We start from the raw sequence: 51,732 nt of genomic DNA, 5'->3' as shown, positions 1-51,732 counted from the left end.
GAATTTATTTAATATCTTTCGATATTGAATTGACTGTGCTGCAATTCTTTTCTTAAGTAAAACCTAAGTAAGTTATTGCTGTTGGTCACTCAGTTTCAATTGAGACTCTAAATTTGTTTGCCTCACTACCTAAGTAGCTTGGCTGTTAGAACTCAATCTGTACGAGTGCCCACACAGATGATTGCTTTATATTGTTAAAGAACGTTGCGATTAAAGCGTTAAACTTTATCTCGCTAGGGCTGCGCATCTTACGCTTTCCTATTTTTTTGTCAACACTTAATTTTGTTAAACTTGAAAGTTTTTAAAACTAAGTTTTACTCGACTCACTAAGTAGCTCGTGCCTCGCTATGCGTTGCGCTCTGCCGTCTCAGTGGGGTCGCATTATAGGGAGAAACGTTTTATACGCAAGCGTTTTATTGAATAAAATTGTATTTAATTTATACCCATAAGAACCTCACATTAAAAACACATGTTACCCACAAAAGCCTGTGGATAAGACTGCTTTTTTGCTTTTAAAACTAAACTCTTTTGATTTGTTATGGTAAGTTGCCAGCACTTTTTCAACTCATGTACTTAGGTAGTATTCATGACAGATATAATAAATAGTATAAGTGCCTTACTTTGGGGCCAAGTTCTCGTCTACTTATTAATAGCAGCAGGTGTCTTTTTTACCATTCGGTTAGGCTTTATTCAATTTGTACAATTCCCTCATATGTTTAAAGTTATGTTTGGCTCACGTAAATGTGATGGAGATGAGATTTCTTCTTTTCAGGCTTTTTGTACTTCTTTAGCGGCGCGTGTTGGAACAGGTAATATGGCCGGTGTTGCCGTAGCACTTTATTTAGGTGGCCCTGGCGCTATATTTTGGATGTGGCTGATTGCTTTAATAGGTATGGCAACTAGCTTTGCAGAAAGTACGTTAGCGCAAGCTTATAAAACTAAAGACGCTGATGGCAACTTTAGAGGCGGCCCTGCTTATTATATGGAGCGTGGTTTAGGCAAACGCTGGATGGGTGTGTTGTTTTCATTATGCTTAATTTTAGCCTTTGGCCTGGTATTTAATGCTGTACAGTCAAACTCTATTGCTGCCGCATTTGAAGTAGCGTTTGATGTACCTAAGTATATAGTAGGCATTGCACTTGTAATTGGCTCAGGCATCATTATTTTTGGTGGATTAAAAACAATATCACGTTTTGCCGAAATGGTTGTTCCATTTATGGCGCTTGCCTATTTGCTAGTTGCTATATATGTATGTGCGATTAACTTTACTGCCCTACCTGATGTTATTGTACTTATAATAAAAAGTGCTTTTGGTTTAGAGCAAGCAGGCGCCGGTGCAATTGGCTATGGTGTAACGCAAGCTATGATCCAAGGTATTAAGCGCGGTTTGTTTTCGAACGAAGCCGGTATGGGTAGCGCAGCCAATGCCGCAGCAACGGCAACACCTTATCCACCGCACCCAGCCTCGCAAGGGTATGTGCAAATGCTAGGTGTATTTATAGATACTATTGTGATCTGTACAGCCACTGCCTCATTAATCTTACTGTCTAATCAACTTGTGCCTGAATCGGGTGTATTAGGAATAGAGTTAACGCAAGCTGCACTACAAGAGCACGTAGGTGACTGGGGTACTTACTTTATTGCCATTGCCATTCTATTTTTTGCATTTACCTCTATTGTCGCGAATTACTCATATGCCGAAACAAACCTAATGTTTTTAGAGCACAACTCTACTAAAGGAATGTTTATATTTAGATTACTTGTATTAGGTATGGTTATGTTTGGTGCTATTGGTGAACTAGGTATTATTTGGACACTTGCTGACATTTCTATGGGCCTAATGGCTATTGTAAACGTGGTTGCACTGTTTATGCTTTCAGGCGTTGTTGTGTGGTTATCAAAAGATTACAACGCGCAAAACAAGCAAGGTGTATTACCTACGTTTGACAAAGACAAGCACCCTAAGCTTGCTAAAGAGGTTGATCCTAACGCGTGGAAGTAACGCTAAATTAAAAAATTATTAAGCGAGCATTAGCTCGCTTTTTTTTGCCTTTCAAACTATATAAAAATTTATTAATGTATTTCAGAGATATATACCATAATTAAATATCAGTAATAGGCGCTTTTTGATTTACTTACGTACTATAAAATTGAAGTTTGTTATCTATAATATAAAGGAGTCATGATGGATGACCAATTGAACAAATACAGTATTGACACTACCGATTATCAGGTAGGTCAAGATAACGTACAAAAATGGGGGTTTGATGTTCATAACCCAGTGTTTGGAATAAGCGCATTTTTAGTCATACTATTTGTTGCCCTTACCTTATTGCTTGACCCTGAAGTGGTCAGGGAAGCACTTACCTCAACTAAAGATGCCATTATCAATAAATTTGATAGCTACTTCATGTTGATTGCTAATGGTTTCGTATTATTTTGCTTTGCACTTGCGCTCTCCCCTCTTGGTAAAATTCGCTTAGGGGGTGTTGATGCAAAACCTGAACATGGTTATCTCTCATGGCTGGCAATGTTATTTGCCGCAGGAATGGGGATAGGTTTACTGTTTTGGGGTGTTGCAGAGCCCGCAGCCTATTTTACTGATTGGTACTTAATGCCAATGAACGCAGAGCCAAATACCCCAGAAGCGCACTCTTTAGCAATGGGCGCCACCATGTATCACTGGGGCTTACATGGTTGGGCAATTTACGCCATTGTTGCGCTTAGCTTAGCATTTTTTGCTTACAATAAAGGCCTTCCTTTATCTATACGCTCCGTGTTTTATCCCTTATTTGGCGATCGTGCATGGGGCTGGCTTGGTCACGTTATTGATATACTTGCTGTACTTTCCACGCTTTTTGGTTTAGCAACGTCTCTTGGTTTAGGGGCACAGCAAGCAACAAGTGGTATTAATTATTTAATGGGCACTGACTACGGTACCGCTTTTCAAATTACAGTTATAGCACTCGTTACCTGTATTGCTATTGTTTCTGTTATTAAAGGCATTGAAGGGGGTGTGAAAGTACTTAGTAACATCAATCTTATATGTGCATTTATTTTACTTGTAGCCATAATATCGCTTACTTTTAGTGACTCAATCACAGCAATATGGTTTACCTTTGGTGCATATGTAGAACATATGGTTCCGCTTAGTAATCCGTTTGGCCGTGAAGATCAAGACTGGATGCATGCCTGGACAGTATTTTATTGGGCATGGTGGATATCGTGGTCGCCGTTTGTAGGAATGTTTATTGCCCGCGTTTCTAGAGGCCGTACCGTGCGAGAATTTTTATTAGTCGTCATTGGCCTGCCAACACTATTAAGCTTAGTGTGGATGGGGGTATTTGGTAATTTAGCGATTTCACAAATTATTGATAAAGTTGGCCCACTTGGGCAAAACGGGTTAACCGATATCTCTGTGACGCTATTTCAGGTTTATGAGCAGCTTCCGCTTAGTGGCCTTATTAGTGTGATCTCAATTGTGCTTGTTTTAGTATTTTTTATTACCTCTTCTGATTCTGGCTCACTTGTAATAGATGGCATAACCGCTGGCGGAAAAATTGATGCGCCGGTACCACAACGTATATTTTGGGCATCGATTGAAGGGGCAATAGCCGCCGTATTACTATGGGTAGGTGGCTCTCAGGCCTTGCAGGCTCTGCAATCTGGAGTAGTAACCACTGCTTTACCTTTCTCAATTGTGCTTATTTTAATGTGCGTGGCGCTTATTCAAGGTTTAATGAGCGAATACCCCATTTATAAGGCACAAACAAAGTTATAGCATTATGTACTTTAGCAAAGCGGCCTTGTGTCGCTTTGCTTTGCACTTTATTTCCTCCCTTACCTACACTTCAGCTAATACATTAACGAACGTATTTAATTATCAAACTGTTTAGCTTTGGCAATACACCTCTAAAACACTTTATTTTAAATAAATAGAGCGCACATATCAGCGCATAACAACCAATTGCTATTAGTTGCACCTTTAGCTATCAAGTTTATATCATCAGGTAGTCGCGTATGTATGCAAAATTGCTTTGATGGAACTGAATTGGATGTAAACGGCGTTAAAAGTACCCTATATCAGCAGCAAAGGGGTATAGGGAAAGTAATGTAGGTTTAATCAACTAACGCTAACGTACAACAATACGTATGCTTTGCTTTAAGCACGATTGTCTTTTTTTAAGCCAATTGCTATTAATCTTTAAAGAATAGAAAAAACATAAACAAAGTGATTTTTATATAACAGATGGGTATTTATTTAAAATAGGGAGTATTTAATTTGCTAAAAGGACTTTAGTAAAAGTGGTGCCCGAGGCCGGACTTGAACCGGCACGACTTGTTAGTCGAGGGATTTTAAATCCCTTGTGTCTACCAATTCCACCACTCGGGCATCGAGTTTGCTATTTAAAGCATGTGGAGTAATTAAATGGAGGCGGAACCCGGAGTCGAACCGAGGTGGACGGATTTGCAATCCGCTGCATGGCCACTCTGCCATTCCGCCTTAACGCTTCCAAATAATTTGGAGCGGCACACGAGGCTCGAACTCGTGACCTCGACCTTGGCAAGGTCGCGCTCTACCAACTGAGCTAGTGCCGCATTAAACCTTTTATTAATATTTTATCTAACTTTCAATTATCTTGGTAGAATAATTAAAAGTGGTGCCCGAGGCCGGACTTGAACCGGCACGACTTGTTAGTCGAGGGATTTTAAATCCCTTGTGTCTACCAATTCCACCACTCGGGCATCGAGTTTGCTATTTAAAGCAAGTGGATAAAACTAATATGGAGCGGCACACGAGGCTCGAACTCGTGACCTCGACCTTGGCAAGGTCGCGCTCTACCAACTGAGCTAGTGCCGCATCATATTAATTCTAAATTTAATTACATAATCTAATTTATGTAACATTGTTTTTATAAATTACACTTGGCGATGTAATTAAACCACAAAGTGGTGCCCGAGGCCGGACTTGAACCGGCACGACTTGTTAGTCGAGGGATTTTAAATCCCTTGTGTCTACCAATTCCACCACTCGGGCATCGAGTTTGCTATTTAAAGCATGTGGAGTGTTGAATGGAGGCGGAACCCGGAGTCGAACCGAGGTGGACGGATTTGCAATCCGCTGCATGGCCACTCTGCCATTCCGCCAAACCGTTGGACAACCTAATGAAAACTTGGAGCGGCACACGAGGCTCGAACTCGTGACCTCGACCTTGGCAAGGTCGCGCTCTACCAACTGAGCTAGTGCCGCATTATTATTTAATTATCTGCGTTATTCAACATCTTGCGATGTTTACGCTGCTAACTAAGTAACTTTGGTTTTCTTTATCTTAGGGGCTATGCCCTCTCAACACGGACGCATTCTACAGAGATTATTAAACGCGTCAACACAAAAAATGCCACTTTTGAACTGTTTGATTATTTTTTATCTAAAACGGTGCGTTATTAGACGTTTACAATCAATTTTTGGTCAATTCACTCCATGCAGCCATTAAATATTGCACCATAGAGCTCAGTGTTAAATAGGTGGCTATATACAATAAAGCAAAACTTAAATAGATCATCCACGTATCGTATTGCCAAATTAGGCCAATAATCGCCAGCATTTGCGCCGCGGTTTTTATTTTGCCCATATTTGATACTGCAACGTTTCCACGTTTGCCTTGTTCGGCCATCCACTCACGTAATGCAGATATCACTATTTCACGGCTAATAATAATAAGGGCCGGAATCGTCATATACATAGACTGATAATGATCAGAGAGCGCAACAAGTGCAGCACACACCATAACCTTATCGGCTACAGGGTCTAAAAACGCACCAAAAGGCGTAGATTGCTCTAGCTTTCGTGCTAAATAGCCATCAAGTATATCGGTGATTGATGCAAGCCAAAAAATAAAAGCGGCAGCAAAAAACGCCCAGCTATAAGGCAAGTAAAATATCACCAAAAATATGGGGATAAGAAAAAGTCTAAAGGTTGTGAGTGTGTTTGGAATATTCCACATAACTACTTGGATATGTCTTTTTTTCTATATTCGCATGAAGGGCTAGCCCTTGTCATGCAAATGGTTAAATATCTTCTCAGCCATGTCAGGACTGATCCCAGGAACTTTCTTTAACTGTTCTATATTAGCAGCTTTTACCCCTTGCATGCCCCCTAAATATTTTAATAATGTTTGGCGGCGCTTAGAACCTACTCCGTTGATCTCTTCTAATAATGATTGCGTGCGCTGTTTTTGGCGCTTATTACGGTGCCCTGCAATGGCAAATCGGTGCGACTCATCGCGAATATGCTGGATTAAATGTAGTGCTGGCGCATCCGAATCCATAGGAATCGTTTTTCGCCCGCCATCAATTAATAAGGTTTCAAGGCCTGGCTTTCTGCTTGTGCCTTTTGCTACACCTACTAACAGCGGCATTTTAGCATGTGGCCACGTGGCAAAATACTGCTCTGCACGGCCTAGTTGCCCTTTACCACCGTCAATGAATATAACGTCAGGGATTTTGTCTTCATCTACCACTTTGTTGTAGCGTTTGTTCAGTGCAAACTCCATTGCCGCGTAATCATCACCGCCGGTTATACCCGTTACGTTGTAGCGCCTGTACTCTTTGTTATTTGGCCCTTGCGAATCAAATACTACACAACTGGCTACTGTGTTCTCCCCCATGGTATGGCTGATATCAAAACATTCCATTCTGTTTATATCATCTAAGCCTAGGGTCGCTTTTAATTGTGCATAACGTTTGTTTATAGAGTCTTGGGTACTTTGTTTAACGGTAATGCTGTTTAATGCGTTTTTATTAGCAAGCTGAAGATATTGTGCTCGCTCTCCGCGGGTAACCACTTTAAGCGATACTTTGCGCTCACTAATTTGCGTAAGAGCTTCACTCAATGCGCTACTTTCTTCAATCTCGAACGGTAAAATAATTTCTTTTGCTATGCGCCCTGTCGCACCAGGCGCTAAATAATATTGCCCTAAAAACGAAGTGAGTATTTCCTCTTGTCCCGAATCTTTAGGCACTTTTGGAAAATAGGTTTTACTGCCTAGCACTTTATGATCACGGATCATTAATAAATGAATCCCATTTAATCCATTTAAGTGCGCAAAACCTACTACATCCATTTCAGCAAAATTACCTGAAATAGACTGCTGCTCCTGCATTTTGCGCAGTAGCATAATTTGGTCGCGCACTTTAGCTGCGAGCTCAAAGTTAAGGTCTTTACTCGCCGCTTCCATTTTTTTTATTAAATCGGCTATTACTTCGTGCGACTTACCTGTTAAAAACTTACGTACATAATCAACTTGTTCGCCGTACTCTTGCTCTGTCACTTTATTAACACACGGTGCTGAGCAGCGCTTTAGCTGATACTGTAAACACGGGCGGCTTCTGGCACGGTAATAGGCATCTTCGCACTGACGTACAGGAAATATTTTTTGCATTAAACGCAAACTTTCCGACACTGCGCCAGCACTTGGGAAAGGCCCAAAGTACTCGCCTTTTACCTTGCGACTGCCTCTATGAAAGGCTAAACGCGGATGTTTATGACTGGTAAGTAATATATAGGGGTATGACTTATCATCACGTAATAAAATGTTATAACGCGGCTGATATTTTTTTATAAGGTTGTTTTCAAGCAGCAGGGCTTCGGTTTCGGTGTTTGTGAGCGTAACTTCAATATCGCAAATATTACTCACTAGCACACGGGTTTTACTGTCGGTTAGATTAGATCTAAAGTAGCTACTTACCCGTTTTTTTAAGTTTTTAGCTTTACCGACATAAATAACTTGTTGTTCACTATCAAGCATACGGTATACACCCGGTTCACTTGATAGCGTTTTTAAAAATTGGGCGTGATCGAATTCAGACATAAATTAAAAAATTAATGAGATACGTCTATATCAATCATTTTATGGCGAATAGCCAAATGAGTAAGCTCAACGTCGCCCCCTACGTTTAATTTTTCAAACATACGGTAACGGTAGCTGTTCACTGTTTTTGAGCTTAAATTTAAGCGCTCGGCAATATCTTGTGCTTTTTCACCTTTGGTGATCATTAGCATAATTTGTAGCTCGCGCTCAGATAAGCTTTGAAAAGGGTTTTCATCGGTACGCCCTGTTACTTGCGCAAGGGCTATTTGTTGTGCAATTTCTGGGGCGATATAACGCTGACCTGCATGAACAGAACGTATAGCACGAACCATTTCATCAGAGCCTGCACCTTTGGTTAAAAAGCCATGCGCGCCAATTTGCATCACTTTTGATGGAAACGGGTCTTCGCAATTAACCGTAAGCACAATAATTTTTACATCTGGGCAATAGCGACAAATCTTTTTAGTGGCCTCTAAGCCACCCATGCCAGGCATGTTCATATCCATTAATACAATATTAGGTGCGTGCTGGCGACAAAACTGTACCGCAGCCTCTCCATCTTTAGCTTCGCCTACCACTTTAAAACCACGTACATCATCTAATATACGTTTTATACCAGTTCGTACCAGCTCATGGTCATCAACTAAAAGCACATTAATCAATGTAATACCCTCATTAACCTAACAATACGCGACAAACAATCTAATTTGCCACATTACCACAGTTAAAGCGAAACAATAACTAATATTATTGCTTCGCTTTAGGTGTCCTCATCTTTTAGCATTATTTTACAACTGCTAAAAACCAGTACTTTAGTTTTTTATGACGCTGCTTTTTCGCTAAAACGGTCTACCCATAGGGCAATAATACCATCGCCTGTTACATTACACGCAGTACCAAAGCTATCTTGCGCAAGGTAAAGTGCAATCATAAGTGCAACAGCGCCTTCGTTAAAGCCAAGCATACTAGTTAATAAACCGAGCGCCGACATTACTGCTCCACCAGGTGCACCTGGCGCTGCAATCATTACTACCCCTAACATCATAATAAACGGTAGCATCCCCATTAAAGAAGGTACTTCCATGCTTGGCGATAAAAACATTACGGCCATCGCACACGTCACAATCGTAATGGTAGAACCCGATAAATGAATAGTAGCGCACAGTGGCACTGTAAAGTTTGCTACATCTTCTTTTACGTTATTTGCTTTGCTTGATTGCAAAGACACCGGAATGGTTGCCGCGCTCGACATTGTCCCCAGTGCTGTAAAGTAAGCAGGAAGCATATTTTTAACGAGCTCCAACGGGTTACGTTTAAGTAATATCCCCGTAGAAACATATAATACGGTTAGCCACAGCCAATGCATAACAAGTGCAGCAATAAGCACAATACCAAAGGTTTGCAGTGTATCTACCACGGTCCCTGCTACGGTCATTTCTGCAAATACACCTGCAATGTAAAATGGTAATGCCGGAATAATTACTTTAGATAATAAAGCATCGATTACATCGCGACCCTGATCAGACACTTTTTTAAGTGTTTCTAATTCAAGTTGGCTCATGCCAATACCAAACACAAATGCAGTCACAAGTGCTGTCATTACACCCATCAGCGGTGGAATCTCTAAATCAATAAAACTGCCAATTTCGGTGGCAACTTCGGCTTCAAACGTAATATTGCCACTTAGCAGTGGAATAACCGCACTTACTAATAAAAAAGCAAGCGTACCTGCAATTACTGTAGAGCTATAAGCAAAGCCAACAGTTTTACCTAATAAATGGCCAGACCCTTTAGGCAAGCCCGCAATGCCAGAAGCAATAAAAAATAAAATAATTAATGGAATGGTAAAAGAAATGAGTTGGCCAATAAGTTCTTTAACAGTAAATAAAAGCTCAACACCTGTGAGAGGCACATATAGCCCGACCAAAATACCGGCCACAATACCGGCAATTAATTTTAAGATTAACTTCATTGTGATTGCTTAGTTGAATATAGATAGAGTGTTTTTAACATGTTTTAGGCGCATTGTGTGATAAAAGTATTCAAGTTATATTCATGTGCGCAAATAACACACAAAAACATCGCAATAATTAGCCTACTCTGAGCATTTTTTAACTACGGGCCGAAATTTACTCTTTAAATTTAAAAATGAGCCCGCATCTTTAATAACTAAAGCAACAATAATAACTAATTTTTATTTCGGCTGGTTATAAGCCCAATAGATATATGTTATAGCCAAACTTTACTTTAGTTTTTTTAAACTCGCAGTAAAGTGTATTTATATAGTTAATAGCAAAGGCTATTAACACATTGATCAGATTGTATCCAAAGGAACATTATGTCTACTATTTTTGAAGATAACTCACTAAGCATTGGTAATACACCACTGGTAAAACTTAATCGCGTAACAGGCGGAAACGTTTACGCTAAAGTAGAATCGCGTAATCCTAGCTTTAGTATTAAATGTCGTATTGGTGCATCAATGATTTGGGAAGCTGAAAAATCAGGTCAGCTTGTTGAAGGTAAAGAACTAATTGAACCTACATCGGGTAATACAGGTATTGCTCTTGCATTTGTTGCAGCAGCACGTGGTTACAAATTAACACTTACCATGCCTAATACAATGAGCCTAGAGCGCCGCAAACTATTAAAAGCATTAGGCGCTAACTTAGTGCTTACAGATGGCGCTAAAGGTATGAATGGCGCAATTGAAAAAGCAAAAGAAATTCAAGCAACAGATCCAGAAAAATACATTTTATTACAACAGTTCGAAAACCCAGCTAACCCTAAAATTCACTTTGAAACAACCGGCCCAGAAATTTTTGAAGCGCTTGATGGTAAAGTAGACTTTTTTGTAGCAGGCGTAGGCACTGGCGGTACTATTACAGGTGTTAGCCGTTACCTTAAAAACGAAAAAGGCCTAGATGTTAAAGCGATTGCAGTTGAGCCAACTAACTCACCTGTTATTAGCCAAACGCTTGCCGGCGAAGAAGTAAAACCAGGTCCACATAAAATTCAAGGTATTGGCGCAGGGTTTATTCCTGGTAACCTTGATTTAAGTGTGATTGATGGTGCTGAGCAAGTATCAAACGAAGATGCTATTGCAATGGCTCATGAGCTAATGAAAAAAGAAGGTATTTTAGTGGGTATTTCATCAGGCGCAGCTGTTGTTGCCGCTAAACGCCTTGCTGAAAAGCCAGAAAACGCTGATAAAAATATTGTGGTGATTTTACCAAGTGCCACAGAGCGTTACCTGTCTAGCCCAATGTTTGCTGAAGAATTTAGCGAGCAAGAATTAGTACAGTAAACTTCTCTCCTTGAGATACTTAAAAGGATGCTTATGGCATCCTTTTTTATTATTTATGATTCAATTTTCTATTTATTCCCCAGTGCTGCTTTACATCTTGTTTAATTAACCACACACTTTAAAAAAACTAATTAAAAACATTCAACATGAAAAAAATAACAGCTTATTTAAGTTTTATCGTATGCTTATTTTTAGCCGCCTGTGGCGATAGCGTACAAACGCTGGGCGACTCACCGGGCGATACAGCCACCGCTTACTTTGATGCATTGTATAATCAAAAAGATTTACAAAAAGCCAGCACAATGGCCACCCCTAACCTAAGCCGGATTATGAAATCCTATGGCACCGCTAAGCAATTTGCCCGAAACTTAGTAAACCTGCAATACGATGAAGTAGTAATAGAAGTCGATATGACCAACATGAGCGTACGCGAACAATATGGCGATAACGCCAAAATAAACCTCATTTTTACAGGCTACTTTAATGGCGACAAAGTCGATGATATGCGCAGCGTTAAAATGCTTCGTAAAAAAGGGAAATGGTATATCGATAAAATAGTTGCAGACCCTTACGCACGCTAACTTATACACCACAAAAAAGGCCTTACACATGTAAGGCCTTTTTGCGTTTAGCGCTTATCTTAAGCGTTATAATTCACCGGGTTTAAAGTTATCAACGGCAATTGCTTGTTTTCTTAGTTTATTGGTATGGTGCATTGCATCGGCATCTGCTTGCGCAAGGAGCTCATTCTCTAGTGCGTAATTAATTGCGCCTTCTATGTCGAGCGTTGCAGGGACCTTACCACTGCGTTGCCAGTTTTTTAACTCTTTAAACTGTGTTTGCATATCGTGCATAGCTAAAAATGCATTTTCCATCACGCCCGTGCCCGCATTTTCATCTACATAACATAAGTGCGTTAAGCGGTTTCTAAACACCCCAGGTTGCGTCATATGCTCGCAAATACTTTGGGCTGTTTCATCACTTGGGTTGTGGTAGTGATTCCCCAGCGGAAACACAATGCGTTTAAGTAAAAAGTTAACCACCGGATTTGAAAAGTTTTTGAAAAAACCATCAAACGCTTGGCCTATCTCATAAAGAGAATTTTCAATAGCGTATTTCACAAAAGGTAAATCAGCCTGTTGGCGCCCTTCATCTTCAAAGCGCTTTAATACAGTAGACGCTAAATATAAATGGCTAAGCACATCGCCTAAACGCGCCGAAATCATCTCTTTACGCTTTAGCTCACCACCAAGTACCAACATGGCTACATCTGTAGTAAAAGCAAGCCCTCGGCTCATTCTGCTTAGCTGTTTGTAATACACAGCGGTTGCACCGCACACGGGCGCTTTTGCCAAACAGCTTCGCGTAAGACCATGCACAAAAGCCATGCCGGCATTACTGGCAGCAAATAAAATGTGCTTCATCAATAAACTATCAAATTGATCAAGTGCTGCATCATCGTCTTCCATTGCGGCAGCTTCCATTTCCTTTAACACAAACGGATGACAACGCGTGGCACCTTGGCCAAAAATCATTAAGTTACGGGTTAAAATGTTTGCCCCTTCAACAGTAATCGATACCGGGATCCCCATATAACCATGGGCTAAATAGTTATTAGGCCCAACTTGAATACCTTTACCAGAATGAATGTCCATTGCATCGTTCATTACCGTACGCCCCATTTCGGTCATATGGTATTTTGCAATGGCGGTAACAACCGATGGGCTAAGTTTTAAATCTATTGCGCCTGCGGTCATTAAACGCGCAGACTCTAACGTATACGTTAACCCGCCAATACGCGCTAAGGCTTCTTGTACACCTTCAAATTGGCCAATTGATACACCAAACTGTTGGCGTACCACAGAGTAAGCAGAAGTCATTTTAGAGGCTAAATGTCCTGTTGCGGTGCTTAGTGCAGGTAAAGAAATACCGCGCCCAGCACTTAAACACTCAACCAACATGCGCCAGCCTCGCCCTGCGCCCTGCTCACCACCAATAATCCAATCTAGCGGAATAAAAACATCTTTACCGTAGGTAGTTCCGTTCATAAATGCCATGTTTAATGGATAATGGCGCTCACCCGTTTCTACACCTTCGTGATCTGTAGGAATTAGCGCACAGGTAATACCTAGCTCTTTTTCATCGCCTAATAACCCATCTGGGTCATACATTTTAAAGGCAAGGCCAAGTACGGTTGCCACCGGCGCAAGCGTAATATAACGCTTAGACCAATTTAAACGCAGGCCTATAACTTCTGCACCATTATGCTGCCCTTTACACACTACGCCTGAGTCGGGAATACTGCCCGCATCAGAGCCTGCTTCTGGGCCGGTAAGTGCAAAACACGGTACATCTTTACCACTTGCAAGGCTTGGCAACCAACGGTCTTGTTGCTCTTTTGTGCCATAATGCAGTAACAGCTCGCCTGGGCCTAAGCTATTAGGCACCATAACTGTAACCGCCGCAGTTAAGCTTTTTGTAGCAATTTTTGACACTATGGTTGAATTAGCAATGGCAGAGAACTCACGTCCACCAAATTTTTCAGGAATGATCAGCGCAAAAAAGCCCTCTGTTTTTAAGTAATCCCAGACTTCTTTTGGCAAGTCTTTATCTTTTTGTACAATTTGGTAATCATCTAGCATCGCCAGTAGCGTGTTAACCTGATTATCCATAAAGTCATTTTCTTTATCGCTAAGCTCAGGCCTTGGAAAGCTATGCAGTTTTTGCCAATCTGGATTACCACTAAATAGCTCACCATCCCACCATACATCGCCGGCTTCCATTGCCTCTCGCTCAGTTTGCGAGAGCGGCGGAAGTACCTTTTTAAACATTTTAAACGTAGGACGGCTGATCAGGTTGAGGCGAATATCTTTGACTGCAAAAATAACCACCACCACGACCAGCAATATTATAAATACTGACATGAGCACATTCCTTTTACATTGAATGAAAATAGTAACTTAATTATGACCCATCTTAGTTTAAATACAATCATTGCGCGATGCACCACACGCCTTAACGTATTAATTTTATTGTTTTAAACATCGCTGCTATTATCACTTTCTTAATAACAATAAACCAAAGGAATACAATGAACACGCCACGCTTTAAACTAAGTATGAGCGCCCTCATAGTCGCAAGTACATTAGCGCTAACCGCCTGCGAAGCAGAAATAGCCATAGACACTACCGATTCAGCACAGACCGAGAAGCCTCTTACAAAACAAGATGCCAATGCATTTATTGCCAAAGCCGAGCAAGAACTAAGTGAGCTTTACCTAGAGTCGAGCCGCGCTGAGTGGATTTACGCAAACTTTATAACACACGACACCTCGGCGTTATCTGCCGAAGTTAATCGTAAAATGACCGAGTCGGTCGTACGTTTAGCCAATCAGGCAGCACAATTTGACGACTTAGCGCTTGATTACGATGCACGCCGCAAGCTTAATAAACTTAAACTTGCGCTTACTTTACCCGCTCCTCAGGACGCTGAAAAAACAGCCCAACTTTCAACTATTGTGGCAGAGCTAGGTGGTTTATACGGTAAAGGTAAATACTGTAAAGACGATGGCAGCTGTTTAAGCCTTGGTGATATGACCGCAAAAATGGCCACCAGCCGTGATTACAACGAGCTACTTGATTTATGGCAAGGGTGGCGCCAAATTTCAAAGCCCATGCGCCCACTTTACGAGCAGCAAGTAACCCTTACAAACGAAGGGGCTAAAGAGCTAGGTTATGCTGATACCGGCGCAATGTGGCGCAGCAAGTACGATATGCCAGCCGATGACTTTACAACCGAGCTTGACCGCATTTGGGGGCAAGTAAAGCCACTTTATAACTCACTGCATTGCCATGTACGCGCTAAATTAGGCGAAAAATACGGCACCGACAAAGTAGCCCAAGATGAGCCTATTCCTGCGCATTTATTAGGAAACATGTGGGCGCAAGCGTGGGGTAACATTTACGATGTGGTCGCGCCAGAAAACGCCGATCCGGGTTACGATGTTACCGAGCTATTAGCTAAAAATAATTACGACGAGCTAAAAATGGTTAAAGGTGCTGAAACCTTTTTTACCTCAATGGGGTTTGAGCCACTGCCAGAGACTTTTTACGAGCGTTCGTTATTTGTAAAACCGAAAGACAGAGACGTACAGTGTCATGCCTCTGCTTGGAATATAGATAGCAAAGACGATTTACGCATTAAAATGTGTATTCAACGCACCGGCGAAGAATTTTCTGTTATTCACCATGAGCTAGGCCACAACTTTTATCAGCGCGCTTATAATAAACAACCTTTATTTTATCAAGAAAGTGCCAACGATGGTTTTCACGAAGCCATTGGCGACACCATTGCTTTATCGGTTACACCCGGTTACTTAAAAGAGATTGGTTTACTCGAGCAAGTACCTGATGAGTCAAAAGACATTGGCTTACTAATGAAAATGGCGCTAGATAAAGTCGCGTTTGTGCCCTTTAGCTTAATGGTTGATCAATGGCGCTGGCAGGTATTTTCGGGCCAAGTAAAGCCACAAGATTATAATAAAGCGTGGTGGGAGCTACGTGAAAAATACCAAGGTGTGAAAGCGCCTATTGCACGTAGCGAAGATGACTTTGATCCAGGTGCTAAATACCACGTACCAGGCAACACTCCTTATACACGTTACTTTTTAGCGCATATTTTACAGTTTGAATTTCACCGTAGCTTATGTGAAATAGCCGGTAACGATAAAGCCATTCACCGCTGCTCTATTTATAATTCAAAAGAAGCAGGGGATAAGCTAAACGCAATGCTGGAAATGGGCTCTTCTCGTCCATGGCAAGAAGCCCTTGAAACCATCACTGGCAAGCCACAAATGGATGCAACCGCTATGCTTGATTACTTTGCACCGCTGCAACGCTATTTAGATGAGCAGAACAAAGACCGTAATTGCGGCTGGTAAAACTTTTACCACGGTTAATTTAAGTTAAAAACAACAAAGCCCGCTACAGTAGCGGGCTTTTTGTTCAGTAACTAACTTTTGGTTAAATTAGAACTGTAAGCTTACATTTGCAAAGTAAGCATCGTAATCAGAATCATCCCAGTTATTACCGTAACCTGCTTCTAAACCAACATTGTTATTGAAAAAGTGTTGAGCACCAAAAGCGTAGTCATCGTTCTTGTTAACTGTAACAAACACCGATGTTGCTTTACTGAAATAGTAGTTAGATGCTAATTCCCAGCTACTAGAACCGCCATCAACATCTTCAAATTTACCTTCAACAGTTAAGTAGTTACCTTGCTGTAAATCAACAAAGTACTTAGCTGCTACTGCACGGTAATCAAACTCGTCATCTGCTGTTACAGTAAAGCCGATATAATCAGTGCTGTTTAATTCGTGGTTATATGCTAAGTCAAACACAAACTGATTGTCAGCATCTTCAACATCTACAAACGTTGCTTTTAATACAAGGTTTGGATTAAAGAAATAGCCTGCTGAAAGTTCAATTACATCCGTGCTTGAGCCAAAATCACTGTCGAAATTATTGTACTGCGCACCTAATACGAAATCTTGTACAAAATACTCACCGCCAACGCTAGTAATATCTCCAAAATCATTATCACTGTATGCACCATAAACATTTGTTTGCTTATTGATGTACTCAAATTGATCGTAAGGACCTAACGTCGCTTTTGGAGAAAAGTAATAAGTTGAGTCAACACTTACCGTGTCATCTCCATCAATGTCCATGTATCCTACGTGGCTGATAGATTGGTAAGTATCGGCTGCCATTGCAGTAGATGCAGCGCTTGATAATAAAATACTCGAAATGATAACGGCTAATTTTTTCATTTTAAATTCCCTATAAATGTTATTTTCTATGCTTGGGCCATGTAGCCAAAGTCGGGCCGCATCCTAACAACAAATAATGAACAAAAAATGAACGGGAGAACAAATTAAACACAATACCAACAACTTAAATTGTTAATCATTCCGTACAAATGTAAATATAAAGCACATCTTAAATCTACAGTAGAATTATATCTCAGCATTTAAACTTCAAAAGTAACAAATAAGGTACAAACTGTCGCTAAATTGAATACAACTTAACTATTCGATAAACCTCATCAATATAACTATCCCTCATTATATTTTTCTCATTTTTCAAAAAAATTATTATTTTTAATTTAAAAAATGCTATTTAGATGAGCAGAACAAAGACCGTAATTGCACCTGGTAAAACTTTTACCACGGATAATTTAAGTTAAAAACAACAAAGCCCGCTACAGTAGCGGGCTTTTTATGCTTTTAATTAAGTACAGGGCTTAATTAAAACTGAAAACGCATGTTTGCAAAGTATGCATCGTTATCAGAGTCATCTGCATTGTTCTCGTAACCTACTTTAAGACCAATGTTTTTATTGATGAAGTGCTGAGCACCAAAGCTGTATGTATCTTGCTTGTTGTAGTTAGCAAATACTGAGGTTGCTTTTGAGAAGTAGTAGTTAGTTTCTGCTACCCACTGGTTTTCTGCATCTTCAATGCTCTCGTATTTACCTTCAAACGTTAAAAAGTTACCTTGCTGTAAGTCAATAAAGTACTTAGCTGCAACAGCGCGGTAATCAAAGTCGTCATCAGATGTAAGTGTTACACCTACGTAGTCTGTGCTGTTTAGCATGTGATTGTATGCTAAATCAAACAAAGCAAAGTCATCGCCGTCTTTGTTTTCAACAAGCGTTACTTTTGCTAATAAATCAGGGTTAAAGAAGTAGCCACCAGTTAGCTTGTAAAGCTCACCGTTAGAGCCCGAATCTGGGTCAAGGTTTTCGTAAGATGCGCCAACAACAAATTCATTGATAAAGTATTCGCCACCAATATTAGTAACATCGCCAAAGTCGTCATCAGCATAACCGCCGTAAACGTTAGTTTGTTTATTAATGTACTCAAACTGATCGTACGGACCTAATGTTTTTTTAGGAGATAGGTAATAAATAGAGTCTACAGCAACGGTGTCGTTGTTATCGCTATCTTTGTAGCTTAAATTACTGATTGAATTGTAGCTGTCTGCAGCAGCCGCAGTGCTAGATAATAAAATGCTTGAAATAATAACTGCTAATTTTTTCATTGTAAGACTTCCCTTTGTGCATTGCTTTTTATGCTTTAGCTCATTGACTAAAGTGGGGACATGCTAACGCTGAGAAACTGAATGAAAACTTAATTAAGCAGTTGTATTTATTAAGTTAATTGTAAGTAGGTGTAAGAAACTGTAAATTTAAAGTAGTTGCAACATATAGTCAACAACTACTTAAAACATGTTCAGCAAACTAAAGCGCATGCTGACTTATTACACGATAAACTTCGTTAATATTATCGCCCGATTTAAACTCTTTACTAATAGGCGTTGGGTCTGAACCAATCCAAATTTTAAGCTCGGCATCTAAATCAAAGTGCCCTGCACTTTCTTTGCTAAACTTAGTAATTTTAGAATAAGCAATACTCACCATTTCCATTTTAGAGCCGGTCATACCTTGCTTATCAATTAAAATTAAACGCTTATTAGTAAAAATAAACATATCGCGAATCACCTTATAGGCTTTTTCTACTTGTTCGCCATCTATTAGGGTATTGGCAAGTACTTTTTCTAAATCAGAATCATCTACTTCGCTTGCATTTCCCATTAAACCACTGAGTAGTCCCATTATGCTTTCTCCTGTGTAAATATTTGATTTTCTAAGGTGTGACCATTTACTAACTGCCTATATTGCCAGTTTTGTTGATGGCAAAAGTTTAATAAAGCAATATCAAGTGGCTCACCGGTTGGCTGGTACTCAATCACGTATTCTTTATGTTGGCTCATATACACACGGTTTACACCTGCTAACGCCTGCAGTTGTTGCTCCACATTTTGATACGCCTCGTTGAGCATTAAGGTATAAAAGTGAGTATGCGTATTGTTGTCTTTTGTTTGGTGCTCGCTCAAAATGCCCTTATCTAGGTGAAGCACTTGGGAGCATAATCGCTCAAGTTCGGTTAAATCGTGCGAACTTAAAATAAAGGTGGCTTCATCGCTTAAGCTCGATACCAGCTCTCGCACCTCTCTGGCATGAATAGGGTCAAGCCCTGCTGTGGCTTCATCAAGCATCACTATTTTCGGCGAGCCAATCAGCGCTTGCGCTATCGTTACCCGTTTACGCATACCGTGAGATAAATCGCCAGCACGCTGTTTAGCGACTTCTTTTAAGCCAACCAAATCAAGTACGCGCAGCGCTTCATTGTGGCTTTGTTTAGCGCCCATGCCTTGAAGCTTGCCATAAAACGCCAGTTGCTTATCTATATTAAAACGCGGATCTAACTGCGCATCTTGCGGTAATGCACTCACTTGGTTGAACAACGCTGCACTACCAGGCTTATGCCCTAAAATACTGAGCTCACCGTGGCTTGGGATAATATAGCCGCACAATAAACTAAATAATGTGGTTTTACCGGCGCCATTAGGGCCCACTAACGCCACAGGTGCGCCTTTTTGAATTTCAAAGCTTACGTTGTTAAGTGCTTGCTTTGCGCCAAACGATTTACTCAAGCCGCTGGCTTTTATTAATACGCTCATAGCGAACTCCTTGTAAATATTCGATGCGCAATTGCTATAAATACAGCGCTTTGAATAAGCGGCACACCTAAGGCACTCAATAAAGGTAGGTTTTGCCCAGCTAAAAGCTCAGAATTAACCCCAGGGAAAAGGTAATCGAGCGCATTTAAAGCCGGTACTTGCCACGCCAATATACCCACAATAATGCCGCCACCAGCAAAATATAAAATGGCTAACACAATTGCTAAACGCGACGAGCGAGCAAACGTGTTAATCAAACTCATTAATGCTACAAACGGGCTAAGTACCACCACCATTATTATAAATATAGAAACCGCACGGCTTAACCCACCCATTAATAGGCTAGGCTCTCTGTAACCAAGTACGCCAAGGGTTGCCACTAGGGTAATAGCTAATAAACACGCTAACACGCCAAGCTGACCTAAAAAACGGCCAAATAAAATTTCAAACCGAGTAGAACGCAATGATAAAAACCGTAATGTGCCGCGCTCTCTATCGCCAACGGTTTGATCGCTTGATATAAAAATAGCAAACAGCGGAAAGCTATACAAAGCGACTAGCCAGTACATAGCAAATTCGGCCTCAGGCCAATCAAGCAACTTACTTAAACCAATACTGCCTGAAATATCGCGTGCCATTTGTTCAAAATTGGGGGCACTAATAATGCTGACGGCTTGGCCTATCGGGTAGCGTAAAATAAGTAACCAAACAAGGGCAAAGGCGGCCATAGCAATTAAGCCGCGCTTGGTTAAAAACATACGTACTAGCTCAAAACCCGCTATTTGGGTTAATCGCCCTATGTTCACTAATGATGATGTTGCCATTGGCTTTCCTTAATGACGTTGCTCATGCTTTAAAATAAAGCGTAATGTAACAACAGTAAGTGTAAACACCTTGAATTACCAGCAAAAAAAAGCTCACCATTAGTGAGCTTTGTAACAAACCGTTTAAATGTAACAGGCCAAACTTTGTTTATTTAGCCTATTTTTATAAATGCTGTTGGTATACTTCAAGCGCTTGGCTTAAGTCATTAATTAAATCATCAATGTCTTCAAGGCCAATATGCAAGCGAATAACAGGGCCTAAATCCCAACCGGTGTTCGAACGTAAACCTTTCATGGTCAAATTTGCGGTAACTAAACTTTCAAAGCCGCCCCACGAAAAGCCCATTTTAATGTGCTCAAGGCTATCTAAAAACGCATCAATGGCTTTTTGGTTACCGGTTTTCATTACAAATGAAAACAACCCATTGCTGCCATCAAAGTCGCGCTTAAAAAATTCATGCCCAGGGCAGCTTGCAAATGCAGGATGGCGAATATGATCAACTAACTCATGTTGCTCAAGCCATTTTGCCACCTCTATAGCCGCCTTTTCGTGCTGGTTTAAACGCACTGCCATAGTGCGTAAGCCTCTAAGCGCTAAATAGGCATCATCTGCGCTGGTGCATTGCCCCAATAAGTACGACTGCTCACGCAGGGTTGGCCAGTACTTTTTATTTGCCACTGCTACACCCATCATTACATCAGAGTGGCCAACAATATACTTAGTTGCTGCTTGAATACTAATATCTACACCGTGTTCAAGTGGGCGGTAATGCAACCCATTGCCGTAGGTGTTATCAAGCATGGTCATAATATTATGCTCATTGGCTACTTTAACCATGGCAGGTACATCTTGTATTTCCATGGTTATAGAGCCAGGCGATTCTAAAAACAGCACTTTTGTGTTTGGCTGAATATACGCCTCAATACCTGCGCCAATCGTGGGTGGGTAATAAGTGGTGGTAACACCTAGTCCCGCTAAAATTTTATCGCAAAAATCACGCGTAGGTTCATACACGTTATCAACCATTAAAATATGATCGCCCGCCTTTACAAACGACAATAACGCTTGGCTTATTGCCGCAGCGCCGCATGGGTAAAGTGCGCAGCCTTCGCCGCCTTCAAGCTCGGTTATCGCCTCTTGCAAGGCAAAATGTGTAGTTGTGCCACGGCGGCCATAAAATAATGTTTTATCGCCGCGGGTTTTAGCGGCTTCTTTTAATTCGGCCACGCTGTCAAATACAATTGTAGAAGCACGCTGTACTACGGGGTTTACCACACCATGGGTGTAGGCTTTTTTACGCCCCGTTGATACTAACTGGGTATTTTTATTTTTGCTTGTCGCCATTACCAATCCTTAAACCTTATTAGAAAGCCATTGTTCAATTAAAAAACGCGAAATTGAATCGACCCGAGGGAGTTTATAATGATCTCCTTCATCGCCCATATTGCCAAACGCCTTAACTTCTTCGCGCGTAAACCATTTGGCATCGTCTAATTCGTCTTTATCTACGTTTATTTGCTCAGTTTTAGCCTGAGCAATAAAACCCAACATAATAGAAGAAGGAAATGGCCAAGGTTGTGAGGCAATATAACGTACATTATCAACGTCAATGCCTGCTTCTTCTTTAACTTCGCGCGCTACAGCTTGCTCTAGTGTTTCACCTGGATCTACAAAGCCTGCCAATGACGAATACATACCTTGTTGCCATATTGCTTGGCGACCCAATAAACAACGCTCTATTCCATCTTCAAATACTTTAGTAACCACCATAATTACTGCAGGGTCAGTGCGTGGAAATGTAGGGTGCTTGCAGTGCTCGTTTTCACATAGGCGTGAATGCCCTGCCTCTACTAATGTATTTTTACTGCCACAACGCCCACAAAAACTATGCGTTGCATGCCAATAACATAAGCCACGGGCAAGTGCGGCGATAGAGCCATCTTGTATATCAACGTGAGGGCCATATTGGCGTATATCAAAAAACTGTGCGTCGCCTATAACGCACTTGAGTTCGTCATCGTGTATGGTTGAAACATCTAACGCAAACACACCCTGTTGCTCGGTATTTGAGCCTAAATAAATAGCGTTTGATAAATCTAAATGGGCAATCTGCTGATACGTTAAGTAGCACACTTGAGCTGCGTCTTTATAAAACAAAGTGTGGTTATTATTCACCAAAAGCCACTTACTTTGTGCCGACATTTGTGCGTTTAACCACGCCGCGTTTTTACGAAAATTAGACCCGCGGTCTAATGGCATGTCGCTGTAATAAAGCATGTGAGTCCTCAATAACATGATATGGCGTAAAATTACCATAACCGCTGAGTAAACCCAATTTATTACAGCAATAAAAAAAGCCTATATTAGCTATATAGGCTCTTTTTTAAAAACTCTCATGTTGCAGGCACTTAGCCGCTATATTTTATGCTTTAGAGTAGTAAGCTATCATCAATTAAATGAAACTGTTCTGCACTTTGCTTAAGCACCTCTGCGGTTAACTTATCGGCGCCGTAAACATCGCACGGTACATTGTATTGATTTTTTAAATGCCCTAGCAATAACGCAAAGTCGCCATCACCAGAGAGCAAAATAACTTTATCGAGGTTTTTGCCTTGCTCTAGCATATCTATCGTTATGCCTACATCCCAATCCCCTTTTGCGCTGCCGTCACGGCGCTGAATAAACGGCTTTAGTTTTACCTCAAAGCCAATAGCACGCAAAATATTTTGAAACTGGTTTTGTTTTTCATCACCGCGGTGAATGGCATACGCAAATGCACAATCTATAGAATATTGCTGCTTCATGTGCGCCCAAAATGCATTGTAATCAAAGTTTTTACGGTAACTTTCGCGGCACGTGTAATAAATGTTTTGTACATCAACAAAAATACCGACACGTGGCTTACTGATTTGCTGATCGTTTTGTAAAGTCATTTGTTTCCTTAAGTGCTCACAGCTCAGCGCAGCTGAAATAAAACGCCATTAACGAGTGAACCTTGCAATTTTGTTTTAAGTAACCTAAATTGGTTACTTAACTAAATGTAACCAAATTTGGTTACCTGATTCTATGTAACTGCATTAAGTTACTTTTTGGATTTTTATGATTGGTGTGATCAGCGGCGATATAATTAAATCGCAAAAAATACCTAAGCAGCAATACGATGCCATGCTTTATCAGCTAGAGCAAAGTTTGCGTGCAATTAGTGATAATACCTCACTGTGGACCATATACCGAGGTGATGCTTTTCAGTTACAAATAAATCAAAGCGAGCAGTTAATTAAAACCGCTATTATCATTTATTTGCATTTAAAGTCGGCAGGTTACGAGCTACGCCAAAGTATGGCCTTAGGTGAGGTAGACAACCCACGCAGCGATATAAAAACAGCTACCGGCTCGGCCTTTGTGCTCTCAGGGCAAGGCCTTGATAAAATAGCCAACCAACGCTTTACCTTACAGTTAGCAAAGCACACCCTAGATGAAAGTTTTAGCCTTAACCTTGCCTTTGTTGATACCTTGTTTAGCAAGATAACGCAAAAGCAAGCCAATGCGCTTTACGTGTATTTAACTCAGGCCGATAACAGCCATGCAGCACTGGCAAAAGAGCTTAACACCAGTCGCGAAAATGTCACTAAATTGCTTAACTTAGCAAATTATCAGCTAATAGAGCGATTTATAGTACACGCTAAACAGGTCATAACAACGATTGCAAAAGGAAGTGAGTAATGGGGTCTTCGTTATTATTAGTGACATTAATTATAGGCCACCTAGTCAGTGACTTTTTTTTACAACCAATGAGCTGGGTAAACGATAGAAACACCCACCACTTTAAAGCTAAAAAGCTCTACCTGCATGTATTAGTACACGGTGTGGTTAGCGCCGTTATTTTAGCGCTTTGGGAATATAGCTATGGCTGGCAACAACTAAGCACCGTGTTACTTTCAACAGCTGCAATTATGCTTAGCCACTACCTAATAGATATTGCTAAGTCGTATTCTAACAAAGGAGTTGTGCCCTTTTTACTCGACCAAATAGCGCATATAGCCGTAATAATAGCGCTGTGTATTTATATAACTGATAACCAAAGTTTAATCGCGTACGTAAGCGCACTTGCCACAAACCCTAAAGTGCTTTGGGTTGTATGCGGATATTTAATTATATTAAGCCCAAGTGCCGTATTTATAAGAATGATGCTTGAAAGGCTTACCGCTAACTTTTCAAGTGAGGGCAGCTTACCGTTGGCCGGACAAAGCATTGGCATGATAGAGCGAGTACTTATGCTCAGCTTTATATTACTTGATCAATTTGCTGGGCTTGGCTTTTTGCTAGCTGCCAAGTCGGTATTTAGGTTTGGCGATTTAAGTGCCAGTAAAGATAAAAAGCTCACCGAGTACGTTATGCTAGGCACCTTACTAAGCGTTAGCGTTACCTTGTTTGTAGGATTAGGCGTTAATTCGTTGATCAGGTAAGTATAAATTACAGAAAATAAAAAACGCGCTACTTCTATTAAAAAGGTAGCGCGTTTTTTGTATTGGCATTTAATTAAAGGCCAATACAATCTTTAATAATGATTAATCGTTATTTGGGCGACGACGGCGCTGGCCATTACCACCTACCGATTGGCGCTTTGCCCATGGGCTTTGTGCGTTGTCATCAGTTTTCGCTGCTGGTTTTTTAGAACCACCACGACGAGGGCCGGTACCGCTTCCCCCATTGTTTGGTTTTTTGCTGTTCGGCTTATCAGACTTAGGCTTGTTAAACGGCTGCTTTGCTTTTTTAGGCTTTTTAGGTTTAATTGGGCGAGCATCTAATGCGCGCTCAGGTACTGGGCTAGTTGGTTCAAATCCAGGCTCTTCAGCGCGAGGGATTAGCTCACCAATAAAACGTTCAATACCGTATAAATCAGCGGCGTCGTCGGCTGTTACAAACGAAATAGCATGCCCTGATGCACCAGCACGACCGGTACGGCCAATACGGTGAACATAATCTTCGTATACGTTTGGTAAGTCGTAGTTAACCACATGCGGAAGCTCAACAATATCAAGACCACGTGCCACAATATCAGTGGCTACAAGTACGCGTACTTCACCACTTTTAAAGCCATCAAGCGCTTTAACACGAGCGCCTTGTGATTTATTACCATGAATAGCGGCGCCTACTATGTCGTCGCGCTCAAGCTGTTTAACTAAACGGTTTGCTCCGTGCTTGGTACGGCTAAACACTAATACTTGTTGCCAATCGTTGCTACGAATTAAATGGCTAAGTAATGCGGTTTTACGCGATTTATCAACAGCGTAAACGCTTTGCGTTACGCTTTTAGCAGTGGTGTTTTTTGCCGCAACTGATATTTCAACAGGGTCGTTAATTAACCCTTTTGCCAATGCACGTATATCATCTGAAAACGTTGCCGAAAACATTAAGTTTTGGCGTTTAGGCGGCATTTTAGCAATCAGGCGTTTAATGTCGTGAATAAAGCCCATATCAAGCATGCGGTCCGCTTCATCAAGTACCAGCACTTCAACATTATCAAACTTAACCGCGTTTTGATTATGTAAATCGATTAAACGCCCAGGCGTGGCCACTAAAATATCAACCCCTTTACGAAGGCGCTGCATTTGTGGGTTTATTTTTACGCCGCCGTACACTACAAACGAACTTACATCAGAGTGCTTAGCGTATTCTTCAACGTTTTCGCTTACCTGCAAAGCCAGCTCACGCGTAGGCGCTAAAATAAGGGCACGTACGTGGTTACTTTTTGCTTTACTGCCTTTAGATAACAGCTCAATTAGCGGTAACGTAAAACCAGCGGTTTTACCTGTGCCTGTTTGTGCAGCCGCCATTACATCGCGACGTTCAATAATTGCAGGAATTGCTTGAGCCTGAATAGGCGTTGGCGTTTCATAGCCCTTTTCTAAAACCGCGTTAACTAAAGACTGTGATAAACCTAAACCATCAAAACTCATAAAATCTCTCAATAAAATAAAGGCCAAACCGGCCAAGGGCGCATTATACGCAACTAACTTAGAAATGCATGGAAATATTCACTTAGCAAATTAAGTGCTAACCTTAGAGTAGCTAATAACAATACAAATCAACGCTATGACATTAAAAACTAAAGCAAACCAAATAACACTTAAGCAATGCCTAGAAAGTATAGATTCAAAGCGTATTGAAGACACACAAACCTTACTAACCCTGTTTGAAAAAGTCACAGGGGCAAAGCCTGTTGTATGGGGTAAAGATATTATAGGGTTTGACCAATACAGCTATAGGTACGACTCCGGCCGCACAGGTGAATGGCCAATCACAGGGTTTTCACCACGCAAAACTAAGCTTTCTATTTATATTATGCCTGGCTTTGATCACCCCAAAATAGCGGCATTATTAAATAAGCTTGGTAAACATAGCCTAGGTAAAAGCTGTTTGTACGTGACAAAATTGGAAAATATCGATTTAGCTATACTTGAGCAAATAATTGCTGAGTCGGTTTTAATAATGAAACAAACTTACCCAAAAAATTAATACCAATCCGCTTAATTAAGTGATCTATTTTGAGAATAGATAAACGTGTTGATAGCTAGGCAATAAATTCGTTATTTACTTGTTCTCGGCAATTGCTCCTGCATTGCTCTACCTTCTGCATCCATATAGTCATAAATGAGAATTTTTTAACGCAGATAGCGACACGTTTAGCCCCTAAAAATGATTCAACATTATTGCGGATTGGTATAACCTTGCTTAAAAACAACAAAAGCGGCTAAAAGCCGCTTTTGGTTTATATTTAACTCAATAAATATAACGTTATTTAACACCTAGCTCGCGTAAACGCTCTTGTAGGTAGCTGTCTGCAGTGTAGCGCTCAGAAAGCACAACATCAGGACGTGGGTGTAAAAATAGCGGTAAAGAAATACGCGACTTAGTCGACGCTTTACCTGTTGGGTTAATTACACGGTGAATAGTCGATGGGAAGTACCCGCCCGACGCTTCTTGTAACATGTCACCAATATTAATAATTAAGCTACCAAAGTCACATGGCACATCTAACCAACCGCCATCAGTTTTTTGAACTTGCAGGCCTGGCTCGTTCGATGCAGGTAACACAGTTAATAAGTTAATGTCACCATGTGCTGCAGCGCGAATTGCACCTGGCTCTTCATCACCTGTCATTGGCGGGTAATGTAAAATGCGTAACAATGTTTGCTCAGAATCAGCAATCATGTCTTTTAAATCGATAGAAAACTTAGCACGTACATCGGCTGGTGCCTCTGCTTGAACCCAGCTTAAAAGCGTTGCTGCAAATTCGTTAGCTAAGCGGTAGTACTCACGCACGTCGGCTTCAAGCTCTGCAGGCACGCGACCTTTAGGGTAAACATGAAAGTACTCTTTAATGTCTTTTACTGTAAAGCCTTTAGCTACCTCAGATACAGAAGGCGGGAAATAACCGTCTTGCGTTTCTTTAGAAAATAAAAAGTCGTGCTTTTGCTCTGAATTAAAAAAGTCTTGCCATTTTTCGTAAATAGACTCAACTAAAGATTGCGGGATTGGGTGATTTTTTAATACACCAAAACCGGTGTTTCTTAACGATTCAACAAAGTGAGCAGCCGCATCGGGAGCTTTATAATCAACAGTAGGTAATTGCATTGTACGTTCCAGTGAATAGGTTGTTAGAAGTGAGCTGCTTTAAAATATAGCTAATTAGCCAATATAAAGTAGCAAAACCTTCATTATAGCGCTGTGCGAGGATAGACAAACCACCCAAAAAACATAAGGACAAATGTCCTCACGATGAAATAGTAAGCAGTTTGCTTGATCAAGATCAAAGCATAATAAACATTGAAATTACACTAGTTAGTGCTTATATCTTATCTATTATTGTAACGTAATTTAATGAAACACTAAGGCTCTTCTATGCGACAAAAAGTATCTTTTAAAAGCGGCGATTTAGAACTTGCAGGCCAGCTTGAACGCCCAGCCGGCGATGTAAAGTTTTATGCTTTATTTGCACACTGCTTTACCTGTGGTAAAGATATTGCTGCCGCTACGCGCATAAGCCGCGCCCTTACCCAACAGGGTATTGCCGTACTGCGCTTTGACTTTACCGGCCTTGGCAATAGCGACGGCGACTTTGCAAACAGTAACTTCTCATCAAATATTCAAGATTTAGTGGCCGCAGCCGATCACCTGCGTACGCACTTTGATGCGCCGCAGTTATTAATTGGCCACAGCTTAGGCGGCGCTGCCGTACTGGCTGCTGCAGAGCATATTCCTGAGGTATCGGCTATTACAACAATTGGCGCTCCTTCAGATGCGCAACACGTTGCACATAACTTTGAAGCCCATTTAGACGAAATAAACGCCGCAGGTGAAGCTAAAGTTAGCTTAGCTGGGCGCGAATTTACCATAAAAAAACAATTTGTAGAGGACATAGCAAAGTACGACCGTAGCCATATAGGTAAATTAAAACGCGCACTTTTAGTTATGCACTCCCCTGTTGATGCCACGGTTAATATTTCAGAAGCCGAGAAAATTTATGCATCAGCCAAACACCCAAAAAGCTTTATTAGCCTCGATAACGCCGACCACCTACTAAGTAATAAAAACGATGCCGAGTACGCTGCTACGCTAATTGCTAATTGGGCAAACCGCTACGTTAAATACGAGCAAAGCAACTACAGCGCAAAATTAGAAAACGGCAAAGTACTGGTTGAAGAAAAAGATCATATATTTACTCAGCACGTAAGTACTAAAGATCATACATGGCTTGCCGATGAGCCGTTAAAGGTAGGTGGCAGTAATTTAGGCCCCGATCCTTACGACCATATACTCGCAGGCCTAGGCGCGTGTACCTCAATGACACTGCGTATGTATGCAACCTTAAAAAAGCTGCCGCTTGATCATATAAAAGTAGAGCTTGAACACACCCGCGACTATTACAAAGATTGCGACAACGGCGAATGCACCCAAAACCTAGAGGCCATTACCCGTAAAATTACCCTACGCGGCGACTTAACCGAAGCACAGCGCCAACGCCTGCTCGAAATAGCCGACAAATGCCCAGTGCATAAAACCCTGCATAACAGCCCAATTGTAGTAAGTGAATTAGTTGAGTAACTAAAACAAAAATAGCGCAGCTGTGGCTGCGCTATTTACTAGGGCCTGTTGACCTTTCGAGGTTGAATTTGCAGCTGCCCAAAGGGTTCTCCCTAGGGGCCATTTACTCTTTGTTACTCGGTTTTTACTTAGCCCACTAGGTTACAAACCTCGCGCCGTGATTAAATGGCCCCTAGATTGAACAAATTATAACCCTGAAAGGTCAACAGGCCCTGAAATAAAGCTCTACAAATTTTTGTTAATTTAAAAACGCCTGCATTTCTTTACTTATTCTCTGTACCAGCCACATGGGTCCGCCGTCGTACATATCGTTATGGCGCGATTTTTCAATCATTACTTGACTAACAGGGAAGTTTTTTAGCTCTGTTTCATTTAATAAAACATTCGCATCGGCTGCGTAATCACTACCACGCAGTGTAAGCACGCGTATATTTTTATTACGTGGGATCAACATGCGGCGGTGATCGAGGGTAATTATTTGGCTTACTTCATTTGGGTAAATTGAAGCATATAAAGCAGATATATCGCCACCGTTTGAGTGGCCAAATAACGTGAGCTGAGAAAAGTTATACTCAGGGTATTGAGCACTTAGCTGATTAACTAAAAACTTAAGCGTTACCACACCGCGGTGCCAGTTTTCCATGCGGGTGGTTAAATATGGCTGTATACGATTAAGTGCAGGGTCGGTTTTAAGCTCATGCGCGACTGCAATGCTTAAATAACCCTGTGCATTAAATAGCTTACTCGCAAACGTGTAGTCATTGTGGCTAATGCCGTAGCCTGCATTTACAAATGCTACAGGGCACTTTGCGTGTACGCTGCATTGATTACTCTCATTGGGGTATGTGATATTTATAGGGATGGTCCGATTGCGGCTTTGATCCACTATTACATCATCAGCAAAGCTTAATGGTGATATTAAACTCGCACTTAGGCTAAATGCACTTAATGTTAGTAACTTTTTTATTGTTTTATGCATGTTTTAACTTATATAAATTACTGTTTTTAAATAAAAATAACTTTTACTATAAAGGTTAGCGCGCGCCATTGCTAATGTATGCGATAATACGGCTATTATTTTTAGTTAATTTAGAAAAGTACCCCATGAAATCATACAGCACTATTGAACAACGTATCGACATTTTGCAAAGTCGAATAGAAGCCTATAAAGAAGAAATTGCCGTGTTACAGGCCGCGCCAAAAAGTAACAACGAGCGTATTATTTTTAAATTTATTGAAACAGGCAGCACAGGTAAAACAAAAGACTTTGTGCGCGAACTTGGTATTAAGTCGCCGCGCGATAGCTTATATTCATCTGGCGATGTAACCAAATTAATTAAAGACGGCGCTGATGACATCACCCCTGCACTGCTTGAAATTGCCCGCACATTGGCAAACGCACGTAATAAAAATGGCCCTAGCTGTTAATACCAAGCTACAGGCCACTGTTTAATCTTATTAAAGGTTATTCATTGTTTAGAGGCTTGCAATATGCAGCTTCTAAACGCTCCTCACATATTAATCGCAAAGCTCAATATTAAGGCTTGTAAGTAAATTAAGAGCTTCAAAGCGCTCAAACTTAGCACCCGCTAACGTATTACTGTTTAAATCTATATTAAATTCTGTAGCCCCTACAAAGTCACACTCAGTTAAAGTGGTTTGAAAAAACTCACTATCGCGAAAATTACTTCCTGTAAATGTACTTTGCTTTAAATTGGCATGTCTAAAATCAACATTTTTTGCAAAGCAGTGTATTAATTTTAGTGATTTTAAAGTTAATTCATAAAAAGAGCAGTTACTAAGCTCACAGCTATTAAAGCTCACCGGCGCATCAATACTTAGCGCTCCCCAATCTGCATCGCCCCATTGCACGCTGTTTAACTTACAATGGCTAAAGCTTACATTTTCAAGCGAGCTGTATCCCCATTCAATGCTCGATAAATTGCAATGCTCAAAGCTGCACTCTATAAATCGACACGTTTTAAATTGCCCCTGAGATAAGTCGCAATTTATAAACGTACATGCTTCAAATTCTGTGTTTTGGAGTGTGTGTTTTGCTAGATGTAAGGCACTAAATTGCTGATCGCAATAATAGCTATTATTAGAAATTGGCACTGTGACTATGTGTCCGTATTTAGGGTTGTTTAATGGGCATAAGGGCTGGTTTTTGGCAAGTCTTGTTTAAGCGCTAATAAGGCGATAAAAATTAAGCCAAAGAGCGGAAATACCGCTAAACATCCGCCTACAAAAGCTAAAACGCCCGGCATGGTGCTTTTTCGTTTACCTATTTTGTAGCTAATAAGCGCAAAAATTGGAATGCAAAACAAAATAAAAAAAGCTAAAAATTCACCAAATAATGTCAGATTAAACGACATAAGAACTCCCTCTCTATTGAATAATATTTGATACCAAGCAACTTAAATATTTAACTATTCTAGCGTGCTAAATAGACTAATAACTTAACACGATTAGTATGAACTGGTTTAAATTTAACCATAAAAAAACCCCTAGGCATACTCCTAAGGGTTTTTAAATCTAGCTAAGCGCATTTGTTGCGCGCGGTATTACTCTTCGCTAGGAATTGCTTTTTCTACCACACTGATTGCAAGCTCAGTTAACGAGTCGCTATTAGCTTTGCTAGGTGCATCGGTTAATAAGCACGATGCTTGAGTGGTTTTAGGGAATGCAATAACGTCACGAATGTTATCGGTACCACATAAAAGCATAACTAAACGGTCAAGACCAAAGGCTAAACCAGCATGTGGTGGTGTGCCGTATTTAAGGGCATCAAGTAAAAAGCCAAACTTGTCTTGTTGCTCTTGCGCATCAATACCTAAAATTCTAAATGCTGCTTCTTGCATATCAGCATTATGAATACGTACCGAACCGCCACCTACTTCGTAGCCGTTTAATACCATGTCGTAAGCATCTGAAATAGCCGCGGCAGGGTTTGCTTCAAGCTCTTCTGCGCTAATATCTTTTGGTGCTGTGAATGGATGATGCACAGCATGTAACGTGCCTTCGTCATCTTCTTCAAACATTGGGAAGTCAACAACCCAAAGTGGCGCCCAGCTATCAAGGTTAGTGATTTCTAAATCAACACCAAGCTTCAAGCGAAGCGCGCCCATTGCTTCGTTTACAACGTTGCGTTTATCGGCACCGAATAAAATAATGTCGCCCGTTTGTGCATTAGTACGCTCAAGTAACTGGGTAATTACCTCTTCGTTTAAAAACTTAGCAACTGGAGATTGAACGCCTTCAGCGCCTGCATCGCGGTCGTTTACTTTCATCCACGCCATACCTTTAGCGCCGTAAATGCCAATAAACTTAGTGTAATCGTCAAGTTGCTTACGCGAAAGCTTAGCGCCACCCGGTACTGTTAATACAGCAACGCGGCCTTTTTCGTCATTAGCTGGGCCTGAAAATACGTTAAACTCTACGTCTTTTACTAAATCAGCTACATCAACAAGCTTCATTGGGTTACGTAAATCTGGCTTATCAGAACCGTAAAGGCTCATTGCTTCGCTGTAAGGCATAATTGGGAAATCGCCTAAATCAACGTTTAATAATGATTGCCACATTTCACGGATCATTTTTTCAGTCATACCACGTACTTGATCAGAGCTCATGAACGAGGTTTCTAAATCTATTTGGGTAAATTCAGGTTGGCGATCGGCACGTAAATCTTCGTCACGGAAACATTTAACAATTTGGTAGTAACGGTCAAAACCCGACATCATCAACAATTGCTTAAACAACTGTGGCGACTGTGGTAATGCGTAAAAGCTGCCTTTATGAACACGGCTTGGTACTAAGTAATCGCGTGCACCTTCTGGTGTTGCTTTTGTAAGTACAGGTGTTTCAATGTCTAAAAAGCCATTGTCATCTAAAAAGCGACGAACAAAGCTGCTTGCTTTAGCGCGCAGCTTAATACGGTCGCTCATTTCAAGGCGACGTAAATCTAAGTAGCGGTACTTTAAGCGGCGCTCTTCAGAATTGGTTTGATTAAAATCAAGCGGAAGCGGCTCAGAGCGGTTAATAATAGTTAGCTCAGTACCTAAAATTTCTACTTCGCCTGTTGCCATGTCTTTATTTACTTGGCTTTCTGGGCGCGCACGTACAACACCTTTTAACTGCACACAAAACTCTTGGCGAAGTTTGTTAGCGTTATCCATTAGTCCTTCAACCTCTGGATCGAATACAACTTGTACTAACCCTTCTCTATCGCGTAAATCGACAAAGATAAGTCCACCAAGGTCACGTCGTTTGTTGATCCAGCCACATAGTTCAACTTCTTGATCTACGTGAGTTTTATTTAGCTGTCCGCAATATATAGAGCGCATAGTTTTCCTGTCAGATAAAAGGCTTAAACGGTTATATTTATTTGTTTTAAGGCGTGTGATTTAAAAAACTGGTCACCACAATACAAATAAAGCCGCTAGCAATCTAAAAATAATCAAATTAAGCCCTGCATTATACCCAAGTAGTATCAAGATGCTAGGGCGTGTTGAACGTTGGTGGTTGAATTTGCAGCAGTATGTTTGGCTTTTAGGCAAGGCAGAGTCTATGTAGTGTGGTTATTCCCCATAAAAAGGCGATAACGCAGCATAAATGCCAAACATGCGCTGCCCTTTGGGTTCTTTCTAGGGACGATTAACTCTTTGTTGCCTACATGGATGTAGGTAAGGGGCGTGAGCAGGACGCGGAAGCTTTGCTCGATTTTTACTTATTCTTACAGGGATGTAAGTCATTAGAATAACGCAGGAGCAGTTATCGAGCCCACTAGGTTACAAACCTCGCGCCGCGATTTAATCGCCCCTAGATTGAACAAATTTCAATCTACAAAGATCAACACGCCCTAGAGCGTGTGTTTAGCTTTGTAATGTTAATTTGCAGCAAGCACCGTATGTATTTGGTACACTTACGCCACGAAGTCATTAAGCCACCCTTTTTATGTTATATATTGGATGCCCTCAGTGGTCGAGCAGCGCCTGGAAAGGCAACTTATTTACCCGCCAATGTAAAAATGCCGATATGCTAAACCAATATGCCCAGCATTTTAACTCAGTTGAAGGCAATACCAGCTTTTACGCAGACCCAGCGCCAAGCACTGTTTTACGCTGGGCTCAAAGCGTACCCGAGGACTTTAAATTTACGTTTAAGTTTCATCGTCGCTTTAGCCACGAGCTTGCGCTTAGTAATGTTCAAACAGAACTTAATGACTGGCTTACGTTATTTGCCCCAATACTTGAAAAAACAGGGCAAATAATGCTGCAATTACCCAAAGCGTTTGGTCCAAACGATTTACCTAAATTAACGCAATTTATTAGCTTGCTCCCCAAAGAGCTAAATTACGGCGTAGAAGTACGCCATAGTGATTTTTTTAAAAAAGGTGAGGCCGAAATTGCCCTTAATCAGCTATTAATGGCAAATAATATAAACCGTATTTCTATGGATACCCGTGCGCTTTTTGCAGTAAAGCCCACCACCGAGGCTTTAATAGATGCACAACAAAAAAAGCCCCACTTACCGGTACATGCAATAGCTACTGGCTCGCAGCCGATGGCACGCTTTGTAATAGCCGATTTACAAAACGACTATAAACCCTTTTATAAACCGTGGCTCAATAAAGTAAAACAATGGCTTGATGAGGGAAAAACCCCGTATGTTTTTTTTCATACTGCCGATAACCGTGAATCTCCACTCCTTGCTAGGCAGTTTTGTGAAGACCTAGGGTATAATCACCCGGTATTAAATCCATTCAGCGGCGAAAAAGAAGCCCACCAGCCAACGCTTTTTTAAATAGAGAATAAAAATGAGTGAATACGCACGTTACTTTACCGGCTACCCAGCTAACATTGTTGAGCAAGTATTAAGCCTTATAAATAACAACAAGGTATGTGACTACTTACTTAAAAAATACCCACATGCGCACACCATCACCACCGACAAACTACTTTACAGCTACGCCACTGATTTAAAAAAGCAGTATTTAAAAAACGCCCCACCGTTTGGCCGCGCTGCATTTAAAAAACAAGGTGATATGATTACCAACGCACTCGGTACTCACACCTACCGCATGCAAGGTAAAACCCGTAAGCACGATTTAGCCATAAACAGCGATTTACTGCGCGCACCTGAGCCACTGTTAAAAGCGCTAGTCGTACACGAACTCGCCCACTTTAAAGAAAAAGACCACAACAAGAGCTTTTATAAATTGTGCTGCCATATGGAGCCGCAATACCATCAGTTAGAGTTAGATTTACGGATTTTTTGTGTGGTGGTGGCAATGGGAAAGAATCCTTATTCATGAACGGTCAGCGGTCAGCGGTCAGCGGTCAGCGGTCAGCGGTCAGCGGTCAGCGGTCAGCGGTCAGCGGTCAGCGGTCAGCGAAAAATAAATACAACCTAACTCGTAATCAAAGTTCTCAATAAAAAAACGCGATATAAAATCGCGTTCTCTTTGGTAACTTTTCTACTGACCGCTGATAGCTTAAAACTGACAGCTCAAAAGCACGTTGGGTTTCGCTTCGCTCAACCCAACCTACATTACAGCCCTAGCTCAGCCATAAAGTCATCATCGGCATCATCTTGTTCTGCTTCTTTTGACTTAGCTTTTGCTTTTTCGGCCTTTTGCTTAGCTTCGTTTTCGATAATGTCATCAGGGTCTATCGCTTCTACAATGTCAAAGTCATGTAGTTTAATAAACTCTGTTTTATCCATTGCCAGCTCTAGGTAAAAAATATTTTGGTTGCGCGTAGTAAAGGTTACGCGGCGTGCTTGTGGGCGATCCATAGTGGTATCAACCGATATTTGCACTTGTTTATTAATCGCCATCATTTTTGGCTGGTTTTGCGTAATAGAGGTATGTAACTGCTCACGCACTTTAGAAGTGAAGTCACCAACAATTTGGTTCATCAGCTCGCCCATTACATTTGAAACGTCATCTGATAAATGACTGTGGGCAATTTCTTCTTCAGGCATGCCCATATTGCGCATGTAATCGCCGTAAATTTCCATTGCCGCTTGCGCTGTAAAATTAGTGACTACTAGCCCCGTAAAGCCACCATCAAATAATACAAAACAGCCAATGTCTGGACGCATACAGGTGCGCGTTATTTTTTGCACCATAGCCGAGTAGCTAATTTCGTTACCACTGGCTGATGACAGAACACCCGTCACTGAATGACATAGGGTTGCTAATATATCGTCTGTGCTAATTACCTTACTTTTGCTCATTTAACGTTCTCTTTTATACTTATTATTCATAATTCTAGCCAAGCTACTGAATTTATCACTGACTATCCAGTATAAAATGTTAAAATAGTGCCATTATTTTTAAAGAGACTGCCTTAGTGAGTATAAAAGACAGTATTTACGCCTCTGAGCAACAAGTAAAAGATTTTAGCTTCGACCAAAATGTGGTTGAGGTTTTTCCGGATATGATCCAGCGCTCTGTGCCTGGGTACGCCACCATTGTAAGCACTATGGGTAAATTGGCCGGTGAATATGCGCAAAGTAATTCAAACCTTTACGATTTAGGCTGCTCGCTTGGTGCGGTTACCCTAAGTATGCGCCGTAATATTCGCACCGATAACTGCCACATTATTGCTGTAGATAACTCACAAGCTATGGTTGAGCGTTGTAAGGTACATTTACAAGGCTTTAAGTCAGACGTGCCTGTTACAGTAACTTTAGGCGATATTAACGAGCTTGAGATTCAAAATGCGTCGGTAGTGGCCATGAATTTTACCTTGCAATTTATTCCGCCTTTACAGCGCCAAGCCGTGCTTGAAAAAATTTACGCTAACTTAAAACCCGGTGGCGTCCTGCTCCTTAGCGAAAAAATTAAAGCCGAAAACGAGCAGTGCGATAATTTATTAATTGATTTGCACCACGACTTTAAACGCCACAATGGCTACTCAGAGCTTGAAATAAGCCAAAAACGTACTGCCATTGAAAACGTGATGCGCCCCGATACGCTAAGCACTCACTTTAATCGTTTAAGCGACATTGGTTTTAGCCAAACGCAGGTGTGGTATCAATGTTTTAATTTTTGCTCAATGGTAGCAATTAAATAAAGAGAGTGACTTATGTCTCAATGGTTTAACCAATTTTACGCAGCAATTGCACAAAGCCCACTTAGCCACTGGCTAGAAACCCTGCCCGCTCAATTAAAGCATTGGCAAAACGAGGCAAGCCATGGCGATTTACCAAAATGGCAAAAAGTACTTAAAAATCTGCCAGAAGTAAAAACAACCCACGTTGATATCGCCACTAAAGTAGAAATTGGCGCACCGGGGGAGATGAGCGAAGGCGAGCAAAAACAAGCCACGCATTTATTAAAACGCATGATGCCATGGCGCAAAGGCCCCTTTACTGTACACGGTATTGAAATAAACACAGAGTGGCGCAGCGATTGGAAGTGGGACCGCCTACTTCCTCATATTGAGCCATTAAAAGGCCGCACAGTATTAGATATAGGCTGTGGCTCTGGCTATCACTTATGGCGTATGCGCGGTGAAGGCGCTGAATTTGTAGTGGGTATTGACCCTTCTGATTTATTTTTGTGTCAGTTTCAGGCCATTAAACATTACAACCCAGACGAAAACGTGCATTTATTACCATTAGGTGTAGAGGCACTACCCGAGCTTAAAGCGTTTGATACGGTGTTTTCTATGGGGGTGCTGTATCACCGCCGCTCGCCTATCGATTTTTTAGCGCAGTTAAAAGCGCAGCTTCGCCCAGGTGGCGAACTCGTGCTAGAAACGTTAGTAATTGAAGGCGATGAAAACACCGTACTGGTACCTACCGACCGCTACGCAAAAATGCGCAACGTTTGGTTTATTCCAAGTACTGCTGCACTAAAACTGTGGATGGAGCGCGTTGGCTTTAAAGATGTGCAAATAAAAGATTGCGCAATTACCACGCTTGATGAGCAACGCAGGACCGACTGGATGGAAAACGAATCGTTAGTTGATTTTTTAGACCCAAACGATACCAGTAAAACCATTGAAGGTTACCCTGCTCCACTTAGAGCAATACTAACTGCCAAAGCATAAATAACTAAAAAGCACCCAGGGCGTGTTGTTCTTTGATGGTTGAATTTGCAGCAGTGTGTTTGGTTTTTAGGCAAGGCAGAGCCTGTGAAGTGTGGTTATTCCACATAAATAGGCAATAACGCAGCATAAATGCCAAACATGCGCTGCCCTTCGGGTTCTTTCTAGGGACGATAAACTCTTTGTTGCTCGATTTTTACTTAGCCCACTAGGTTACAAACCTCGCGCCGCGGTTTAATCGCCCCTAGATTGAACAAATTCCAATCCGCAAAGGTCAACACGCCCTAGGGTGCTTTTTTTGTGCAATTAACAAACTAATAGCGGACAAGTGTCCTTGTTAATTATTTCAAAACTATATTTGAGCTAGCCGCGCAGTTGCAATTGTTGTAAAATACGCGCGTTTCTAAGCTATCGAAAAGCAACCCCAAGCAATTATTTGAGGAAAACCTGTGAGCGAACAAAAACAGTCATTAAGCTATAAAGACGCGGGCGTAGATATCGACGCTGGTAATGCACTTGTTGAGCGTATTAAAGGCGTAGTTAAAAAAACGCGTCGTCCAGAAGTAATGGGCGGAATTGGTGGTTTTGGCGCTCTTTGCGAAATTCCAGAAGGTTACAAACAGCCAGTACTAGTGGCAGGTACTGACGGTGTAGGTACTAAACTACGTTTAGCTATCGACTTAAAAAAACACGACACTGTAGGTATTGATTTAGTTGCAATGTGTGTAAACGATTTAATAGTACAAGGCGCTGAACCCCTGTTTTTTCTAGATTACTATGCAACAGGTAAACTAGATGTAGACACAGCGGCCGATGTAGTAACCGGTATTGGTAAAGGCTGTGAGATTTCTGGCTGTGCCCTGATTGGCGGCGAAACAGCTGAAATGCCAGGTATGTACGATGGTGAAGACTACGACATGGCCGGTTTTTGTACCGGCGTAGTAGAAAAATCTAAAATTATTGATGGCACAAAAGTAGCAGCCGGCGATCAACTTATTGCCCTTGCCTCTAGCGGTCCGCACTCAAACGGCTTTTCTTTAATTCGTAAAGTGCTTGAAGTATCAAACGCCGATACGAACCAAGTTATTGACGGCAAAACACTAGGCGAGCACTTACTAGAGCCAACCCGTATTTACGTTAAGCCTTTACTTGAGTTATTTAAGCAAGTAGACGTGCATGCCCTATCGCATATTACTGGCGGCGGCTTTTGGGAAAACATTCCGCGTGTATTACCTGATTCTGCAAAAGCAGTAGTTAAAGGCGATAGCTGGGAGTGGCCAACCGTTTTTAACTGGTTACAAGAAAACGGCAATATTACTACGCACGAAATGTACCGTACATTTAACTGTGGTGTAGGCATGGTATTAGTAGTACCAGGCGATGCGCTAGAGCAAAGCTTAAGCATTTTAAAAGAGCTTGGCGAAAACGCATGGCACCTTGGTGAAATTCAAGATGCTGTTGCCGGCGAAGAGCAAGTAGAAATTGTAGGTGGTGCTAAGTAATGGCACCCATTCGCTTAGTGGTATTAATATCGGGTAGTGGTTCTAATTTACAAGCCATTATTGATGCCTGCGAGCGCGGCGAAATAAACGGACACATAGCGGCTGTTATAAGTAACAAAGCAGACGCTTACGGCCTTGAGCGTGCAAAACAAGCAGGTATTGCTACAAAAGTGCTCAGTCACAAAGATTTTGACTCGCGCGAGGCCTATGATGCGCAATTAATGAACGTTATTGACTCTTTTATGCCAAATCTAGTTGTATTAGCTGGGTTTATGCGTATTCTTACTCCTAGCTTAGTGCAAAAGTATGTTGGAAAAATGTTGAACATTCATCCATCTTTGTTGCCTAAGTATCAGGGGCTGAATACCCACCAAAGAGCAATTGATGCAAAAGACGATGTTCATGGCGTAAGTGTTCATTTTGTAACTGAAGAGTTAGACGGCGGTCCCGTTATTCTTCAGGCGCAAATACCTGTACTCAAGGATGATACAGCAGAAACATTAGCTAAACGCGTGCACGAACAAGAGCATATAATTTATCCTTTGGTGGTCAAGTGGTTCAGTGAACACAGACTTACTATGGAAGCAGATTATGCAGTTCTTGACGAAAAACAACTTCCTGCACACGGCGCGCACTACCCACAATAAAAAAATAAGTGCCCTGCTGTTATGTGTGGGCGCTTTACTTCCTACTAGCCTAATTGCAGGCGAACTAACAGAGTATCAAGCCAGCTACGATATTTTACGCAAAGGTAAAAATCATGGCGAGGCAGTACGCGAACTTAAAAAAGTTGGCGAGCAAACATATCAACTTACTTATCACAGCAATATTGAGTGGATGATTTTCTCTGACAAGCGAGAAGAAACCTCAGTATTTACTTTTTTAGATAACAAAGTCACTCCTCATCATTACAATATGGTGCGTACCGGCACCGGCCCAGATAAAGATTATAAAATAGACTTTGATACACAAAATAAAGTGGTCACCAGTAGTACTAGCGAATACCCGCTAAAGTGCGAATGGACTGACGAATTTCAAGATGCTATTTCGTATCAAGTACAAGTACGCGAAGGCTTAAAAAAAGGCGAAACTTATTTTTCGTTTCCGCTTATTGATAAAAAAGGCAATCGCCGCGACTACAACTTTGAAGTGGTTGGCAAAGAAATGATTTCGTTGCCAATTGGTAACGTAGAAGCTATAAAAGTAAAACGTTTATACGATAACGATAAACGCCAAGCCCTTGCCTGGTTTGCACCAGAAATGGACTACATGCTTGTACGTATGTGGAAAGGCGAAAAAGGCATGGAGCAGTTTGAGGTACAAATGAATTCATTTACCGTTACCCAACCTGTTTCTACTCCAGTAAGTGAAAGCAGCGAAGTAAGATCAGAAGCGCCGTAAACACGGTGATAGCAAACACAAAAAAACGCGATTTTATATCGCGTTTTTTTGTGTTTGCTTTTAGGCTAATTAACTAAATTAGTTCGCCCATTTTAAATAACGCAAACTCCCCTGGCTGCATTTTTTGCCAGCGTTCGTCGTTGGTTAATGGCCGTGTAGCTATTACTGTTACTACATCGTTTGGGGTGGTTTCTTCGTTAAAGTCAACCACCATATCGGCATCAATTAACGTTGCTTTACCAAATGGCGCTCGGCGCGTTATGTAGTGTAAGTTATTCGTGCAGTAAGCCAATACAAATACGCCATCGGTCAATAACATATTAAATACGCCCTTTTCACGTAACGTATGTGAAAGCTTAGCCGCATATCTAAATACAGAGGCCATATTAGAGGGACGTTTTGGGTATTTTTCACGAATTTTATCTAGCAACCAACAAAACGCCAGCTCACTGTCGGTGTTACCCACAGGGCGATAATATTGTGGTTTTAAATCGTGATAGTTAGATAACTGGCCATTATGTGCATAGGTAATTTCGCGCCCCCAAAGCTCACGAGTAAACGGGTGGGTATTTTCAAGGCACACTCGACCACGGTTGCCTTGGCGAATATGGCTAATTACCGACACGCTTTTAATGGGGTAAGCTTTTACTAGCTTGGCGATTTCTGATTGATAGCTTGGCTCAGGATCTTTAAAGGTTCTACACCCTTTACCCTCATAAAACGTTATACCCCAGCCATCTTTATGCGGGCCAGTATTACCACCGCGCTCTAATAAACCTGAAAAACTAAAACAAATATCCGTAGGTACGTTGGCTGACATGCCAAGTAATTCACACATTAATAAACTAACCCTTAAAAAATACGTATAAATAGCGCTGTACTTTACTGTGCGCTACAACAGACATACTTACTTAAAAAAACTTTTTTGGCTAGCTGATTTACTGATTTTTAGTGCTTAAATAATTGCTGTGATTGAATTAAACACAGCAGTGGTGCATGCTCGTTCCTTATAAAGGGAATAAGGATAAGCATAATAGCTAGTTTGTCGTTAATTTAACGGTGTAATGTACTTGAAACTTACGCTCACTAGCGCTACTCTAACTGAGGTGGTCTGACCTCTATTAAGGAATAAGCAATGACACTCATATTTACACTCGGTTTAATCGCACTGCTCAGCATCGCGGTTTACCACAGAGCGAGTTGGAACACAGCACTTGGTGTTTCTGCCGCAACATTATTAATTGGTACCTTTGCAGGTGCTTTTGGTTTAATTAGCTGGTTGATCTTTTTGATCATCGCAGTTCCTCTTTCTGTTACTGGCATTCGTCAGCAATATATTATCAAGCCGATTTTTACTACCTTTAAAAAAGTAACGCCAAGCATGTCTGACACTGAAAAGTCAGCAATCGATGCCGGTACTACGTGGTGGGAAGCTGATTTATTTTGTGGTAACCCAGATTGGAAAAAGCTACACCAATACCCAGTACCAAAGCTGACTATTGAAGAGCAAGCCTTTATTGATGGCCCTGTAGAAGTAGTATGTAGCATGCTAGATGATTGGGAAGCAACACACGAGCTTACCGATTTACCGCAAGATGTATGGCAATATCTAAAAGATAATAAATTCTTTGCCATGATCATCAAAAAAGAATACGGCGGTTTAGAGTTTTCTGCGTTTGCACAATCATGTGTTCTGCAAAAGTTAACCAGTAAATCGACCTTACTATCGTCAATTGTAGGTGTACCTAACTCGTTAGGCCCAGGTGAATTACTACAGCACTACGGTACTGAAGATCAAAAAAATCATTATTTACCGCGCTTAGCCCAAGGCCAAGAAATTCCATGTTTTGCATTAACCTCGCCAGAAGCAGGCTCTGACGCGAGCTCAATTCCTGATTACGGTGTAGTGTGTAAAGGGCAATGGAACGGTGAAGAAGTAGTAGGTATTAGCCTTACCTGGAACAAGCGTTACATTACTCTTGCACCAGTGGCTACAGTACTTGGTCTTGCCTTTAAACTACAAGATCCAGATGGTTTACTAAGCGACAACAAAGAGCCAGGCATTACCTGTGCACTTATTCCAACTAACACGCCAGGTGTTGAAATTGGTCGTCGCCACTTCCCGCTTAACGTACCATTTCAAAATGGCCCGACTCGCGGTAAAGATATTTTTGTACCCCTTGATTACATTATTGGTGGCCCAGAAATGGCTGGCCAAGGCTGGCGAATGCTGGTTGAATGTTTATCGGTTGGCCGTGCAATTACATTGCCATCAAACTCTGCCGGTGGCATTAAAACAATTGCCGTAGCAACAGGTGCATACAGCCGTATTCGTCGTCAGTTCCGTTTACCAATTGGTAAAATGGAAGGTGTTGAAGAGTCACTGGCTAAACTTGCAGGTTACGCTTACAGCTCAGATGCAGCAGTTAGTATGTCAACGGGTGCGGTAGATTTAGGTGAAAAGCCATCGGTTGTTTCAGCTATTATTAAATACCACCTTACCGAGCAAATGCGCGAGTCGACCATTCATGCAATGGACGTACTTGGCGGTAAAGGGATTATGCTTGGGCCAAATAACTATTTAGGTCGTGGCTATCAAGGTGCCCCTATTGCTATAACAGTAGAAGGTGCCAACATCTTGACCCGTAATATGATTATTTATGGTCAAGGTGCAATTCGCTGTCATCCATTTGTACTAACCGAGCTTGGTGCTTGTGAAATTGAAGACCGCGAAGAAGCGCTTAACGTATTTGATAAAGCGCTAATGGGCCACATTGGCTTTACGATGTCGAACCTTGTACGTACTAAGTGGCTTGCGCTTAGTGGTGCACGTTTTACTAGCGTACCGTACAAAGACGACACCGCAGAGTTTTACCGTATAGCATCACGCTTTAGTGCATCGCTTGCGCTTATGTCTGACATTAGCATGGCGGTATTTGGTGGCTCGCTTAAACGTAAAGAACGTATTTCAGCACGTTTAGGTGACTTACTAAGTTACTTATATTTAGTGTCTGCAACGCTTAAACGCTATAACGACGAAGGCCGTAAACAAGAAGATTTAGCCCTAGTAAAATGGAGCTGTCAGGATCATCTTTACCACTGCCAACGTGCCCTTGCTGATTTAATCAATAACATGCCGTCTGCCCCATTACGTGGTGTATTAAAAGTATTGTTGTTCCCGTTTGGTCGCCCGGTTCGTAAACCTACCGACAAACTTGAGCATAAACTAGCACAACTACTTCAAGTACCTAGCGAAACGCGTAACCGTTTAGCAAGCTATGTTTACTTAAAAGATGAGCCACTAAACCTAGTTGGCCGTCAAGAGCAAACACTTAAAGACGTACTGGCTGTAGAGCCGTTATTTGAACGAGTATGTAAAGAAAAAGGCCTTAAACTGCCATTCTTCCAACTTGATAAAGTAGCGCAAATGGGCCTTGAAGCTGGCATATTAAGCCAAGCAGAAGCTGATAAATTAGCCGCTGTTGAAAAAGCCCGCTTAGATGTGATTAACGTTGATGACTTTGACCCAGCTGATTTATTAGCAGGCAAAGCCGCACGTAAAAGCGAAGACAGCAAAGCAGATGCAGCTTAACCCGTTAGGTTAACGCAGCCAACAGTCCGCCTGTTGTGATCATCCAAACCAGCGCGTAATGCGCTGGTTTTTTTTGCACGATAGCTTGTTGGAGTGCGCACCAAATAATGCCAGTTAATAGCAACAAGCCATTTGCTTGGCTGAATAAAGCAAAAAAACCAATAAGCGAAAGTAAGAGCACAATTAAACTAGGAACAAATTGGCCAATAAAAAATGCTGTTTGCTTATTCTGCATTTTAAAAAACACACTATATTGTTGATGTAGATGACTACAATCAAATTGTAATGAACTACTAAACAACACCACAAAAGCTAGTGACAAAATACTAAATATATCAGCTAAATTAGCGCGCTCTTGTAGTAGTACCTCAAATGCCATAAATACGCACAACAATAAAGCACCTCGCCAAATCAAAGTCCAGCTGTTGTGTATAAAAAACATTAGCCAAAAGCCTGTAAGTGAGCTTAGATCTAACTTAGCTGCAAAATTAAAAGGTACCATTAAGGTGCTTAAGGCAAATAACAGCACAAAGCCACACTGATAAATCAGTGGACTTACATCAAACGGTAACATTAGCCACATTGCAGATAACAAAAATCCATAAACAAGCGCTATTGGCTTGTATAAGCATAAAATGCCGAGCGTAAATTGTAATAGTAAAAACACCAAAAAATGCGGCGCCCTAAGCCACTGGTTAATGCTCAGGTCAACCGCGATAACAAGGCTTGCAATCAACCAGCCATTACTTAACAGCAAAAGCTTTATATCCATCAAACCAAGCCAATACCGCTTTACCAATGTCTGTTGAAACGCTCGTTGGGCTGAGTTTTTTATTGCGGACTTCATTGCGCTTAACATTACACTTTGTAGCAGCAAATACAGCCAAGCCATTTGCGCAACATATTGAGGTGCATCACTACTATCAATAATTTTTCCAAGCCCTAAAAAAAGTAGCAATATCAAACCCAACACTGACGAGCCTAACACCACTAAAAAAAACACCCCAAAGCTTTTCAGTTGGAATAATAATTGTGTAAGTTCAGTCTTGTATGTCAGAAAACGATAATCCATAAAAGAGCGGTATTGGCCAATTGATTGTTTTAAATTTGCAATCATAAAGGCATACACTCAAAGCCATGCAGTAAAAAAGGCTCGGGCTCGTGACAGGTAATAATTATTTGACCTTGTGGCTTATTTACTAAATATTCATCAAGTAAAATTAATAAATACTCAATACTCGCTTGATCAAGCGCTGCACTGGGTTCATCTAACAGTAAATACGGTGCATCGCGCATAAGCGCTAAAATTAACTGACACTTCTTTTGGTTCCCTGATGATAGAGCGTCAAAGCGCGTATTTAGAAATTCATTAAAATTAAATCCATCGACTATAGCTGTTGGCCAACAACAACCAAATGTATTTGAGGATAAGTTAATTATTTGCTTTGCTGTTAAAAAGTCGGGTAAAGCAATACTGTCAGAGGCAATAGCAATTTGCTTATGTGGTTCGGTTAATGTGTTTCCAGAAAACAAAAGCTCACCACTTTCGTAAGTTTCAAGCCCCGCTAACATCATCAATAGAGTTGTTTTCCCTTGGCCATTAGGTGCTTCGATGCATATTTTAGGTGCACAGAATCGCACGTTATAACCGTTGTACAATATGTTTTCAGCAAACTGTTTATGTAACCCAATGACTTCTATCATAAATACCCACTTTTCAACGAGTTATCATTATAGCGAATACTTATATAAAAACGATTTATGGTTTGTAACACTTTATTACTGTTTGCATATCAGAAATACTTGCGTTTGAAAAACGTTAGGTCAACACTTCTAAATGAAAACATAACTATAAACCAAGGAATGTACCTATGAAAAAAGCCCTCAAACTTGCCTGTATTACCTGTGCTGTATCTCTTGCATTAGCGGGTTGCAATCAATCTAATAGTTTAGGCTCTAGCGCTGTAAAAACTGAGCAAACACAACAAGTAAAAACCTACGACGCAAAAACTTTTTTTGACACCACCTCTATTATGGGCAGTAGTTTTTCACCAAGTGGAGATAAAGTGTTAGTCAGTAGCGATGAAAGCGGCATTTACAGCATATACGAAGTCGATGTTAAAACCGGTAGTAAAACCCGCTTAACTAATTTTGAAGACAGTACTTACCCAGTACGCTATTTCCCTAATGATGAGCGTATATTGTTTACCAAAGACTCAGGCGGTAACGAACGGTACCATGTTTACGTGCGTGAAGTTGACGGTTCAATCAAAGATTTAACCCCTGGCGATGAAACACGAGCTGGCTTTGCAGGCTTTACAAAAGACGGCAGCCAGTTTTTTATCTCAAGTAATCAGCGTGATGCCAAATTTATGGATTTATATCGTGTAGATAGTGAAACCTATAAAGTGTCTCCTGTTTATCAAAATGAGCTCGGATTAGATGTTGGCGCCATTAGCCCCGATGGACGCTTTATTGCTTTATCTAAAAATAATAGCAATAAAGACAGTGATACATACATTCTTGACACTTATAAAAAAAACCTCAAGCCACAACTTATATCCCAGCATGATGATCCCGCACAATATACGCCTGAAACCTTCTCTGCTGATGGTAAATATTTATATTACTCTACAGACGAAAAAGGCGAGTTTTCACAAATGTGGCGCTATGAGTTAGCCACAGGTAAGCACACGCCGGCCTTAGAAGATGAGTGGGATGTAACCTTTATCTATTTTTCTAAATCTGGTCGCTACCAAGTAAGTGGTGTCAATGCCGATGCCAGTACCAAAGTGTCTATTTTAGATACTCTGACAGGTAAACAAGTTGCTATGCCCGCCCTACCCAATGGTAATTTACACGGTGTGAATTTCTCAAGTGACGAGAAAACCATGGCGTTTTATTTAAACTCAGACACCTCACCAAGCAATTTATTTGTTTGGCAAGTCGGTAGTAATAAAGCTAAGCAGCTTACTAACACATTAAGTAAAGACATAGATCAAAACGACTTAGTAGAGAGCACCATTGTACGCTTTAAAAGTTTTGATGATCTAGAAATACCAGGCGTGTTGTATAAACCAAAACAAGCCAACAGAAACAATAAAGTACCTGCGCTGGTGTGGGTGCATGGTGGTCCTGGTGGGCAAAGCCGTACTGGTTACAGAGCAATGCAACAACATTTAGTTAATCATGGCTATGCTATTTTTGCCGTTAATAACCGAGGTAGTTCAGGATACGGCAAAACATTTTTTCATTTGGATGATAAAAAGCACGGCACTGACGACTTACAAGATATTGTGTACGGTAAAAAGCACCTGCAGAGTTTAGAGTGGGTTGATGCAGATAAAATTGGCATCATAGGGGGCAGCTACGGCGGCTTTATGACTGCTGCTGCCCTTGCTTTTGAGCCGGAAGAATTCAAAGTCGGTATTAATATTTTTGGGGTTACTAACTGGGTAAGAACGCTAAACTCAATTCCACCCTGGTGGGAGAGTTTTAAAAAGGCGTTGTACGATGAAATGGGCGACCCTGCAACAGATGGTGAGCGTCATCGGGCTATATCGCCACTATTTCATGCTAAAAATATCACTAAACCTTTAATGGTAATACAAGGCGCTAACGATCCACGTGTTTTACAAGTTGAAAGCGATGAGCTCGTTGCCGCAGTCAAAGCCAATGGCGTGCCAGTAGAGTATGTATTGTTTGATGATGAAGGGCATGGTTTTACTAAAAAAGAAAACCGTATAACAGCTTCTAACGCTTACTTAAACTTTTTAGATACCTATCTAAAATAGCGCTTAAGCCCATACAACTATGGGCTAAATTTAAGATAAAAGCTGTGTGCTTGTTCGCATACAGCTTTTTATGCGTGACGCGTTAATTTTGGTTCTAATACCGCCAGAGCTAAACCTAAAACAGCTGCAAATAATCCAATAAACTCAAGCCAGGTATTACCTGCATGTGATATGTAGCGTGGGACAGCATTTGTTGTATAAACACGTTTACCACCCGTCACTTCTTCGACAAATGATTCACCGATATACTCATCCATTAATTTAAAAAGTTCAACACGCCTAGCAAGCATCTCTTTAAGTTTTGCTGTACGCTTTTCAGCACTGGGATCTATTATATAATCTTTCCAATGATTGAAAACATTGAGTGGTTCATCATTTTTAATAATTCCAATTGAGCGATACTCATAAAAATGTTCGTTAAACACATAATTTTTATGGCCTGCATAAAATAGTGCACACCCAAACGAAATTAAAAACATTGCTAAATAAATCAATTTACGCTGAGTTACTGAAGTGCTCACAGCTTTATTTTTATACCACTGCTCAACATCCGGTATCTGCATAAGCCTGGTTTTATCATGACTTGATACAATCGGCTTCATAAACTCATCAATTGAAAGATCTAATGCTATCAATAAGGCTCTAAATATTTCATTCGAGGGAATTGATTTATCGTTTTCAAGTTTTGATATATACCCAAACCACCTCAAGATGCAGAATTCAGCGTCTCACAGGGGCTTAATATCAAGGCGTTACTTTGCAACAATGGCAGTCCCTTTTAAGAAGTAACAACGATGAGAGTAAGTGCCTGTGAAACGCCCAAAGGGTTGGTTTAAAAGCGATTGATACTGCGTTATTGATTTTAACAATAGAACCACTATTAATTGCAATCAATGCCTTGCCTAAATCGCTTTTAATTCCAACTGAAACTCGCATCTTGAGGTAGTTTGGGTATGATTTTGCTCTATCCCTACTTGCTGGGCAAATTCAGGTTGGCTCAATTTTTTATTATTTCTTAGCTGCTTTACTTGTTGACCTAGTGTGCTCATTTTAGTGCTTCCTTTTTTAAAGTGAGACTAGATTCTTGGCTATTCATGCAGATATAAGAAGCTGAATATTAAAGAATAGGCAGGAATATTAGCAGGTTAGCATTAAGTAGTCGATTATTTAGCTGATAGCTGATAGCTGATAGCTGATAGCTGATAGCTGATAGCTGATAGCTGATAGCTGATAGCTGATAGCTGATAGCTGATAGCTGATAGCTGATAGCCAAAGGGTAATTTATAAAATTATTTAACCAAGGATTTTATAAGCTTGCTATTGAGGAAATAACAAGTGGCGGAGTGGACGGGACTCGAACCCGCGACCCCCGGCGTGACAGGCCGGTATTCTAACCAACTGAACTACCACTCCGCAGTGGTATGTGCATGGGGTAATGCACTTACTAATTTTGTTACGATATCAAATGGCGGAGTGGACGGGACTCGAACCCGCGACCCCCGGCGTGACAGGCCGGTATTCTAACCAACTGAACTACCACTCCGCAGAGATATCATATTACTTGTCATTACTAAATTTGTTGGCGGAGTGGACGGGACTCGAACCCGCGACCCCCGGCGTGACAGGCCGGTATTCTAACCAACTGAACTACCACTCCAGCATACAAATTTTGTAACATAACAGTGTTTAAATAGTGGCGGAGTGGACGGGACTCGAACCCGCGACCCCCGGCGTGACAGGCCGGTATTCTAACCAACTGAACTACCACTCCAGCGCGTATTTAAACTGTTATTTTTTCTTATTGGCGGAGTGGACGGGACTCGAACCCGCGACCCCCGGCGTGACAGGCCGGTATTCTAACCAACTGAACTACCACTCCATAATAAGAATATGTTTTACAACCATATGTTGTGTAAGTGTTGGCGGAGTGGACGGGACTCGAACCCGCGACCCCCGGCGTGACAGGCCGGTATTCTAACCAACTGAACTACCACTCCAGCGTCTACTTACAAATTGTCGAAAATTGGCGGAGTGGACGGGACTCGAACCCGCGACCCCCGGCGTGACAGGCCGGTATTCTAACCAACTGAACTACCACTCCGCATTTTCGTTTCTGCTTAGGTCTCCCTTTGCAGCGGCGTGAATAATACGAATCAGCCCCTACTTCGTCAAGGGCTTTTTTGTTTTTTTACAGGTTTTTTAGTCATCTGACATCGAAAGGTTTAAAATTTCACCTGATTTGTCACTTTTTGAGCCATTTTTGCCGACTTGATTTTTTTCTGCATCGGCGTTGCTCTCATCGTTTACTTTCTTTTTGTTTAAAAAAGGCAGTTTAAAGTTAAATTTGATTGGCTTTTTCTGTACAAAAATACGAATTGCTAACCACCCTAACAATAAAATGAGCAAATTACAGCCCACGATTAAAGTCACTAATGTAGAAGTGGCCATTTTTTCTTCAACGGGCTCAGCTTCCAAGGCCAGGTTTTGATCAATAAGCGTAGCAGGGTCTATTTCTGGTACTGCTTCTATTGGCCTTTCTATCTCAAATTTGTATGTTGGTATTGTGGCCATAAACTCACGACCGTTTATATTAGTGCCAAAAACAGACAGTTCAACGCTGTATCTTCCCCAATCATAGTTTTTAATTGCTAGTTGGCGTGTATCACCCGCTTGCGCGTCAATAGTGAAC

General features: G+C 41.2%; 45 protein-coding genes and 15 tRNA genes (1 of these 60 running past the window's edge). 19 read left to right on the top strand and 41 right to left on the bottom strand.

Translation table 11 applies throughout. The features are described from left to right. Window positions 1-586 precede the first annotated feature (586 nt). Window positions 587-2,002, top strand: coding sequence for an alanine/glycine:cation symporter family protein (locus PSH48_RS02415; protein ID WP_273606909.1), 1,416 nt, complete (start codon window positions 587-589; stop codon window positions 2,000-2,002). 183 nt (window positions 2,003-2,185) lie between these two features. Further along, window positions 2,186-3,781 carry a BCCT family transporter gene (locus PSH48_RS02410; RefSeq protein ID WP_273610821.1) on the top strand — a complete coding sequence of 532 codons (1,596 nt, stop codon included), beginning with the start codon at window positions 2,186-2,188 and terminating at the stop codon, window positions 3,779-3,781. 525 nt (window positions 3,782-4,306) lie between these two features. On the opposite strand, the gene PSH48_RS02405 is transcribed toward PSH48_RS02410, so the two are convergent. The 12 genes from PSH48_RS02405 to PSH48_RS02350 all read right to left on the bottom strand — a co-directional run bounded on the left by PSH48_RS02405 (window position 4,307) and on the right by PSH48_RS02350 (window position 9,843). Beyond that, window positions 4,307-4,393 (bottom strand) — tRNA-Leu (locus tag PSH48_RS02405). A 37-nt stretch (window positions 4,394-4,430) separates the two neighbouring features. Next, window positions 4,431-4,504, bottom strand: a tRNA-Cys gene (locus PSH48_RS02400). Between the two features lie 19 nt (window positions 4,505-4,523). Then, window positions 4,524-4,599, bottom strand: a tRNA-Gly gene (locus PSH48_RS02395). A 60-nt stretch (window positions 4,600-4,659) separates the two neighbouring features. Next, a tRNA-Leu gene (locus PSH48_RS02390) sits at window positions 4,660-4,746 on the bottom strand. Between the two features lie 39 nt (window positions 4,747-4,785). Next, window positions 4,786-4,861, bottom strand: a tRNA-Gly gene (locus PSH48_RS02385). A gap of 90 nt (window positions 4,862-4,951) precedes the next feature. Continuing rightward, window positions 4,952-5,038: transfer RNA gene (locus PSH48_RS02380), tRNA-Leu, on the bottom strand. Between the two features lie 36 nt (window positions 5,039-5,074). Next, window positions 5,075-5,148, bottom strand: a tRNA-Cys gene (locus tag PSH48_RS02375). Window positions 5,149-5,175: 27 nt separating this feature from the next. Beyond that, a tRNA-Gly gene (locus PSH48_RS02370) sits at window positions 5,176-5,251 on the bottom strand. Window positions 5,252-5,459: 208 nt separating this feature from the next. Further along, window positions 5,460-6,005 carry a CDP-diacylglycerol--glycerol-3-phosphate 3-phosphatidyltransferase gene (gene pgsA, locus PSH48_RS02365; RefSeq protein WP_024033647.1) on the bottom strand — a complete coding sequence of 182 codons (546 nt, stop codon included), beginning with the start codon at window positions 6,003-6,005 and terminating at the stop codon, window positions 5,460-5,462. 42 nt (window positions 6,006-6,047) lie between these two features. Further along, window positions 6,048-7,871, bottom strand: coding sequence for an excinuclease ABC subunit UvrC (gene uvrC / locus PSH48_RS02360; protein ID WP_004589510.1), 1,824 nt, complete (start codon window positions 7,869-7,871; stop codon window positions 6,048-6,050). A gap of 11 nt (window positions 7,872-7,882) precedes the next feature. Then, entirely contained in the window at window positions 7,883-8,533 is a 651-nt protein-coding gene (gene uvrY / locus PSH48_RS02355) for a UvrY/SirA/GacA family response regulator transcription factor (protein ID WP_004589511.1), read from the bottom strand. A 158-nt stretch (window positions 8,534-8,691) separates the two neighbouring features. Next, the gene (locus PSH48_RS02350) at window positions 8,692-9,843 is read right to left on the bottom strand and encodes a dicarboxylate/amino acid:cation symporter (protein ID WP_273610818.1); all 1,152 of its coding nucleotides are present in this window, start codon (window positions 9,841-9,843) and stop codon (window positions 8,692-8,694) included. A 366-nt stretch (window positions 9,844-10,209) separates the two neighbouring features. On the opposite strand from PSH48_RS02350, the gene cysK reads away from it, so the two are divergent. Both cysK and PSH48_RS02340 read left to right on the top strand, forming a co-directional pair. Further along, window positions 10,210-11,178, top strand: coding sequence for a cysteine synthase A (gene cysK, locus PSH48_RS02345; RefSeq protein ID WP_004589513.1), 969 nt, complete (start codon window positions 10,210-10,212; stop codon window positions 11,176-11,178). A 146-nt stretch (window positions 11,179-11,324) separates the two neighbouring features. Then, window positions 11,325-11,759, top strand: a complete 435-nt coding sequence (locus tag PSH48_RS02340; RefSeq protein WP_029773124.1) for a hypothetical protein — start codon at window positions 11,325-11,327, stop codon at window positions 11,757-11,759. 66 nt (window positions 11,760-11,825) lie between these two features. On the opposite strand, the gene PSH48_RS02335 is transcribed toward PSH48_RS02340, so the two are convergent. Beyond that, window positions 11,826-14,102 (bottom strand): acyl-CoA dehydrogenase, encoded by a 2,277-nt coding sequence (locus PSH48_RS02335; protein WP_138579467.1) that lies wholly within the window; start codon window positions 14,100-14,102, stop codon window positions 11,826-11,828. A gap of 167 nt (window positions 14,103-14,269) precedes the next feature. On the opposite strand from PSH48_RS02335, the gene PSH48_RS02330 reads away from it, so the two are divergent. Further along, a complete protein-coding gene (locus PSH48_RS02330; protein WP_121637271.1) occupies window positions 14,270-16,117 on the top strand; it encodes a M2 family metallopeptidase in 1,848 nt (615 codons plus the stop codon). 87 nt (window positions 16,118-16,204) lie between these two features. Here the strand turns inward: PSH48_RS02330 and PSH48_RS02325 are convergent, their stop codons facing one another. From PSH48_RS02325 to PSH48_RS02290, 8 genes are all read right to left on the bottom strand, one after another. Continuing rightward, window positions 16,205-17,008 (bottom strand): putative porin, encoded by an 804-nt coding sequence (locus PSH48_RS02325; protein ID WP_064386448.1) that lies wholly within the window; start codon window positions 17,006-17,008, stop codon window positions 16,205-16,207. 477 nt (window positions 17,009-17,485) lie between these two features. Then, complete coding sequence (locus PSH48_RS02320; RefSeq protein ID WP_004589517.1) at window positions 17,486-18,280, bottom strand: putative porin; 795 nt, start codon at window positions 18,278-18,280, stop codon at window positions 17,486-17,488. 199 nt (window positions 18,281-18,479) lie between these two features. Next, complete coding sequence (locus PSH48_RS02315; protein ID WP_004589518.1) at window positions 18,480-18,854, bottom strand: PH domain-containing protein; 375 nt, start codon at window positions 18,852-18,854, stop codon at window positions 18,480-18,482. Then, a complete protein-coding gene (locus PSH48_RS02310) occupies window positions 18,854-19,762 on the bottom strand; it encodes an ABC transporter ATP-binding protein (protein WP_138579463.1) in 909 nt (302 codons plus the stop codon). The genes PSH48_RS02315 and PSH48_RS02310 overlap by 1 nt, the downstream gene beginning before the upstream one ends. Then, a complete protein-coding gene (locus tag PSH48_RS02305; RefSeq protein WP_054983890.1) occupies window positions 19,759-20,586 on the bottom strand; it encodes an ABC transporter permease in 828 nt (275 codons plus the stop codon). Before PSH48_RS02305 ends, PSH48_RS02310 begins: the two co-directional genes overlap by 4 nt. Window positions 20,587-20,749: 163 nt before the next feature. Then, window positions 20,750-21,931 (bottom strand): cystathionine beta-lyase, encoded by a 1,182-nt coding sequence (locus PSH48_RS02300; protein WP_138579461.1) that lies wholly within the window; start codon window positions 21,929-21,931, stop codon window positions 20,750-20,752. A 9-nt stretch (window positions 21,932-21,940) separates the two neighbouring features. Further along, window positions 21,941-22,864, bottom strand: coding sequence for an NAD(+) diphosphatase (nudC, locus tag PSH48_RS02295; RefSeq protein ID WP_138579459.1), 924 nt, complete (start codon window positions 22,862-22,864; stop codon window positions 21,941-21,943). Window positions 22,865-23,016: 152 nt separating this feature from the next. Continuing rightward, entirely contained in the window at window positions 23,017-23,520 is a 504-nt protein-coding gene (locus PSH48_RS02290; protein WP_004589523.1) for a LabA-like NYN domain-containing protein, read from the bottom strand. A 166-nt stretch (window positions 23,521-23,686) separates the two neighbouring features. On the opposite strand from PSH48_RS02290, the gene PSH48_RS02285 reads away from it, so the two are divergent. Then, window positions 23,687-24,310 (top strand): hypothetical protein, encoded by a 624-nt coding sequence (locus PSH48_RS02285; RefSeq protein WP_273610817.1) that lies wholly within the window; start codon window positions 23,687-23,689, stop codon window positions 24,308-24,310. Further along, complete coding sequence (locus PSH48_RS02280; RefSeq protein WP_273610816.1) at window positions 24,310-25,053, top strand: DUF3307 domain-containing protein; 744 nt, start codon at window positions 24,310-24,312, stop codon at window positions 25,051-25,053. Before PSH48_RS02285 ends, PSH48_RS02280 begins: the two co-directional genes overlap by 1 nt. Before the next feature lie 102 nt (window positions 25,054-25,155). Here PSH48_RS02280 and PSH48_RS02275 read toward each other — a convergent pair whose 3' ends face one another. Continuing rightward, window positions 25,156-26,547 carry a DEAD/DEAH box helicase gene (locus PSH48_RS02275; RefSeq protein ID WP_004589525.1) on the bottom strand — a complete coding sequence of 464 codons (1,392 nt, stop codon included), beginning with the start codon at window positions 26,545-26,547 and terminating at the stop codon, window positions 25,156-25,158. Window positions 26,548-26,683: 136 nt separating this feature from the next. Here PSH48_RS02275 and PSH48_RS02270 point away from each other — a divergent pair, with 136 nt between their 5' ends. Then, entirely contained in the window at window positions 26,684-27,106 is a 423-nt protein-coding gene (locus tag PSH48_RS02270; protein WP_024033661.1) for a DUF1801 domain-containing protein, read from the top strand. Window positions 27,107-27,385: 279 nt separating this feature from the next. On the opposite strand, the gene PSH48_RS02265 is transcribed toward PSH48_RS02270, so the two are convergent. Next, entirely contained in the window at window positions 27,386-28,225 is an 840-nt protein-coding gene (locus PSH48_RS02265) for an isopenicillin N synthase family dioxygenase (protein ID WP_004589526.1), read from the bottom strand. Between the two features lie 267 nt (window positions 28,226-28,492). On the opposite strand from PSH48_RS02265, the gene PSH48_RS02260 reads away from it, so the two are divergent. Continuing rightward, a complete protein-coding gene (locus PSH48_RS02260) occupies window positions 28,493-29,695 on the top strand; it encodes a bifunctional alpha/beta hydrolase/OsmC family protein (protein ID WP_024033663.1) in 1,203 nt (400 codons plus the stop codon). Window positions 29,696-29,933: 238 nt separating this feature from the next. Here the strand turns inward: PSH48_RS02260 and PSH48_RS02255 are convergent, their stop codons facing one another. Beyond that, window positions 29,934-30,674 (bottom strand): alpha/beta hydrolase, encoded by a 741-nt coding sequence (locus PSH48_RS02255; protein WP_273610815.1) that lies wholly within the window; start codon window positions 30,672-30,674, stop codon window positions 29,934-29,936. A 125-nt stretch (window positions 30,675-30,799) separates the two neighbouring features. On the opposite strand from PSH48_RS02255, the gene PSH48_RS02250 reads away from it, so the two are divergent. Beyond that, window positions 30,800-31,123 carry a hypothetical protein gene (locus PSH48_RS02250; RefSeq protein WP_273610814.1) on the top strand — a complete coding sequence of 108 codons (324 nt, stop codon included), beginning with the start codon at window positions 30,800-30,802 and terminating at the stop codon, window positions 31,121-31,123. A gap of 90 nt (window positions 31,124-31,213) precedes the next feature. Here the strand turns inward: PSH48_RS02250 and PSH48_RS02245 are convergent, their stop codons facing one another. From PSH48_RS02245 to aspS, 3 genes are all read right to left on the bottom strand, one after another. Continuing rightward, complete coding sequence (locus PSH48_RS02245; RefSeq protein ID WP_273610813.1) at window positions 31,214-31,810, bottom strand: pentapeptide repeat-containing protein; 597 nt, start codon at window positions 31,808-31,810, stop codon at window positions 31,214-31,216. A gap of 29 nt (window positions 31,811-31,839) precedes the next feature. Continuing rightward, on the bottom strand, window positions 31,840-32,070 hold the full coding sequence (locus tag PSH48_RS02240) for a hypothetical protein (protein WP_024033669.1): 231 nt from the start codon (window positions 32,068-32,070) through the stop codon (window positions 31,840-31,842). 189 nt (window positions 32,071-32,259) lie between these two features. Then, window positions 32,260-34,038, bottom strand: a complete 1,779-nt coding sequence (gene aspS, locus PSH48_RS02235; RefSeq protein ID WP_138579443.1) for an aspartate--tRNA ligase — start codon at window positions 34,036-34,038, stop codon at window positions 32,260-32,262. Window positions 34,039-34,648: 610 nt separating this feature from the next. Here aspS and PSH48_RS02230 point away from each other — a divergent pair. Together PSH48_RS02230 and PSH48_RS02225 are read left to right on the top strand one after the other, a co-directional pair. Then, window positions 34,649-35,497: a DUF72 domain-containing protein gene (locus tag PSH48_RS02230; protein ID WP_138579441.1), complete on the top strand. Its 849-nt coding sequence runs from the start codon at window positions 34,649-34,651 to the stop codon at window positions 35,495-35,497. 13 nt (window positions 35,498-35,510) lie between these two features. Continuing rightward, window positions 35,511-36,008: a M48 metallopeptidase family protein gene (locus PSH48_RS02225; protein ID WP_138579439.1), complete on the top strand. Its 498-nt coding sequence runs from the start codon at window positions 35,511-35,513 to the stop codon at window positions 36,006-36,008. A 236-nt stretch (window positions 36,009-36,244) separates the two neighbouring features. On the opposite strand, the gene PSH48_RS02220 is transcribed toward PSH48_RS02225, so the two are convergent. Beyond that, the gene (locus PSH48_RS02220) at window positions 36,245-36,934 is read right to left on the bottom strand and encodes a DUF3334 family protein (RefSeq protein WP_004588943.1); all 690 of its coding nucleotides are present in this window, start codon (window positions 36,932-36,934) and stop codon (window positions 36,245-36,247) included. A gap of 116 nt (window positions 36,935-37,050) precedes the next feature. On the opposite strand from PSH48_RS02220, the gene cmoA reads away from it, so the two are divergent. The 5 genes from cmoA (at window position 37,051) to PSH48_RS02195 (ending at window position 41,657) form a co-directional block, all read left to right on the top strand. Then, complete coding sequence (gene cmoA, locus PSH48_RS02215; protein ID WP_004588942.1) at window positions 37,051-37,776, top strand: carboxy-S-adenosyl-L-methionine synthase CmoA; 726 nt, start codon at window positions 37,051-37,053, stop codon at window positions 37,774-37,776. Window positions 37,777-37,788: 12 nt separating this feature from the next. Further along, window positions 37,789-38,757, top strand: a complete 969-nt coding sequence (gene cmoB, locus PSH48_RS02210) for a tRNA 5-methoxyuridine(34)/uridine 5-oxyacetic acid(34) synthase CmoB (RefSeq protein ID WP_054982276.1) — start codon at window positions 37,789-37,791, stop codon at window positions 38,755-38,757. A gap of 446 nt (window positions 38,758-39,203) precedes the next feature. Continuing rightward, window positions 39,204-40,256 (top strand): phosphoribosylformylglycinamidine cyclo-ligase, encoded by a 1,053-nt coding sequence (purM, locus tag PSH48_RS02205; protein WP_138579437.1) that lies wholly within the window; start codon window positions 39,204-39,206, stop codon window positions 40,254-40,256. After that, entirely contained in the window at window positions 40,256-40,903 is a 648-nt protein-coding gene (purN, locus tag PSH48_RS02200; RefSeq protein WP_004588939.1) for a phosphoribosylglycinamide formyltransferase, read from the top strand. Before purM ends, purN begins: the two co-directional genes overlap by 1 nt. 16 nt (window positions 40,904-40,919) lie before the next feature. Further along, window positions 40,920-41,657, top strand: a complete 738-nt coding sequence (locus PSH48_RS02195; RefSeq protein ID WP_029772580.1) for a DUF3108 domain-containing protein — start codon at window positions 40,920-40,922, stop codon at window positions 41,655-41,657. 73 nt (window positions 41,658-41,730) lie between these two features. On the opposite strand, the gene PSH48_RS02190 is transcribed toward PSH48_RS02195, so the two are convergent. Further along, window positions 41,731-42,495: a class II glutamine amidotransferase gene (locus PSH48_RS02190; RefSeq protein ID WP_004587229.1), complete on the bottom strand. Its 765-nt coding sequence runs from the start codon at window positions 42,493-42,495 to the stop codon at window positions 41,731-41,733. A 297-nt stretch (window positions 42,496-42,792) separates the two neighbouring features. Between PSH48_RS02190 and fadE the strand changes: the two genes are divergently transcribed. Next, on the top strand, window positions 42,793-45,249 hold the full coding sequence (gene fadE, locus PSH48_RS02185; protein ID WP_029772579.1) for an acyl-CoA dehydrogenase FadE: 2,457 nt from the start codon (window positions 42,793-42,795) through the stop codon (window positions 45,247-45,249). Between the two features lie 4 nt (window positions 45,250-45,253). Here fadE and PSH48_RS02180 read toward each other — a convergent pair whose 3' ends face one another. Together PSH48_RS02180 and PSH48_RS02175 are read right to left on the bottom strand one after the other, a co-directional pair. Then, on the bottom strand, window positions 45,254-46,366 hold the full coding sequence (locus PSH48_RS02180; RefSeq protein WP_273610812.1) for a DUF6136 family protein: 1,113 nt from the start codon (window positions 46,364-46,366) through the stop codon (window positions 45,254-45,256). After that, window positions 46,363-46,953 (bottom strand): ABC transporter ATP-binding protein, encoded by a 591-nt coding sequence (locus tag PSH48_RS02175; protein WP_064386947.1) that lies wholly within the window; start codon window positions 46,951-46,953, stop codon window positions 46,363-46,365. Before PSH48_RS02175 ends, PSH48_RS02180 begins: the two co-directional genes overlap by 4 nt. 167 nt (window positions 46,954-47,120) lie before the next feature. On the opposite strand from PSH48_RS02175, the gene PSH48_RS02170 reads away from it, so the two are divergent. Continuing rightward, window positions 47,121-49,043, top strand: a complete 1,923-nt coding sequence (locus PSH48_RS02170) for a S9 family peptidase (RefSeq protein WP_273610811.1) — start codon at window positions 47,121-47,123, stop codon at window positions 49,041-49,043. 68 nt (window positions 49,044-49,111) lie between these two features. Here PSH48_RS02170 and PSH48_RS02165 read toward each other — a convergent pair whose 3' ends face one another. The 10 genes from PSH48_RS02165 to PSH48_RS02120 form a co-directional block, all read right to left on the bottom strand. Beyond that, entirely contained in the window at window positions 49,112-49,678 is a 567-nt protein-coding gene (locus tag PSH48_RS02165) for a transcriptional regulator (RefSeq protein ID WP_273610810.1), read from the bottom strand. A gap of 267 nt (window positions 49,679-49,945) precedes the next feature. Further along, entirely contained in the window at window positions 49,946-50,092 is a 147-nt protein-coding gene (locus tag PSH48_RS02160; protein ID WP_223230549.1) for a helix-turn-helix domain-containing protein, read from the bottom strand. A gap of 287 nt (window positions 50,093-50,379) precedes the next feature. Continuing rightward, window positions 50,380-50,456, bottom strand: a tRNA-Asp gene (locus PSH48_RS02155). A gap of 53 nt (window positions 50,457-50,509) precedes the next feature. Beyond that, a tRNA-Asp gene (locus PSH48_RS02150) sits at window positions 50,510-50,586 on the bottom strand. 37 nt (window positions 50,587-50,623) lie between these two features. Next, a tRNA-Asp gene (locus tag PSH48_RS02145) sits at window positions 50,624-50,700 on the bottom strand. Window positions 50,701-50,737: 37 nt separating this feature from the next. After that, a tRNA-Asp gene (locus PSH48_RS02140) sits at window positions 50,738-50,814 on the bottom strand. Between the two features lie 31 nt (window positions 50,815-50,845). Next, window positions 50,846-50,922: transfer RNA gene (locus PSH48_RS02135), tRNA-Asp, on the bottom strand. Window positions 50,923-50,963: 41 nt separating this feature from the next. Further along, a tRNA-Asp gene (locus PSH48_RS02130) sits at window positions 50,964-51,040 on the bottom strand. Window positions 51,041-51,067: 27 nt separating this feature from the next. Beyond that, window positions 51,068-51,144: transfer RNA gene (locus PSH48_RS02125), tRNA-Asp, on the bottom strand. Between the two features lie 98 nt (window positions 51,145-51,242). Beyond that, window positions 51,243-51,732, bottom strand: the 3' end of a protein-coding gene (locus PSH48_RS02120; RefSeq protein WP_024033683.1) for a TIGR03503 family protein. Its footprint extends 881 nt past the window's final position; the window shows 490 of its 1,371 coding nt (coding positions 882-1,371); the start codon falls outside the window, past its right edge — the gene reads right to left on this strand; its stop codon occupies window positions 51,243-51,245.

This window comes from Pseudoalteromonas sp. Angola-4 (assembly GCF_028599265.1).
Classification (GTDB): Bacteria; Pseudomonadota; Gammaproteobacteria; order Enterobacterales; family Alteromonadaceae; genus Pseudoalteromonas; species Pseudoalteromonas atlantica.
Note: the sequence above shows the minus strand (reverse complement) of the source record. Positions and strands in the feature narration are given on the sequence as shown.

Coding starts and splice junctions, on each gene's coding strand:
- PSH48_RS02415 (WP_273606909.1), top strand. CDS start 587: ATGACAGATATAATAAATAGTATAAGTGCCTTACTTTGGGGCCAAGTT.
- PSH48_RS02410 (WP_273610821.1), top strand. CDS start 2,186: ATGGATGACCAATTGAACAAATACAGTATTGACACTACCGATTATCAG.
- pgsA (WP_024033647.1), bottom strand. CDS start 6,005: ATGTGGAATATTCCAAACACACTCACAACCTTTAGACTTTTTCTTATC.
- uvrC (WP_004589510.1), bottom strand. CDS start 7,871: ATGTCTGAATTCGATCACGCCCAATTTTTAAAAACGCTATCAAGTGAA.
- PSH48_RS02350 (WP_273610818.1), bottom strand. CDS start 9,843: ATGAAGTTAATCTTAAAATTAATTGCCGGTATTGTGGCCGGTATTTTG.
- cysK (WP_004589513.1), top strand. CDS start 10,210: ATGTCTACTATTTTTGAAGATAACTCACTAAGCATTGGTAATACACCA.
- PSH48_RS02340 (WP_029773124.1), top strand. CDS start 11,325: ATGAAAAAAATAACAGCTTATTTAAGTTTTATCGTATGCTTATTTTTA.
- PSH48_RS02335 (WP_138579467.1), bottom strand. CDS start 14,102: ATGTCAGTATTTATAATATTGCTGGTCGTGGTGGTGGTTATTTTTGCA.
- PSH48_RS02330 (WP_121637271.1), top strand. CDS start 14,270: ATGAACACGCCACGCTTTAAACTAAGTATGAGCGCCCTCATAGTCGCA.
- PSH48_RS02325 (WP_064386448.1), bottom strand. CDS start 17,008: ATGAAAAAATTAGCCGTTATCATTTCGAGTATTTTATTATCAAGCGCT.
- PSH48_RS02320 (WP_004589517.1), bottom strand. CDS start 18,280: ATGAAAAAATTAGCAGTTATTATTTCAAGCATTTTATTATCTAGCACT.
- PSH48_RS02315 (WP_004589518.1), bottom strand. CDS start 18,854: ATGGGACTACTCAGTGGTTTAATGGGAAATGCAAGCGAAGTAGATGAT.
- PSH48_RS02310 (WP_138579463.1), bottom strand. CDS start 19,762: ATGAGCGTATTAATAAAAGCCAGCGGCTTGAGTAAATCGTTTGGCGCA.
- PSH48_RS02305 (WP_054983890.1), bottom strand. CDS start 20,586: ATGGCAACATCATCATTAGTGAACATAGGGCGATTAACCCAAATAGCG.
- PSH48_RS02300 (WP_138579461.1), bottom strand. CDS start 21,931: ATGGCGACAAGCAAAAATAAAAATACCCAGTTAGTATCAACGGGGCGT.
- nudC (WP_138579459.1), bottom strand. CDS start 22,864: ATGCTTTATTACAGCGACATGCCATTAGACCGCGGGTCTAATTTTCGT.
- PSH48_RS02290 (WP_004589523.1), bottom strand. CDS start 23,520: ATGACTTTACAAAACGATCAGCAAATCAGTAAGCCACGTGTCGGTATT.
- PSH48_RS02285 (WP_273610817.1), top strand. CDS start 23,687: ATGATTGGTGTGATCAGCGGCGATATAATTAAATCGCAAAAAATACCT.
- PSH48_RS02280 (WP_273610816.1), top strand. CDS start 24,310: ATGGGGTCTTCGTTATTATTAGTGACATTAATTATAGGCCACCTAGTC.
- PSH48_RS02275 (WP_004589525.1), bottom strand. CDS start 26,547: ATGAGTTTTGATGGTTTAGGTTTATCACAGTCTTTAGTTAACGCGGTT.
- PSH48_RS02270 (WP_024033661.1), top strand. CDS start 26,684: ATGACATTAAAAACTAAAGCAAACCAAATAACACTTAAGCAATGCCTA.
- PSH48_RS02265 (WP_004589526.1), bottom strand. CDS start 28,225: ATGCAATTACCTACTGTTGATTATAAAGCTCCCGATGCGGCTGCTCAC.
- PSH48_RS02260 (WP_024033663.1), top strand. CDS start 28,493: ATGCGACAAAAAGTATCTTTTAAAAGCGGCGATTTAGAACTTGCAGGC.
- PSH48_RS02255 (WP_273610815.1), bottom strand. CDS start 30,674: ATGCATAAAACAATAAAAAAGTTACTAACATTAAGTGCATTTAGCCTA.
- PSH48_RS02250 (WP_273610814.1), top strand. CDS start 30,800: ATGAAATCATACAGCACTATTGAACAACGTATCGACATTTTGCAAAGT.
- PSH48_RS02240 (WP_024033669.1), bottom strand. CDS start 32,070: ATGTCGTTTAATCTGACATTATTTGGTGAATTTTTAGCTTTTTTTATT.
- aspS (WP_138579443.1), bottom strand. CDS start 34,038: ATGCGCTCTATATATTGCGGACAGCTAAATAAAACTCACGTAGATCAA.
- PSH48_RS02230 (WP_138579441.1), top strand. CDS start 34,649: ATGTTATATATTGGATGCCCTCAGTGGTCGAGCAGCGCCTGGAAAGGC.
- PSH48_RS02225 (WP_138579439.1), top strand. CDS start 35,511: ATGAGTGAATACGCACGTTACTTTACCGGCTACCCAGCTAACATTGTT.
- PSH48_RS02220 (WP_004588943.1), bottom strand. CDS start 36,934: ATGAGCAAAAGTAAGGTAATTAGCACAGACGATATATTAGCAACCCTA.
- cmoB (WP_054982276.1), top strand. CDS start 37,789: ATGTCTCAATGGTTTAACCAATTTTACGCAGCAATTGCACAAAGCCCA.
- purN (WP_004588939.1), top strand. CDS start 40,256: ATGGCACCCATTCGCTTAGTGGTATTAATATCGGGTAGTGGTTCTAAT.
- PSH48_RS02190 (WP_004587229.1), bottom strand. CDS start 42,495: ATGTGTGAATTACTTGGCATGTCAGCCAACGTACCTACGGATATTTGT.
- fadE (WP_029772579.1), top strand. CDS start 42,793: ATGACACTCATATTTACACTCGGTTTAATCGCACTGCTCAGCATCGCG.
- PSH48_RS02180 (WP_273610812.1), bottom strand. CDS start 46,366: ATGATTGCAAATTTAAAACAATCAATTGGCCAATACCGCTCTTTTATG.
- PSH48_RS02175 (WP_064386947.1), bottom strand. CDS start 46,953: ATGATAGAAGTCATTGGGTTACATAAACAGTTTGCTGAAAACATATTG.
- PSH48_RS02170 (WP_273610811.1), top strand. CDS start 47,121: ATGAAAAAAGCCCTCAAACTTGCCTGTATTACCTGTGCTGTATCTCTT.
- PSH48_RS02160 (WP_223230549.1), bottom strand. CDS start 50,092: ATGAGCACACTAGGTCAACAAGTAAAGCAGCTAAGAAATAATAAAAAA.